General features: G+C 55.2%; 56 protein-coding genes and 1 pseudogene (2 of these 57 cut by a window edge). 31 read left to right on the top strand and 26 right to left on the bottom strand.

What is annotated here, in order from left to right; all coding sequences use genetic code 11:
- Both ACERY3_RS06815 and dcp read right to left on the bottom strand, forming a co-directional pair.
- On the bottom strand, positions 1-1,151 hold the 5' portion of the coding sequence (locus ACERY3_RS06815) for a mechanosensitive ion channel family protein (RefSeq protein ID WP_373225325.1). The gene continues 472 nt to the left of window position 1, outside the view; only the first 1,151 of its 1,623 coding nucleotides appear in the window; its start codon is at positions 1,149-1,151; its stop codon lies beyond the left edge, outside the window.
- A gap of 76 nt (positions 1,152-1,227) precedes the next feature.
- Positions 1,228-3,261, bottom strand: coding sequence for a peptidyl-dipeptidase Dcp (gene dcp / locus ACERY3_RS06810; RefSeq protein ID WP_319875900.1), 2,034 nt, complete (start codon positions 3,259-3,261; stop codon positions 1,228-1,230).
- A 142-nt stretch (positions 3,262-3,403) separates the two neighbouring features.
- Between dcp and ydfG the strand changes: the two genes are divergently transcribed.
- Together ydfG and ACERY3_RS06800 are read left to right on the top strand one after the other, a co-directional pair.
- Positions 3,404-4,150: a bifunctional NADP-dependent 3-hydroxy acid dehydrogenase/3-hydroxypropionate dehydrogenase YdfG gene (ydfG, locus tag ACERY3_RS06805; RefSeq protein ID WP_023311558.1), complete on the top strand. Its 747-nt coding sequence runs from the start codon at positions 3,404-3,406 to the stop codon at positions 4,148-4,150.
- Between the two features lie 91 nt (positions 4,151-4,241).
- Positions 4,242-4,928, top strand: a complete 687-nt coding sequence (locus ACERY3_RS06800) for a GntR family transcriptional regulator (RefSeq protein ID WP_023311557.1) — start codon at positions 4,242-4,244, stop codon at positions 4,926-4,928.
- Positions 4,929-4,961: 33 nt separating this feature from the next.
- Here ACERY3_RS06800 and ACERY3_RS06795 read toward each other — a convergent pair whose 3' ends face one another.
- Positions 4,962-5,393: a universal stress protein gene (locus ACERY3_RS06795; RefSeq protein ID WP_048980520.1), complete on the bottom strand. Its 432-nt coding sequence runs from the start codon at positions 5,391-5,393 to the stop codon at positions 4,962-4,964.
- Between the two features lie 288 nt (positions 5,394-5,681).
- Here ACERY3_RS06795 and ydfZ point away from each other — a divergent pair, with 288 nt between their 5' ends.
- The gene (gene ydfZ, locus ACERY3_RS06790; RefSeq protein ID WP_014883679.1) at positions 5,682-5,885 is read left to right on the top strand and encodes a putative selenium delivery protein YdfZ; all 204 of its coding nucleotides are present in this window, start codon (positions 5,682-5,684) and stop codon (positions 5,883-5,885) included.
- A gap of 43 nt (positions 5,886-5,928) precedes the next feature.
- Here the strand turns inward: ydfZ and ACERY3_RS06785 are convergent, their stop codons facing one another.
- From ACERY3_RS06785 to ACERY3_RS06765, 5 genes are all read right to left on the bottom strand, one after another.
- Positions 5,929-7,392: a mannitol dehydrogenase family protein gene (locus ACERY3_RS06785; protein WP_373225324.1), complete on the bottom strand. Its 1,464-nt coding sequence runs from the start codon at positions 7,390-7,392 to the stop codon at positions 5,929-5,931.
- Positions 7,393-7,611: 219 nt separating this feature from the next.
- Positions 7,612-8,979 carry an MFS transporter gene (locus tag ACERY3_RS06780; RefSeq protein ID WP_373225323.1) on the bottom strand — a complete coding sequence of 456 codons (1,368 nt, stop codon included), beginning with the start codon at positions 8,977-8,979 and terminating at the stop codon, positions 7,612-7,614.
- Between the two features lie 73 nt (positions 8,980-9,052).
- Complete coding sequence (locus ACERY3_RS06775) at positions 9,053-10,072, bottom strand: Zn-dependent oxidoreductase (protein WP_319875896.1); 1,020 nt, start codon at positions 10,070-10,072, stop codon at positions 9,053-9,055.
- 14 nt (positions 10,073-10,086) lie between these two features.
- A complete protein-coding gene (manD, locus tag ACERY3_RS06770; RefSeq protein WP_319875894.1) occupies positions 10,087-11,301 on the bottom strand; it encodes a D-mannonate dehydratase ManD in 1,215 nt (404 codons plus the stop codon).
- Between the two features lie 110 nt (positions 11,302-11,411).
- Complete coding sequence (locus tag ACERY3_RS06765) at positions 11,412-11,738, bottom strand: YnfA family protein (RefSeq protein WP_021241222.1); 327 nt, start codon at positions 11,736-11,738, stop codon at positions 11,412-11,414.
- A gap of 152 nt (positions 11,739-11,890) precedes the next feature.
- Between ACERY3_RS06765 and ACERY3_RS06760 the strand changes: the two genes are divergently transcribed.
- Together ACERY3_RS06760 and speG are read left to right on the top strand one after the other, a co-directional pair.
- Positions 11,891-12,229, top strand: coding sequence for a DUF1283 family protein (locus tag ACERY3_RS06760; protein ID WP_023335541.1), 339 nt, complete (start codon positions 11,891-11,893; stop codon positions 12,227-12,229).
- Complete coding sequence (gene speG / locus ACERY3_RS06755; protein ID WP_023311549.1) at positions 12,229-12,789, top strand: spermidine N1-acetyltransferase; 561 nt, start codon at positions 12,229-12,231, stop codon at positions 12,787-12,789. Before ACERY3_RS06760 ends, speG begins: the two co-directional genes overlap by 1 nt.
- A 17-nt stretch (positions 12,790-12,806) precedes the next feature.
- Here speG and ACERY3_RS06750 read toward each other — a convergent pair whose 3' ends face one another.
- The gene (locus ACERY3_RS06750) at positions 12,807-13,517 is read right to left on the bottom strand and encodes a YnfC family lipoprotein (protein ID WP_033145401.1); all 711 of its coding nucleotides are present in this window, start codon (positions 13,515-13,517) and stop codon (positions 12,807-12,809) included.
- Positions 13,518-13,621: 104 nt separating this feature from the next.
- Here ACERY3_RS06750 and ACERY3_RS06745 point away from each other — a divergent pair, with 104 nt between their 5' ends.
- The 3 genes from ACERY3_RS06745 (at position 13,622) to dmsD (ending at position 17,166) form a co-directional block, all read left to right on the top strand.
- Positions 13,622-13,888 (top strand): DUF1161 domain-containing protein, encoded by a 267-nt coding sequence (locus tag ACERY3_RS06745; protein ID WP_058840697.1) that lies wholly within the window; start codon positions 13,622-13,624, stop codon positions 13,886-13,888.
- Positions 13,889-14,019: 131 nt separating this feature from the next.
- Entirely contained in the window at positions 14,020-16,458 is a 2,439-nt protein-coding gene (ynfE, locus tag ACERY3_RS06740; protein WP_214586503.1) for a selenate/tellurate reductase subunit YnfE, read from the top strand.
- A 93-nt stretch (positions 16,459-16,551) separates the two neighbouring features.
- Positions 16,552-17,166 carry a Tat proofreading chaperone DmsD gene (gene dmsD, locus ACERY3_RS06735; protein WP_033145399.1) on the top strand — a complete coding sequence of 205 codons (615 nt, stop codon included), beginning with the start codon at positions 16,552-16,554 and terminating at the stop codon, positions 17,164-17,166.
- Positions 17,167-17,206: 40 nt separating this feature from the next.
- On the opposite strand, the gene ACERY3_RS06730 is transcribed toward dmsD, so the two are convergent.
- The 4 genes from ACERY3_RS06730 to ACERY3_RS06715 form a co-directional block, all read right to left on the bottom strand.
- Positions 17,207-18,922 (bottom strand): SulP family inorganic anion transporter, encoded by a 1,716-nt coding sequence (locus ACERY3_RS06730; RefSeq protein ID WP_058840699.1) that lies wholly within the window; start codon positions 18,920-18,922, stop codon positions 17,207-17,209.
- Positions 18,923-19,416: 494 nt separating this feature from the next.
- On the bottom strand, positions 19,417-20,376 hold the full coding sequence (locus ACERY3_RS06725) for a hypothetical protein (protein ID WP_039262674.1): 960 nt from the start codon (positions 20,374-20,376) through the stop codon (positions 19,417-19,419).
- A 303-nt stretch (positions 20,377-20,679) separates the two neighbouring features.
- Entirely contained in the window at positions 20,680-20,865 is a 186-nt protein-coding gene (locus ACERY3_RS06720; RefSeq protein WP_072210754.1) for a nucleotidyltransferase family protein, read from the bottom strand.
- Positions 20,866-21,019: 154 nt separating this feature from the next.
- Positions 21,020-21,856, bottom strand: coding sequence for a MipA/OmpV family protein (locus tag ACERY3_RS06715; protein WP_058840700.1), 837 nt, complete (start codon positions 21,854-21,856; stop codon positions 21,020-21,022).
- A gap of 203 nt (positions 21,857-22,059) precedes the next feature.
- Between ACERY3_RS06715 and ACERY3_RS06710 the strand changes: the two genes are divergently transcribed.
- From ACERY3_RS06710 to ACERY3_RS06700, 3 genes are all read left to right on the top strand, one after another.
- The gene (locus ACERY3_RS06710) at positions 22,060-22,737 is read left to right on the top strand and encodes a response regulator transcription factor (protein ID WP_048980503.1); all 678 of its coding nucleotides are present in this window, start codon (positions 22,060-22,062) and stop codon (positions 22,735-22,737) included.
- The gene (locus ACERY3_RS06705; protein ID WP_058840701.1) at positions 22,737-24,125 is read left to right on the top strand and encodes a HAMP domain-containing sensor histidine kinase; all 1,389 of its coding nucleotides are present in this window, start codon (positions 22,737-22,739) and stop codon (positions 24,123-24,125) included. The genes ACERY3_RS06710 and ACERY3_RS06705 overlap by 1 nt, the downstream gene beginning before the upstream one ends.
- 137 nt (positions 24,126-24,262) lie before the next feature.
- Complete coding sequence (locus ACERY3_RS06700; protein WP_029739386.1) at positions 24,263-24,742, top strand: Rrf2 family transcriptional regulator; 480 nt, start codon at positions 24,263-24,265, stop codon at positions 24,740-24,742.
- A 97-nt stretch (positions 24,743-24,839) separates the two neighbouring features.
- Here the strand turns inward: ACERY3_RS06700 and oqxB are convergent, their stop codons facing one another.
- Together oqxB and ACERY3_RS06690 are read right to left on the bottom strand one after the other, a co-directional pair.
- The gene (gene oqxB / locus ACERY3_RS06695) at positions 24,840-27,995 is read right to left on the bottom strand and encodes a multidrug efflux RND transporter permease subunit OqxB (protein ID WP_047061712.1); all 3,156 of its coding nucleotides are present in this window, start codon (positions 27,993-27,995) and stop codon (positions 24,840-24,842) included.
- Positions 27,996-28,019: 24 nt separating this feature from the next.
- Complete coding sequence (locus ACERY3_RS06690; RefSeq protein ID WP_047061711.1) at positions 28,020-29,195, bottom strand: efflux RND transporter periplasmic adaptor subunit; 1,176 nt, start codon at positions 29,193-29,195, stop codon at positions 28,020-28,022.
- A gap of 336 nt (positions 29,196-29,531) precedes the next feature.
- Between ACERY3_RS06690 and ACERY3_RS06685 the strand changes: the two genes are divergently transcribed.
- The 3 genes from ACERY3_RS06685 (at position 29,532) to ACERY3_RS06675 (ending at position 30,629) form a co-directional block, all read left to right on the top strand.
- Positions 29,532-29,885 carry a helix-turn-helix domain-containing protein gene (locus ACERY3_RS06685; RefSeq protein ID WP_039262679.1) on the top strand — a complete coding sequence of 118 codons (354 nt, stop codon included), beginning with the start codon at positions 29,532-29,534 and terminating at the stop codon, positions 29,883-29,885.
- Between the two features lie 70 nt (positions 29,886-29,955).
- Entirely contained in the window at positions 29,956-30,273 is a 318-nt protein-coding gene (locus ACERY3_RS06680; protein WP_196366000.1) for a YebG family protein, read from the top strand.
- Positions 30,274-30,413: 140 nt separating this feature from the next.
- Positions 30,414-30,629 carry a DUF6500 family protein gene (locus tag ACERY3_RS06675; protein WP_039262681.1) on the top strand — a complete coding sequence of 72 codons (216 nt, stop codon included), beginning with the start codon at positions 30,414-30,416 and terminating at the stop codon, positions 30,627-30,629.
- Between the two features lie 320 nt (positions 30,630-30,949).
- Here the strand turns inward: ACERY3_RS06675 and ACERY3_RS06670 are convergent, their stop codons facing one another.
- Positions 30,950-31,561 carry a helix-turn-helix transcriptional regulator gene (locus ACERY3_RS06670; RefSeq protein WP_373225320.1) on the bottom strand — a complete coding sequence of 204 codons (612 nt, stop codon included), beginning with the start codon at positions 31,559-31,561 and terminating at the stop codon, positions 30,950-30,952.
- Between the two features lie 14 nt (positions 31,562-31,575).
- Positions 31,576-32,205 carry a helix-turn-helix transcriptional regulator gene (locus tag ACERY3_RS06665; RefSeq protein ID WP_373225319.1) on the bottom strand — a complete coding sequence of 210 codons (630 nt, stop codon included), beginning with the start codon at positions 32,203-32,205 and terminating at the stop codon, positions 31,576-31,578.
- A 353-nt stretch (positions 32,206-32,558) separates the two neighbouring features.
- Here ACERY3_RS06665 and ACERY3_RS06660 point away from each other — a divergent pair, with 353 nt between their 5' ends.
- The 7 genes from ACERY3_RS06660 (at position 32,559) to clcB (ending at position 39,196) form a co-directional block, all read left to right on the top strand.
- On the top strand, positions 32,559-33,182 hold the full coding sequence (locus ACERY3_RS06660; RefSeq protein WP_373225318.1) for a glutathione S-transferase family protein: 624 nt from the start codon (positions 32,559-32,561) through the stop codon (positions 33,180-33,182).
- Positions 33,183-33,337: 155 nt separating this feature from the next.
- Positions 33,338-34,075: a YoaK family protein gene (locus ACERY3_RS06655; protein ID WP_240608386.1), complete on the top strand. Its 738-nt coding sequence runs from the start codon at positions 33,338-33,340 to the stop codon at positions 34,073-34,075.
- Between the two features lie 276 nt (positions 34,076-34,351).
- A complete protein-coding gene (osmY, locus tag ACERY3_RS06650) occupies positions 34,352-35,062 on the top strand; it encodes an osmoprotectant ABC transporter permease OsmY (protein WP_224978824.1) in 711 nt (236 codons plus the stop codon).
- Positions 35,063-35,080: 18 nt separating this feature from the next.
- Positions 35,081-35,980 carry an osmoprotectant ABC transporter substrate-binding protein OsmX gene (osmX, locus tag ACERY3_RS06645; RefSeq protein WP_373225317.1) on the top strand — a complete coding sequence of 300 codons (900 nt, stop codon included), beginning with the start codon at positions 35,081-35,083 and terminating at the stop codon, positions 35,978-35,980.
- A gap of 8 nt (positions 35,981-35,988) precedes the next feature.
- A complete protein-coding gene (gene osmW / locus ACERY3_RS06640) occupies positions 35,989-36,636 on the top strand; it encodes an osmoprotectant ABC transporter permease OsmW (RefSeq protein ID WP_218401458.1) in 648 nt (215 codons plus the stop codon).
- A complete protein-coding gene (gene osmV, locus ACERY3_RS06635) occupies positions 36,636-37,784 on the top strand; it encodes an osmoprotectant ABC transporter ATP-binding protein OsmV (RefSeq protein WP_373225316.1) in 1,149 nt (382 codons plus the stop codon). The genes osmW and osmV overlap by 1 nt, the downstream gene beginning before the upstream one ends.
- A 101-nt stretch (positions 37,785-37,885) precedes the next feature.
- Positions 37,886-39,196 carry a voltage-gated ClC-type chloride channel ClcB gene (gene clcB / locus ACERY3_RS06630; protein ID WP_064672396.1) on the top strand — a complete coding sequence of 437 codons (1,311 nt, stop codon included), beginning with the start codon at positions 37,886-37,888 and terminating at the stop codon, positions 39,194-39,196.
- Here the strand turns inward: clcB and bioD are convergent.
- The 3 genes from bioD to ACERY3_RS06615 all read right to left on the bottom strand — a co-directional run bounded on the left by bioD (position 39,131) and on the right by ACERY3_RS06615 (position 42,204).
- Positions 39,131-39,826 (bottom strand): dethiobiotin synthase, encoded by a 696-nt coding sequence (bioD, locus tag ACERY3_RS06625; RefSeq protein ID WP_039262691.1) that lies wholly within the window; start codon positions 39,824-39,826, stop codon positions 39,131-39,133. The two genes, clcB and bioD, sit on opposite strands and share 66 nt — an antisense overlap.
- Before the next feature lie 130 nt (positions 39,827-39,956).
- Positions 39,957-41,177, bottom strand: coding sequence for a sugar metabolism global transcriptional regulator Mlc (gene mlc, locus ACERY3_RS06620; protein ID WP_023311510.1), 1,221 nt, complete (start codon positions 41,175-41,177; stop codon positions 39,957-39,959).
- A 94-nt stretch (positions 41,178-41,271) separates the two neighbouring features.
- Positions 41,272-42,204, bottom strand: coding sequence for a LysR family transcriptional regulator (locus ACERY3_RS06615; RefSeq protein ID WP_373225315.1), 933 nt, complete (start codon positions 42,202-42,204; stop codon positions 41,272-41,274).
- A gap of 121 nt (positions 42,205-42,325) precedes the next feature.
- On the opposite strand from ACERY3_RS06615, the gene ACERY3_RS06610 reads away from it, so the two are divergent.
- Positions 42,326-43,579 carry an MFS transporter gene (locus ACERY3_RS06610; RefSeq protein WP_373225314.1) on the top strand — a complete coding sequence of 418 codons (1,254 nt, stop codon included), beginning with the start codon at positions 42,326-42,328 and terminating at the stop codon, positions 43,577-43,579.
- 74 nt (positions 43,580-43,653) lie between these two features.
- Complete coding sequence (locus tag ACERY3_RS06605; RefSeq protein WP_373225313.1) at positions 43,654-45,138, top strand: carboxypeptidase M32; 1,485 nt, start codon at positions 43,654-43,656, stop codon at positions 45,136-45,138.
- A gap of 245 nt (positions 45,139-45,383) precedes the next feature.
- Here the strand turns inward: ACERY3_RS06605 and ACERY3_RS06600 are convergent, their stop codons facing one another.
- Positions 45,384-46,436, bottom strand: coding sequence for a fimbrial protein (locus ACERY3_RS06600; RefSeq protein WP_373225312.1), 1,053 nt, complete (start codon positions 46,434-46,436; stop codon positions 45,384-45,386).
- Between the two features lie 505 nt (positions 46,437-46,941).
- Between ACERY3_RS06600 and ACERY3_RS06595 the strand changes: the two genes are divergently transcribed.
- The 4 genes from ACERY3_RS06595 to ACERY3_RS06580 all read left to right on the top strand — a co-directional run bounded on the left by ACERY3_RS06595 (position 46,942) and on the right by ACERY3_RS06580 (position 49,041).
- On the top strand, positions 46,942-47,115 hold the full coding sequence (locus ACERY3_RS06595; protein WP_373225311.1) for a hypothetical protein: 174 nt from the start codon (positions 46,942-46,944) through the stop codon (positions 47,113-47,115).
- Positions 47,116-47,137: 22 nt separating this feature from the next.
- A complete protein-coding gene (locus ACERY3_RS06590; protein WP_373225309.1) occupies positions 47,138-47,323 on the top strand; it encodes a hypothetical protein in 186 nt (61 codons plus the stop codon).
- A gap of 151 nt (positions 47,324-47,474) precedes the next feature.
- Complete coding sequence (gene asr, locus ACERY3_RS06585; protein ID WP_069302731.1) at positions 47,475-47,939, top strand: acid resistance repetitive basic protein Asr; 465 nt, start codon at positions 47,475-47,477, stop codon at positions 47,937-47,939.
- Between the two features lie 280 nt (positions 47,940-48,219).
- On the top strand, positions 48,220-49,041 hold the full coding sequence (locus ACERY3_RS06580) for a serine protease (RefSeq protein WP_373225308.1): 822 nt from the start codon (positions 48,220-48,222) through the stop codon (positions 49,039-49,041).
- A 1-nt stretch (position 49,042) separates the two neighbouring features.
- Here ACERY3_RS06580 and ACERY3_RS06575 read toward each other — a convergent pair whose 3' ends face one another.
- The 3 genes and pseudogenes from ACERY3_RS06575 to mdtJ all read right to left on the bottom strand — a co-directional run bounded on the left by ACERY3_RS06575 (position 49,043) and on the right by mdtJ (position 51,967).
- Entirely contained in the window at positions 49,043-51,205 is a 2,163-nt protein-coding gene (locus ACERY3_RS06575; RefSeq protein ID WP_373225307.1) for an EAL domain-containing protein, read from the bottom strand.
- 83 nt (positions 51,206-51,288) lie between these two features.
- Complete coding sequence (gene mdtI, locus ACERY3_RS06570; protein ID WP_024909144.1) at positions 51,289-51,618, bottom strand: multidrug/spermidine efflux SMR transporter subunit MdtI; 330 nt, start codon at positions 51,616-51,618, stop codon at positions 51,289-51,291.
- Positions 51,605-51,967: pseudogene (mdtJ, locus tag ACERY3_RS06565) on the bottom strand (multidrug/spermidine efflux SMR transporter subunit MdtJ). The gene mdtI and the pseudogene mdtJ overlap by 14 nt, the downstream one beginning before the upstream one ends.
- Before the next feature lie 422 nt (positions 51,968-52,389).
- On the opposite strand from mdtJ, the gene ACERY3_RS06560 reads away from it, so the two are divergent.
- Entirely contained in the window at positions 52,390-53,424 is a 1,035-nt protein-coding gene (locus ACERY3_RS06560; protein ID WP_039262698.1) for an AI-2E family transporter, read from the top strand.
- A 98-nt stretch (positions 53,425-53,522) separates the two neighbouring features.
- Here ACERY3_RS06560 and ACERY3_RS06555 read toward each other — a convergent pair whose 3' ends face one another.
- Positions 53,523-54,548 carry an LLM class flavin-dependent oxidoreductase gene (locus ACERY3_RS06555; RefSeq protein WP_032657621.1) on the bottom strand — a complete coding sequence of 342 codons (1,026 nt, stop codon included), beginning with the start codon at positions 54,546-54,548 and terminating at the stop codon, positions 53,523-53,525.
- A gap of 178 nt (positions 54,549-54,726) precedes the next feature.
- On the opposite strand from ACERY3_RS06555, the gene yajD reads away from it, so the two are divergent.
- The gene (gene yajD, locus ACERY3_RS06550; RefSeq protein ID WP_003857471.1) at positions 54,727-55,074 is read left to right on the top strand and encodes an HNH nuclease YajD; all 348 of its coding nucleotides are present in this window, start codon (positions 54,727-54,729) and stop codon (positions 55,072-55,074) included.
- Between the two features lie 28 nt (positions 55,075-55,102).
- Here the strand turns inward: yajD and ACERY3_RS06545 are convergent, their stop codons facing one another.
- A complete protein-coding gene (locus ACERY3_RS06545; protein WP_373225306.1) occupies positions 55,103-55,888 on the bottom strand; it encodes a MipA/OmpV family protein in 786 nt (261 codons plus the stop codon).
- A 124-nt stretch (positions 55,889-56,012) separates the two neighbouring features.
- Here ACERY3_RS06545 and ACERY3_RS06540 point away from each other — a divergent pair, with 124 nt between their 5' ends.
- Both ACERY3_RS06540 and ACERY3_RS06535 read left to right on the top strand, forming a co-directional pair.
- Entirely contained in the window at positions 56,013-56,708 is a 696-nt protein-coding gene (locus ACERY3_RS06540) for a response regulator (protein WP_029739347.1), read from the top strand.
- Positions 56,705-56,761, top strand: the start of a protein-coding gene (locus ACERY3_RS06535) for a sensor histidine kinase (RefSeq protein ID WP_373225305.1). 1,140 nt of this gene lie beyond the right edge of the window; only the first 57 of its 1,197 coding nucleotides appear in the window; the start codon lies at positions 56,705-56,707; the stop codon falls past the right edge of the window. Before ACERY3_RS06540 ends, ACERY3_RS06535 begins: the two co-directional genes overlap by 4 nt.

The following is a 56,761-nucleotide window of genomic DNA, read 5'->3' as shown; positions in this document are numbered from 1 at the left end:
ATTTCACTCACCTTACCTTCGTTATCCGCGATTCGTATCACATCGCCTTTGCGCAGCGCGCGCGAGTAAATCAGCACCAGACCACTCATGGCATGATTCATCACGCCTGCCGATCCCAGGGTCAGCATCAGACCAAAAAATACGCTTATGCCTTTAAAGGCCAGCGAGTTTGCACCCGGTAAAAAGGGATAGGCCGCAGAGAGCGCGAACAACCACACCATCACGGAAATAAGTTTTCGCGTCGCGCCGACGGTTTCCGGATGAAGGCCCGGTAACTGTAGACGCCCGGCCTCAACCTGATTGAGGATCACTTTTAGAAGTTTAAGGATTAATGCGGTAATGAAGAAAATGATAAGAACAATCGACAATCCTGGTAATGCGGACGCCATCGCTAAGGCAATCTGTCGTATGACATGCCACGACCAGTCACCTAATGATGTTGCCCAGACGCGCGTCCAGGGGAAAAGGCTAAAGGCCCAGCTAAGCCAACCATAAAAAGCTAAAATCACCACAAAACACATCAGCAAGCCATAAAGACGGGCTTCAATGACGCCTGTAAATCGCCGCCAGTTTTGAGGTATCCAGCTTCGTTTCTCTGCTACCCTGCGGCGATAATATCCTCTCACCCATTTCCAGGAACGCAACGCCACATAACTCAGCATCAACCATGTCAGGAAACCGGCCGCGGTCTTCGCAGCGGAAAGCGCAAGCCACTGCGTATCATATTGGTCGCGAAGCGAGATGCGCTGCGCTTCCATTCGCGCCAGGACACGTTGCGCTGCCTGGTCTAAGGTCAGATCGTCCCCTTCGTCCAGATCCGATTCGGTCAGCAGCATGACCGGCTTAGCGTTCATTACGAACAGTCTGCCTTGCTGGTTGTAGCGCGTGACAGGAATGATTTTCAGCGGTTCACGAACATCTTCCTGCGTGAAATTTCGCAAGGTATCCCGAATGCGTAATACGCGTTCTTCTGGCGTGGTGAAACCGAACTTCGCCTGCAGCATAACGATGGGCTGATGGAAAATATAAACCGTCCGCGCACGTTCTTGTTCCGTAGGTTCGAGCCGGGGTTCAGCCGATATGGCGCTGAATGAGAGAAAGAAGACCGAGACGATTAAAGAGCTTATCAGAGATAGCACTACTTTGTTCATGTCTACCATCCAGAGCAGTCACGCCATCGTTTAAAACCGGGCTTCGCGCCCGGTTCTGTTTTCTGCCCAAAGGGCTCTATTCGCTCAACCCGCGATTTTCCAGCATCGGTTCAATCTTCGGATCGTGCCCGCGCCACTGCCGATAAAGTTCTGCCAGATCCGTGCTGTTACCACGGGACAAAATCGCCTCGCGGAATTTTTGCCCGTTTTCACGAGTCAGGCCGCCCTGTTCAACAAACCACTGATAGCCGTCGTCCGCCAGCATTTGCGTCCACAGGTAGGCGTAATATCCCGCCGCGTAACCGCCGCCGAAAATATGGGCAAAATAGCTGCTGCGATAGCGCGGCGGTACGGCGGGCAGATCCAGCCCCTCTTTTTTCAGTGCTGCCGCTTCAAACGCGTCTACGCTCGAAACGGCTTCGCTAATCCCGTGCCAGTTCATGTCCAGCAGCGCGGCAGCCAGCAGCTCCGTCATGTCATAACCCTTGTTGAAATGGGTCGCCTTGAGCATGCTTTCCCGCAGCGCGTCCGGCATCGGTTCACCGGTTTCGTAATGGCGGGCGTAGTGGGTAAACACCTGCGGATGACTGGCCCAGTGTTCGTTGATCTGCGACGGGAATTCAACGAAATCGCGCGGCGTATTGGTCCCGGAAAGCGTGGCGAAACGCTGGCTGGCAAACAGACCGTGCAGCGTATGGCCGAACTCGTGGAACAGGGTGATCACGTCATCCCAGGAGAGAAGCGCAACGCCGCCGTTAGCCGGTTTCTGGTAGTTACAGACGTTGTAGATCGCCGGACGGGCGGCAAGCTCGAAGGATTGCTCGACGAAATTCCCCATCCAGGCCCCGCCCTGCTTGGAATCGCGGGCAAAGAAGTCGCCGTAAAACAGCGCCATGCCCTCACCGGTGTGGTCGAAAATTTCCCAGACGCGGACGTCCGGGTGATACACCGGAATATCGAAGCGCTCCACAAAGCGGATGCCAAACAGCTGGCTTGCGGCCCAGAATACGCCGTCGTGCAAAACGGTATTGAGCGCAAAATAGGGTTTGATTTGCGATTCATCGAGGGCATATTTTGCCTGACGCACGCGCTCGGCATAAAAGGCCCAGTCCCAGGCCTGCGCGGTGAAACCGCCCTGCTCGTCATCAATGACTTTCTGAATATCGGCCTGCTCGCGCTCTGCCCGGGCGCGGGCGGCGGGCACAATGCCGCGCATAAATTCCAGCGCGGCGTCCGGGGTTTTCGCCATCTGGTCGGCGATACTCCAGCTGGCGTAATCGTCAAATGCCAGCAGGCGGGCCTGCCGGGCGCGCAGCCCCGTAAGGCGGAGGATCAGCTCGCGAGTGTCGTTTTCATCCCCTTTCTGGGTGCGCGTCCAGCCTGCGTTGAACAGGTTTTCGCGGGTCTGACGATTGCGCAGTGCGGAAAGCGCGGGCTGCTGAGTCGTGTTCAGAAGCGGGATCAGCCAGCGGTCGTTTAACCCTCGTTCCGCGGCAGCCTGCGCCGCGTCGGCGATCTCGCTGGCGCTGAGCCCGTCAAGCTGGTGCGCGTAATCCACCACCAGCCCACCCGTCTTATCGGCAGCCAGCAGACGCTGATTGAACTGGCTGGTCAGGGTCGCCGCCTCGGTATTCAGCGCTTTCAGCTCGGCTTTTTCCGTTTCATTGAGACGCGCACCGGCGAGAATAAACCGCTGATACGTCTCCTCGACCAGCCGGCGGGATTCGGCGTCCAGCGCGGCACGGTCCTGCCAGACGCTCTCCACGCGGGCGAAAAGGGTGTCATTCAGCCAGATGTCGTTTGCCAGCGCGGCAAGCTCGGTGGAGAATTGCTCCTCAAGCTCCTGCAGGTACGCATTGGTGTGCGCGGAGGTCATAGCGAAGAACACGCTGCTGACGCGCGAGAGCATGGCGCCGCTTTTCTCCAGCGCCAGCACGGTGTTGGTGAAGTCCGGCGCAGCGGTTTGGGACACAATGGTGTCTACGTCCGCCCGCTTCTGGCGAAGCGCTTCATCGAAGGCCGGGCGATAGTGGCTATCGTTAATTTCATCAAAATGGGGGGCCTGGTAAGGCAGCAGGCTGATGTCAAAAAAGGGATTCGTGGCCGTCATCTTTCACTCCTGAGTACGGGTATCCTCCCAGAGTAGGCCAGGCCGCCATCCCCTGCAACGCCGTCATACAAATGTTGCCTTAACGCACCCTCTGCGGCCGTGCTATGTTAGTACAACACAAAAAGCGTTGAGGAACAGTGAGATGATTATTTTAGTTACCGGGGCAACGGCAGGTTTTGGTGAAAGCATCACGCGTCGCTTCGTCGCCAACGGGCACAAGGTTATTGCCACGGGCCGTCGTCAGGAGCGCCTGCAGGAGCTGAAGGACGAATTAGGCGACAGCATCCTGACCGCGCAGCTGGACGTGCGTAACCGCGCGGCCATTGAAGAGATGATTGCCAACCTGCCCGCCGAGTGGCGCGCCATCGACGTGCTGGTCAACAATGCCGGTCTGGCGCTGGGCATGGAGCCCGCCCACAAAGCCAGCGTTGAAGACTGGGAAAACATGATCGACACCAACAACAAAGGGCTGGTCTATATGACCCGCGCGGTGCTGCCGGGCATGGTCGAGCGCAACCGCGGCCACATTATCAACATCGGCTCCACCGCCGGAAGCTGGCCTTACGCGGGCGGCAACGTCTATGGCGCAACGAAGGCGTTTGTGCGCCAGTTCAGCCTTAACCTGCGTACCGACCTGCACGGCACCGCCATTCGCGTTACCGATATCGAGCCGGGCCTGGTGGGCGGCACCGAGTTTTCCAACGTGCGTTTCAAAGGCGATGACGCGAAAGCGGGCAAAACCTACGAAAATGCTAACGCGCTGACGCCGGAAGATGTGACCGAAACGGTCTGGTGGGTGGCGACGCTGCCGAAACACGTCAACATCAATACCGTAGAAATGATGCCCGTCAGCCAGAGTTTTGCCGGACTTAGCGTCCATCGTGGCTAAATCTGCCCTTCCCGGCCTGCGGGCCGGGTCTGTTTCGGGTTATAAAAGAATGGTAGTATGTTCAGGTTAACTCTCTGAGAAATGACAACTCATGGCCGCTGAATCGCAACTCAATCCCACCCAGCCCGTTAACCAGCAAATCTATCGCATTTTGCGACGTGATATTGTCCATTGCCTGATCCCACCGGGAACGCCGCTTTCTGAAAAAGAGGTGTCTGTGCGTTTTGACGTTTCCCGTCAGCCGGTACGTGAAGCGTTTATTAAGCTTGCTGAAAACGGACTGATTCAGATCCGCCCGCAGCGCGGCAGCTACGTGAACAAAATTTCACTCTCTCAGGTACGCAACGGCTGTTTCGTTCGCCAGGCCATTGAGTGCGCGGTGGCGCGCCGTGCCGCAACGCTTATCAACGACAACCAGTGTTACCAGCTTGAGCAGAACCTGCACCAGCAGCGTATTGCGATTGACCGTAAGCAGCTCAATGATTTCTTCCAGCTTGATGATGAATTCCACCAGAAGCTGGCGCAGATCGCGGATTGTCAGCTGGCCTGGGACACCATCGAGAACATCAAGGCCACCATTGACCGCGTGCGATACATGAGCCTCGATCACGTCTCCCCGCCGGAAATGCTGCTCCGACAGCATCATGATATTTTCAGCGCGCTGGAAAAACGCGACCCGGACGGTGTGGAAAAAGCGATGACGCTGCATCTGCAGGAAATTAGCGAATCCGTGCAGCTGATTCGTCAGGAAAATAGCGAGTGGTTTAGCGAAGAATAATATTCGCCGCCCCTTTCGGGTGCGGCGACCTGATTAACGAACGACTAACACCGGGATCGTGGCGTAGCGCAGAATAGATTCCGCATTTGAACCCAGCAGATGCGTGGTGATGCTCGGATTTTTCGACCCGATGACAATCGCATCATATTTCCCCTCCTTGCTCAGCTTGATAATTTCATCCCGGACGTTGCCAAAACGCACCATGCTGTGAATATTCTCAGGGGCAATATCGAACAGTCTTTTTAACTCGTTCATTTTCTTGCCGGATTCTGCGGTCATATACTCTTCAAATTTTTTAATATCGGCGTTGAACCCGCGCAGCAGAGACCGGCTGCTGGCAGGCAGAATATTGACCAGGGTAATCGACGCGCCCTCAGCCTTCGCAAGGCTTGCCGCGTGGCGAACCGCTTTGTCGCTCAAATCCATTTCAAACACGTCTACAGGCATCAAAATGTTCTTATACATAAGCCTGACTCCTTATTCCGATGAAAGGGTTATTTCCTGCAAACAGGATGACATCAGAAATATAAACCAACCCTCAACGCTTCCCTGTCGAAACTATCAATTAATGAAAATAACGGTCCACTTTGTAAATTACCGTCCTGAACCGTCAGCGCCGGACGGAATAAAGAAAAAAGTGTGAGTTTGATCAAAAACAAAAACATGAAGCGCGGACAGGCGTATTTATATGCCCCGTGAACGGCATAACCCGAAATAGCGCCGTAACGAACAGGTTAGAGAGGAGAAAATACCATGATGACATACGACCGTAACCGCAATGCAATCACCACCGGCAGCCGCGTCATGATTAGCGGCACGGGCAAAACTGGCGTGATTAAAGCGATCCACAGCGACGGGCTGGATGCCGCGCAGGTGCGCCGCAGCAAAACGGTTGAAGTGGAAGGATGCGAAGGTAAGTTCGAGCCGATTGAGCTGATTCGCCTGGGAATGCACTAAGCTATCCGCAGACATGCCGCCGCGCGCGGCGGCATGTGCTGAACTACCGTTGAGACGCGTACTGCGCGACGGTCGCTTTAGCGCCCTTTTGCAGCAACGACCGGTACGCGGCCATCACCGCAGCCACAAAGCGCGGCTCCTGCGGTAACTCGTTACCAAAGATGGCCTCAATGCCGAGCAGCGCGTTAACCCGGCTTTCGCCTTCCGCACTTCCGTTCACCGCCGCCTGAATCACCGCCAGCTGCGGATCGCTCACGTCAATGGCGTTACCCTGCTCGTCCACGCCGCCGACATAACGCATCCAGCCAGCCACCCCCAGCGCCAGCAGCGGGAAAGGTTTCTGGTGCACCAGGTGCCAGCGCACGGAGTCCAGCATACGCTGCGGGAGCTTCTGGCTGCCGTCCATCGCGATTTGCCATGTCCGATGGCGCAGGGCCGGGTTGCTGTAGCGGGCAATCAGGAGATCGGCATAGCGACCTAAGTCAACGCCCTTCACTTTCAGCGTGGGCGCCTGCTCGTTAAGCATCAGCGCGTGCGCGGCGAGGCGGTAGTTCTCATCTTCCATACAGTCGTTGATATGCGGGTAGCCGGCCAGATAGCCCAGGTACGCCAGGAACGAGTGGCTGCCGTTGAGCATGCGCAGCTTCATCTCCTCAAACGGGATCACGTCTGACACCAGCTCGGCACCGGCTTTTTCCCACTCGGGACGTCCTGCCACAAAGTTATCTTCGATCACCCACTGGCGGAACGGTTCACAGGCGACCGCCGCCGGGTCACGCACGCCGGTCAGCTGCTCAATTTTATCCAGCGTATCGGGCGTGACCGCCGGCACGATGCGATCCACCATGGTTGACGGGAAGGTGACGTTAGCCTCGATCCAGTCCGCCAGCTCGCCGTCTACGGCCCGGGCGTAAGCGCAGGTCACATTGCGCATCACGTGGCCGTTCTCCGGCATGTTGTCGCAGGACATCACGCTAAACGCGGGCAGACCCGCCGCTTTGCGACGCGCCAGCGCTTCCACCACCACGCCCGGCGCGGATTTCGGCTGGTGCGGGTTTTGCAGGTCGGCGACGATAAACGGGTGATCGAGCATCAGTTGTCCGGTCGCCGGTGAATGGCAGTACCCTTTCTCGGTGATGGTCAGCGAGACAATCGCCACCTGCGGTTCGCACAACGCCGCCAGAACGCTTTCCAGCCCGTCAACCTGCGCATGCAGCGCTTTTTTAACCACGCCAACTACGCGGGATGTCCATGCGTCGGCAGACATCTCCGCCACGGTGTAGAGGTTATCCTGCGCCTTCAGATCGGCAATATGCTGCTCGCCGCCAATCAGGTTAACCTCACAGTAGCCCCAGTCGCTGCCGTGCTCGGCCGCGAGAATGTCGGCGTACACCGCCTGATGCGCGCGGTGAAATGCGCCGAAGCCTAAATGTACAATGCGTGCTTTAAGGCAGTCGCGATCGTACTGAGGCAGCGTCGCGTTGGCCTGTAATAAGGTGTTTTCCATGATTAAGACTCGTTAATTAGAAAGTCGTGGACCGCTGCCGCTCCTCTGAAGCGGCGGCGCCTGCTGACTACACCAACTAGAATGGCAGTTGGTGTAAAAAAATAACTGCCATCAACCATACTGATACTGCCGTTTGAGATTTTGATTTATATTAACTTTTGCTCATGTGGTGTGACATAAAGATAAAGTTATGTGACAGGTCACGTAAGTTATAAACCACTAACGCCGCGAGGAGACCGCGCCGTAACCCACGCTCTCTTCTGGCGCGGACTCCGCTGCGTCGTGCGCCGCGCTCAAATCACGGTCGCGCACTTCCGGCATCAGGAACGCCGAGACCAGCCCAATCACGGAATAGGCCACCAGCATGGCGACAATCGGCCACCAGGAGCCGGTCATGTTGCAGAAGATCCCCGCCAGCACCGGACCAAAGCCCACCGCCACCAGACCGCCCGCCTCTTTCGAGATAGCCATGCGGGTAAAGCGATTTCGCGAGCCAAACATCTCAGCCATGGTGATATTTTCCAGCGCAAACAGCCCCAGTACGGCGAAGTTATGGATAACGATGATAGAGAGCATAATTGTCCCCGGCGCATAGCTCTTATCGACGATGATCGACAGCATCGGATACGCGAGAAGAATGGCGGAGACATTGAGGATAATGTACGGCAGACGGCGCCCTACTTTATCGGAAAGCCAGCCCAGCAGCGGAATGGAGATAAACCCGAGAATGGAGCTTACCATCAGCGCATCGGTCGGGATGGCTTTATCGAACAGCAGCGTCTGGACCAGATACCCGGCGAGGAACGTCTGGATCAGACCCGAGTTGCCCGCCTGACCGAAACGCAGGCCGGTCGCCAGCCAGAAGGATTTACTTTTCACCATTGAACCCAGCGAGGTGTCCGGCTGTACGGTTTGGGCATCGTTCACTTTCTCAAAGGCCGGGCTCTCTTTCAGGTTCATTCGCAGCCAGATGGCGAAAATCATCACCACGACGCTGGCGAGGAACGGCACGCGCCAGCCCCAGGCAATCAGCTCTTCACGGTCGAGGGCAAAGAACATCACTGCCCAGATCGCCGTTGCGCTCAGCGTTCCGCAGTTAGTGCCCATCGCCACCAGCGAGGAGATAATGCCGCGTTTCCCTTTCGGCGCGTACTCCGCCAGCATGGTCCCGGCCCCGGAAATCTCAGCCCCGGCCCCCAGGCCCTGGATGATACGCAGCGTTACCAGCAGAACGGGAGCAAAAATCCCGATCTGCGCGTAGGTCGGCAGGACGCCAATCAGCGTGGTGCAGATCCCCATCATGGTGATGGTGATAAACAGCACCTTCTTACGACCAATGCTGTCGCCCATTCTGCCAAAGATAAAGGCGCCGACAATGCGTGCGATATAGCCTGCGCCGTAGGTCCCCATCGCGAGGATCAGCGCCATCGCGGCTGACTGTTCCGGGAAGAAGATCTCGTGAAAGACCAGGGCAGCCCCCAGCGAGTAAAGCTGAAAGTCCATAAACTCCAGGGCGGTGCCCAGCCAGCCGGAAACGGCGGCTTTCACCAGATCGGAGGTAGTTCTTTGAGGTTGTGCTTGCGTCATAATGGCTATCTCTGAAGGGTAAGATGCGTACCACATAGAGCCTGTCTGCGCAGGCTCTTAACCGCGTAAAGGATTATTGCCCGAACGTGAGCAAGACTTTGCAGCACTGCCGCTGGTCTTTCTCAAACAGTTCAATGGCGTCTGTTACATGGTGATAGTCAAAGGCATGAGTGATCAGTTTTTCCGGGTCGATCAGCCCTTTTTTCAGCCAGTCGATGACGACCGGGAATTTGTTGGCATTGAGGCGCGAGGAGAAGATCGCCAGCTCTTTGCCGGTGATGCCCTGCTGGACAATATGGCTCGGCTCGCTGGAGAACCCCATCAGCACGATACGCGCCGCCGGAGAGGCCAGGGTTATCGCCTCCTGCAAAATCGCCGGGTGACAGGCGGCATCAATGATTAACGTCGGTTTGATGCCCTTTTCGTCCAGCGCGGCCTGCAGCGACTGCTCGCCGTTATTCAACACCCAGTCCGCGCCGCTGCGCTGGGCCATTTTCAGGCGTTCGTCGATGCGATCAACCACGATAACCTGCTTCACCTTATAGACGCCCTTCAGCGCCTGCACGGTGACCAGCCCCATCGGCCCTGCGCCGTAAACCAGCGCGACGTCCTGCTCGGTGGGACTGGCCTGCCCCGTCACGTTGGCGGCGATGGTGAAAGGTTCCACCATAACGGCGTGTTTATCAGGAATGTCATCGGGGATAGGCCAGGCATTTTTAGCGGGTACCGCCGCGTATTCGCTGAAGCCCCCGTCGCGGTGTACGCCCAGCACCACCAGCGAGGTGCAGACGTTCGGTTTTCCGACGGAACACGGATAGCAGTGTCCGCAGCTGATCACCGGATCGACCGAGACGCGCTGGCCCAGACGGGCGCTGTCTACGCCCTCGCCTACGGCGTCAATCACGCCAAAGAACTCGTGGCCGATCGTGCGTGGATACTTCGCAAACGGGTTATGGCCGCGATAGATGTGGCTGTCCGAACCGCAGATCCCCGCCAGCGTGATTTTGACGCGAACTTCACCCTGGCCTGGCTGCGGAAGTGGCCGCTCTTCAATCATCAGTTCGTTCGGCTGTTGAATCACTACGCTTTTCATCGTTCGCTCCTCGTTTACCAGTTCCACAGCGTGCCGTCCTCAAGACGGGCCACCGGCAGATAGGCCGGATCGTAGGGGTATTTCGCCGCCAGCTTTTCATCAAACTCGATGCCCAGCCCCGGCCTGTCGCCCGGATGCATATAGCCGTTATCAAAGCGCCAGCTGTGCGGGAAGACTTCCAGCATCTGTTCGGAATAGCCCATATATTCCTGGACGCCAAAGTTTGGCACCCACAGGTCGAAATGCAGCGCGGCGGCGTGGCATACCGGCGAGAGATCCGACGGGCCGTGCGAGCCGGTGCGCACCTGATAGAGCGAGGCGAAGTCCGCGATGCGACGCATCCCGGTGATCCCGCCCGCGTGGGTAATGGTGGTGCGGATATAGTCGATGAGCTGCTCTTCGATGAGCTGCTTGCAGTCCCAGATGCTGTTGAATACTTCGCCCACGGCAATTGGCGTGACGGTGTGCTGGCGAATGAGGCGGAAGCAGGCCTGGTTTTCCGCAGGCGTTGGATCCTCCATCCAGAACATGCGGAATTCTTCAATGCTCTTGCCGAAGCGCGCCGCTTCGATTGGCGTCAGGCGGTGGTGCATGTCATGCAGAAGATGTTCATTGAAGCCGAATTTACTGCGCACCGCGTCGAACAGCTTCGGTGTGAAATCGAGGTATTTTTCGGTGGACCAGAGCTGCTCTTCCGGCCAGTCGCCTTTAGTCGCAGGCTCGTAGGCAAGCCCCTTCCCTTTGGCCATGCCGTAGGTGGTTTTCATACCCGGCACCCCGCACTGCACGCGGATTGCCTTGAAGCCCATCTCTTTATGGCGGGCGTAATCTTCCAGCACGTCGTCAATGGTGTGACCGGTTGTGTGGCAGTAAACCATCACGCCTTCGCGAGATGCGCCGCCCAACAGCTGGTAGAGCGGCATGTTGGCCGCTTTGGCCTTGATGTCCCACAGCGCCATGTCCACGGCGGAGATGGCCGACATGGTGACCGGGCCGCGACGCCAGTAGGCGCCCTTATAGAAAAACTGCCAGAAGTCTTCGATACGGTGCGCATCGCGGCCAATCAGCTGCGGGCAGAGATGGTCTTTCAGGTAGGAAGCCACGGAGAGTTCACGCCCGTTCAGCGTAGCGTCACCGAGGCCGACAATCCCCTCGTCGGTGGTGATTTTAAGGGTGACAAAGTTCCGCCCCGGGCAGGTAACAAACACGTCAGCCGCGACAATCTTCATATTTCCTTTCCTTACATCATTCGTTGTGATGCTGGAAACTTACCCACTAACCAGACTACCATACAAGTATAATGATCATAAAATCCGCTAACGATCACAAAACCGGGGGCTCAGGCCCGCCCCCATCCCGCCACAATAATCAGCATTCCGCACAGGGCAATCAGCGCGCCGGCCCAGTCGTACGCGCTGAGCTTGACGCCGTCCACCACGCGTAGCCACAGCAGCGCGGTACAGACATAGACACCACCGTAAGCAGCGTAGACGCGGCCGCTCGCGGCCGGATGCAGCGTTAACAGCCAGACAAACAGAGCCAGCGCGACGCTTGCCGGGATGAGAAGCAATACGGATCCCCCCTTCTTCAGCCAGAGCCAGGGCAGGAAGCAGCCGATGATTTCGCATAGCGCGGTGGCAAAAAAAAGCAGCGTCGTTTTGAGCATATTTCACGTCAGGTGAGGATCTATTTAGACATCATACCTGATGATATCCTTTACTTTTCCATACTTGCACCGCGGGTATGACGTCTTTTCGCTTTGGTGTAGAATCTGTTCGGGGTAACTTGATTATCTGCACCCGTTTAAAAGGAAACGCTATGACCACATTAAGCAAACGCCTTTGTCTGACAGCCCTGCTGGCGCTGTCATCGTTCGCCTTTGCCGCCTCTGCAACAGCGGAAACCAGCAAGCTCATTATTGAGTCTGGTGACAGCGCGCAAAGCCGCCAGAACGCCGCCATGGACAAAGAACAATGGAATGACACCCGTAACCTTCGTCAGAAGGTCAACAAACGTGCTGAAAAAGAGTGGGATAAAGAAGATGTCGCTTTTGACGCGCGCGATAAGTGTCAGCAAAGTGCAAACGTCAACGCCTACTGGGAGCCAAACACCCTGCGCTGCCTGGATCGCCGCACTGGCCGCACGGTAGCCCCGTAATGTCGGCGCCCTGCGACGTTAAGCTCCGTCCGCTGGAGCGTGAAGACCTGCGCTTCGTCCACCAGCTCGACAATAACGCCAGCGTGATGCGCTACTGGTTCGAAGAGCCGTACGAGGCTTTTGTTGAGCTGTCCGATCTCTACGATAAGCACATTCACGATCAGAGTGAACGTCGTTTTGTGGTGGAGTGTGAAGGCGAAAAAGCCGGACTTGTGGAGCTGGTTGAAATCAACCATGTTCACCGTCGGGCGGAGTTTCAGATCATCATCTCCCCTGAGCATCAGGGAAAAGGCCTTGCCTCACGGGCAGCGAAGCTGGCAATGGATTACGGATTCAACGTTCTGAATCTCTACAAGCTTTACCTGATTGTGGATAAAGAGAACGAGAAAGCGATCCATATCTACCGCAAGCTGGGCTTTATGGTGGAAGGCGAGCTGATTCACGAGTTCTTTATCAACGGCGAATACCGCAATACCATTCGCATGTGCATCTTCCAGCATCAGCATCTGGCCGGGCACAAGCCGTCAGGCGCCAGCCTGCTGAAACCGACCGCGCAGTAACCTGCGCGGTTTTATTCTCAGTAGTATTCAATCGTGTTTTTGATGGTGTATTTGTGCTCAACGGCAGGTTTGACGCTATCGTCCGTGATCGTCAGGTCACAGCTCACCGGGTTATTGTGTCGATCGTAATCGCAGCTCTGCTTCACGTTGCCCAGCGGCTTGTCATTCAACATGCTCACTGCCGAGTAATCCATTCTTTTTCGAACGTCTTTAGACGGCGTCGACTGGACGGACAGGTGCTGATCCCCGGAGACGGTGGTTTTGCCCAGCGGGTAGCCATCCGCATCGTAGCGATACTTCACTTCCATCTCTTTGCCGTGCGCCGCCACCACAAAACCGTTGTCGTCGGTGTCCCACGTTATCCCGGCTGACGGCAGTTCGGCCAGCTGGCATTTCCCCTGCAGCTTCACTTTGCGCTGCTGGGTTTCCGCATCAAGGTAGTAATTGGCATCCAGCACCAGCGCCACGCCGGTATTGGCCTCCAGGTCGTGCAGTTCCAGGGTATCGAAACACCCTTCCGCCGACACGGTGCCGGTCACCCGTTTGGACACTTCGCCCTTCTCGTTGAGCAGCGTCTGGGTGAAGTCTTTCACCGGGCCGCGCAGCGGATCAAAATCAAATTCGTTCGAGAAACTCGCCATCTCGGGCGTAAACGACAGCGGCGCGGAGCTGTTATCGCACCCCACCAGTGTTGCTGCCAGTAGCGTTATCGCTGCGTATTTCTTCACATTTATTACCGTACAGGGAGATTATTCCCAATCATATTAGCAAATACAGTTGTTTACACGAAGCCTGCTAAAATTAATCTCTACACAGAGAAAAGGAGCTACAGATGAAACGGTTACCCTGGATTACCGCCCTGCTGTTAATGAGTACCTCAACGGCCGCGCTGGCGGCACCGGATTCCTGCGAGCGCGTGAAAAGCGACATTCAGCAGAAAATTATCAACAACGGCGTGCCTGAATCAGGTTTTACGCTGAGCATTGTGCCGAACGATCAGGCTGACCAGGCGGGCACTCAGGTGGTAGGCCACTGCGCCAACGACACCTTTAAAATTTTGTATACCCGCACAGGCAACGGGGCTGCTGAAGCGCAGTAATTTACCCTCAATCCCCTTTGATTTGATGAGGATTAAGATTTAATACCCCCAAATCAGTAACACTCACCCCATCATTAGCCCGGTTATCATTTCGGGAAAAATAATACGTAATTATAATGATGGGGTGAGCCATGTCCGATACTGAACATCACGGCGGAATTAGCCGTCGAACTCTCGTGAAATCCACGGCAATAGGTTCTCTGGCGCTGGCCGCCGGCGGGATCTCGCTTCCTTTCGGCTTAAAAAGCGCCGCCGCGGCGGTGAAGAACGCCGTTCAGCCTGCTGAAGATAAAGTGGTGTGGGGCGCCTGCTCGGTCAACTGCGGCAGCCGCTGCGCGCTGCGTCTGCACGTCCGTGACGACGAAGTGTATTGGGTCGAAACGGACAACACCGGTGAAGATATTTACGGTAACCATCAGGTGCGCGCCTGCCTGCGCGGACGTTCTATTCGCCGTCGGATCAATCATCCCGATCGTCTCAACTACCCTATGAAACGCGTGGGCAAACGCGGTGAAGGCAAGTTCGAGCGCATCACATGGGATGAAGCGCTGGACGCCATCACCGCCAGCCTTAAAAACGTGATCAGCAAATACGGCAACGAAGCAGTTTACATCAACTACTCTTCCGGCATCGTCGGCGGCAATATCACCCGCTCCTCCCCTTACGCTTCGCTGGTGGCGCGCCTGATGAACTGCTACGGCGGTTTCCTGAGCCACTACGGCACCTACAGCACGGCGCAAATCGCCTGCGCGATGCCCTACACCTACGGCAGCAACGATGGTAACAGCACCTCGGATATTGAAAACACCAGACTGGTGGTGATGTTCGGCAATAATCCGGCGGAAACCCGCATGAGCGGCGGCGGGATTACCTATTATCTGGAGCAGGCCCGCGAGCGATCCAATGCGCGCATGATCGTCATCGACCCGCGCTATACCGATACGGCAGCCGGACGCGAAGACGAGTGGATCCCTATCCGTCCGGGTACCGATGCCGCGCTGGTGGCGGGTATTGCCTGGGTTTTGATCGACGAAAACCTGGTCGACCAGCCGTTTCTGGATAAATACTGCGTGGGCTACGACGAAAAAACGCTGCCGGAAGGCGCGCCCGCTAACGGCCACTACAAAGCTTACATTCTCGGCCAGGGCGATGACAACACGGCGAAAACGCCGGAGTGGGCCTCACGCATCACCGGCATTCCCGCGGATCGCATCATCAAGCTTGCCCGGGAAATCGGCTCCGCGAAACCGGCCTATATCTGCCAGGGCTGGGGACCACAGCGCCAGGCGAACGGCGAGCTGACGTCTCGCGCCATCGCCATGCTGCCGATCCTCACCGGAAACGTCGGCATCAACGGCGGTAACAGCGGCGCGCGCGAGTCGACCTACACCATTACCATCGAACGTATGCCGATACCGGATAACCCGGTCAAAACGCAAATCTCCTGCTTCAGCTGGACGGACGCCATCGCCCGCGGACCGGAGATGACCGCCCTGCGCGACGGCGTGCGCGGGAAAGATAAGCTGGACGTGCCGATTAAGTTCATCTGGAACTACGCGGGCAATACCATCATCAACCAGCACTCCGATATCAATAAAACCCACGATATCCTGCAGGATGAAAGCAAGTGCGAAACGATCGTCGTCATCGACAACTTCATGACCTCGTCAGCGAAGTACGCCGATATTATTCTGCCGGACCTGATGACCGTCGAGCAGGAAGATATCATTCCTAACGATTACGCCGGGAACATGGGCTACCTGATTTTCCTCCAGCCCGTGACCGCGCCGAAGTTCGAACGCAAGCCGATCTACTGGATCATGAGCGAGGTGGCGAAACGCCTCGGGTCGGATATCCATCAGAAATTCACCGAAGGACGCACGCAGGAACAGTGGCTGCAGTTCCTGTATGCCAAAATGCTCGAAAAAGATCCTCAGCTGCCGTCCTATGACGAGCTGAGAAAAATGGGCATTTATAAGCGTAAAGATCCGAACGGACACTTTGTGGCCTATAAAAAATTCCGCGAGAACCCGGAAGCCAATCCGCTGAAAACGCCCTCGGGCAAGATTGAGATTTACTCCAGCAAGCTGGCGGAGATTGCGGCTACCTGGGAGCTGGCAAAAGATGAGACCATCAGCCCTCTGCCCGTCTACGCGTCGACCTTTGACGGCTGGGATGCGCCCGAGCGCGCGCAGTTCCCGCTGCAGCTGTTTGGCTTTCACTTCAAGGCCCGTACCCACTCGAGCTACGGTAACGTCGACGTGCTGAAAGCGGCCTGTCGCCAGGAGGTGTGGCTTAATCCTGTCGATGCTGCAAAACGCGGCATCAAGAACGGCGATACGGTGCGCGTATTTAACGATCGCGGCGAGGTGCGAATTGAAGCGAAAGTGACGCCGCGCATCATGCCCGGCGTGAGCGCCATGGGCCAGGGTGCCTGGCACGATGCCAATATGAGTGGCGATCGTATCGACCACGGCTCATGCATCAACACGCTGACGACCCATCGTCCTTCTCCGCTGGCAAAAGGCAACCCGCAGCACACCAATCTGGTGCAGATTGAGAAGGTGTAGAGGGTGAAACGCGAGACCCTGGTTTATTCTGTGGTCACTATTATCGGTTAACACAGTCGCGCGGGCGTCATCCGCGCGAGCAAGGAAGGTTTAATGAAAGACGTCTCACATCGTGAATCGTTCGCGTTCAGCGCCCGGGTGCTGGGCGCGCTGTTTTATTTCGCTCCCGACAGCGAGCAGGCCGCGCCGCTGGTGAAAGCGCTCACCGCTGGCGAATGGGTTCAGGACTGGCCCCTGCCTTCGGAAACGCTGCAGCCCGTTGCCGATACGTTTGCCTCATCTTCCGATGAGCCGCTGGCGGACGCCTGGCAACGACTGTTTATTGGTCCGTATGCCCTGCCCGCTCCGCCTTGGGGTTCCGTCTGGCTGGACCGTGAATCCGTATTGTTTGGCGACTCGACCCTCGCGCTGCGCCAGTGGATGCGTGAGAACAATATCGCGTTTGAGATGCAGCAGAATGAGCCGGAAGATCATTTCGGTACGTTGCTGCTGCTGGCGGCGTGGCTGGCCGAGAACGGCCGCGAGCCGGAGTGCAATCAGCTTCTGGCGTGGCACCTGCTGCCGTGGAGCACCCGCTTCCTGTCGGTGTTTGTCGACAACGCCGGGCATCCGTTTTATGCCGCGCTGGGCAGGCTTGCGCAGCTGACGCTCGCGGACTGGCGATCCGGTCTGCTTATTCCGGTTACGGAAAAAACGCTGTATCGCTAAGGGATGTGGCTTGCTCGCGGTTGGCGGGCAAGCCTTTAGCTTATACCTCGCTACCTGATTCACTCGCACTCTCTTTGCTTTGAATGAACCGAAGTGCCAGATAGAGGTCTGGCGCCAGAATCATGTCATCATCATTCATTGTTGGCCGGCTATCTTTAAACCAGCGCGTTAATTCCGTTTTTCTGCCCGCAAGGATTAACGTAATCTGTCGACTTTTCAGATCGCGCTTTAACTCATTTATGGTTGCCAGAACGCTGATATCTGAATAGGTGAAGCAAGCAACGGCATCAATCACTACCCATTTAGGTTGTAATGCTGCGCCATCAACCAGGTTTAATACCCGACGTTTAAAATAAGCCACGTTAAAATAGGTCAACGGTGAGTTAAATCGATACATCAGCACGCCCGGGACCATTTTAATATCAGTTGTATTACCTAATGAGTGAATCATTCCATCGTCGTCAGTTCCCAGTAAGTGCTCGGAGGGACGAAACACCGTACGCAGGAACTGTAACAGGCCAAGCAACACCGCAAGGCCGATCCCCTGGATGACGCCGATAATTAACACACAGCCAAACGTGAAGAAGGCCAGGCGAAATGCCTGTTTATTTCTTCGCCTCAGATTCCATAACCCGCGCAGATCAATTAATGACCAGGATGCGTACATCAGAACAATTCCTAATGCAGATACCGGAATAAATTGTAATGGCTGAGTGAAAAACACCACCACGATACCGATGAGTAAGGCTGCGACGATGGAAACCAGCTGGCTTTTCCCACCCACTGAATCATTAACCGCTGTCCGGGAATCGGCTCCACTGATAGCAAACCCCTGAGATAATCCCGACATGAGGTTTGCAATCCCCAGCGCCCGGAACTCTGCATCAGCATTAATTTCATAGCCGTTTTTCGCGGCGAAACTGCGGGCGGTCAGCATCAGGCTGACAAAACTGACCAACGCCAGGTTCAGCGCCGGGATCACTAAATCACGCATCGGACCGGGCTGGAACGCGCCCCAGTTCACGACGGGTAAACCAGGCTGGAAGCCTTCTCCCCCAATAGTGGCAATGCCGTACTGTTGTGCAGATGTCGCCCATACCAGTAGCGTTGTCATCACAATCGCAATCAACGGTGCTGGCCAGTGGCTGCGATACGTTTTGATCGCCATTAAAATAATTAACGTTAAAAGCGATATCCCAACGGTTAATAAATGGCTGTCGGAAAGACGGCCTGGCAAGGCCATTATTTTCTCAATAACCTGCGCTTCGTCGAGTTTTATCCCCAACACCTTGCCTAATTGCCCGACAATAATCGTCACGGCAACGCCATTAAGCAAACCCGTAAGAATGGGATGAGAAAGCAGATCGGCAAGTGCGCCCAGACGAAATTTACTGGCAAGCAGGCACCACCCGCCCATCATCAACGTCATGATAATGGTCAGCTGCCAGTGCAGTTCGGGATTACCTGCAGAAAGCGGAAACACGACGGCCGCAATCACCGCGCAGGTCGTGGCATCAGGGCCCACAATAAGCTGACGTGAAGAACCAAAGAGTGCATACGCTATCATCGGTAAAACGCAGGAATAAAGCCCCACTATTGCCCCAACACCTGCCAATTCAGCATAAGCAATAGCCACGGGTAGCGCCACAGCCGCAACGGATAACCCGGCTTTAATATCATGTTTTAGCCAGCTTTTATCGTAGGCTAACAAAGTTTGTAAACCTGGCATGATGTTTAGCAATTGTTTTCCGAACACGTTGTTCTCCGGATAGGGATATTAGCCACGTCATACTGGCACACTTCTCAGTGAGGTTCTGGTTTTCAAATGCTCCGGACTGAGGCCGCCACTGCTCGTAACCTAATAAAACGTTGATCATTTTATTATTCTGACTGGTGTTAAACATAGTGTAAAAATTACCGCTTAGCCGGAGTCGCTCCAGCCGGATGCTGCAGCGCTGAACGCTGGTGAGGGATGGATGGAGCCGACAGTCATAGTGCCAAAAGGTCAGGAGGTCAGGAGGTCAGGAGGTCAGGAGGTCAGGAGGTCAGCTTCTCGCTCATAGTAGACCTTCTGGACCAATAAGTCCGCATAGTGCCAAGAGCGAACGTCGCTGTTAATAGTTTGGCCCTCAACTATTAAGCAACACCATGACATTCGCTTCAAACTACAACATTATCTGGCCGGGATCTCAAAAAATAGACAGAAATAAAAAGGATCTATTTACAGCAACGTGAACTATTTACCATTTATCAATGTAAACACTGTAAGATCTTTAATTCGTTTTTGTCGTATGTGTACCAGTATCTCCCCTCAAGAAAACTGTAGGCAGTTAACATTTCTTCTTTATTGAAGTCAGCAAGTATTTTATCCTGATTTGGTCCAAGAAAAATCACACTTACTTCAACGTCTTGTAAATTTGAGCACGGATTTCTTTTGTTAAAATCCAGTTGATGGGCTAATGAATATACTTTTTTATTAAGTACAGCATCATTGAAATTACTATCAACCCACCCCAAAGCAAAGTAACTAAAAACACATGTAAAGAATATATAAATGAGTGCCCCAAAGGGAAATTCAATATTACTATTTCCGTCCCATTTCGACTTAAAGTAAGAAATAATATTTATTATGCAAAAAACACCTACAATAGCCAGTAGATAAACCAGAATAGAAATTTTTTTGAAGAAAAGATAAGCAACTAGAAAACTTCTTGTAAACGGGAAGAATGATGGGTCAATATTAAAAACATCATTTATTATTGCGGATGCCTCGGCGGTGCAATATACAATCAACCCGGTGAAAGACAGGGATAGTATGATTTTTGCCGTTTTGAATCTCCAAAGCTCCTTGAATATTAAGGTTCTTTCAATATTAATTCCGATCCATATTGTTGATAACATAATTGATATAATGTATGCGGGTAATTTTAGTGTTTCAATAAATTCGGAATCAGAGCTATTGGATGTAGAAAAGATAAATATTAATATTGCTATAATAGCTAATATGTTAAGCGCAACGGAAGAGTTCCATTGTTCATTGTATTTTTTATCCTCACTTTCTCTTTTAATAAAAAAAACAGCATCTCGTATATCTTTGATAATCTGCTTGGTGGATTTCTCACTCGAATATCTATAGTTAGCATTATCACTTGAATCAAACTCAGCCACAAGTTTGTCGAGGGATTCTGAATTAATTTTCTCATTAGTCATATTGAACAGCTCTTTTTCTAGTTAAGCGTAGGTTGGCTTTTGGAGAAAACCACGATCGCTCTTCGTTTATCAACTCCGGGGCAAGCATCACACCTCCATTTCATTCAATTTTCCGACTTCTATTTTCGAGCATTTATAGCGAGACGTGTGCCAAATGATAGTCGGGAAAAATATACGCTCGCTAGTGTTGCTGTAAACAAAAACATTATTGGGATAGAAACGTCAGGCGGATGTAAAGTCCTTCCTGGTTAATCAGAACATTCTCTCCAAAAATTTTCAATCAGTTTTACGTCCGCTCCTCGCTCATAGCAGACCTATACCACCGTCCGCAGTACAACCTTCGGGATCGAACCAGACCACGTCAACATCGCCAGATAGGGAATGATGCCAATCAACATGCAGGTGATCCCATACGGCATCTCTGACAAAACCTGCGCCTGTCCAGCAATCACGAAGTTGCAAATCGCGGACTGCGTAAAGTACCTGCATTCGTGAAGGATCAACCGACGATATTCTCTGCAATGAATTTAGATAGTCCCTCATTATCCCCGTTATCAAACAGCACCGCCCCGCCATCTTAACCGGAGCGGCGTATTTCCATCGTTAGTGCGCGCTCAAAACCGCAAGCCGCCGCTACTAATAATCAAAAACTGTACGTCACCTTCAAACTCCCCGTGGGCGATGTTTTGCGTTGCACAATGGGACTATCACCCGCATCCCCCGTCAGCTGCGTAACGCCCGCTGAGGCAAGGACGCTCCAGCGCGAGGTGAGCCTGTGGGTCCAGTCAAGATTCATCGTCCAGGCATAAATACCGGCTCCGGCGTCATGTCGGGCAAAGCCCGATGCGCTCGACTGAGCGGCGCTGACCCCGTAGTAGGTCTGCATATACTTGTCGGATCCCCAGCTGCCGGTCAGCGCCAGCGTCACCTCATTTTTTGGTGAGGTATAGAACGGGCTGGAAATGCCGAAATGCACCGCTTCACCGTTGTCCCTCTCAGAAACCGGAACCTCTGCCTGCAGCTGCAGGTGAAGCCAGTCGGTCACCCTGTACTCCAGCCCGGGCACAACGATTGCCGAGCCTTTTATCTCCCCCATTCCCCGCAGCTCGTCGCTGCCGGAGCTGATCGAATCGCTGCTCACGTCTTTATCTTTACGGCCAACTCGATAGCTCAGCGCGGCGCTGTAATCCAGGTTGCCGATGTTGTTGCCGTAACCGATCCCTCTCGTGGTGCCGATAAAAAAGCCGTTTGCCATGGCGTACTCCACCACCTGAGCCGCACTGACGCGGGTTTTATCGGAACCCGAGTAACGCGGCGCGACGTCCACACCGCCCCCCAGGGTTAAGACGTTACCCTGGCTCTGTTCTGCCGCCAGTACGGGCGTAGCCAGTAACGCCAGAACGACGCCCGGCACGATGTTTTTCAGGCTGCGGCCCGGAAGTAAATGGGGGAACGTATGACGCAGTTCGATGTTTCTCATTAAAGAAGCCCTTCTGGATTCAAATGACGACGATGCATGCGGTTAACCGCCAGAACGCCCATTTTGAATACCGACCCTAAGGTTCTTATGAGCCGAACATGAAGAAACACTGAAGCGCGAGCCGGTGCTGTAATCCGGGCAGGTTTCCTGATACCGTTTTTTTCTTAAGAAGTTCTTCATTCACGGTTGATACAGTTACCAGTGTGAAAATTCTACTAATCGAAGACGACCTGGATCTCGGCAACGGCGTACGTATCGCCCTCTCCGATCAAGGGTTTGACGTCATATGGGTACGCCGCAAAGAGGATGCGCTGCATCAGCTGGACGTCTGCGTGCCGGAACTTATTTTGCTCGACCTGGGGCTGCCCGACGGCGACGGTATGAGCCTGATGGCGCGTTTGCGTCAGCAGCTCAAGGGGATCCCGGTCATCATTCTGACGGCGCGAGGTACGCTGCAGGACCGGCTGTGCGGGCTGGATGCCGGTGCGGACGACTATCTCGTCAAGCCATTTATTCTCGCCGAGCTGCTGGCGCGGGTGAGAGCCCTGGCGCGGCGCAGCTACGGTTTCGAGAATGAGGCGATAGAAATTCGGGGCCTATCGCTTCATGTTCCGACGCGCCGCGTGACGGTGAGCGCGCGCCACGTTGACCTGACGGCGAGTGAATATGCGCTGCTGGAAACGCTGATGCTGCGCGCTGACCGCGTGATTACGCGACGGTTTCTGGAAGAACGGATATTCGGCAACAAAGAGAACCTCAGCAATGCGCTCGACGTGCATATGGGAAATTTGCGGCGAAAAATCGGCGATGGCTATGTGCGTACGGTGCGGGGCGTCGGGTATGTCATTGATACCGTTTCAGTCCAGAAGGTGACAGGGTAATGCAAAACGTCTGGTACCACCTGAGACGCCCAACGCTGGTACGGCGAATTATTATCGCCCAGCTGCTGCTGCTTACCCTGCTGTGGTGTCTATTTTTAACTTTTATTCTGTGGGAGGACCTGCGCAGCCCTCCCATCCTTACGGGCAGTCATACCTACGACACCCTTTTTACCCTGGTCGAGCGGATGGACGCACACCCGCAGGATCGCACCGCGGTGCTGGAAGCCTTTAGCAAGGCGCTGCGTGAGGGCTATGGCGGCGGCGAAGATCCCGCGCTGTCAATCAACTTCATCGTGCGCAAAAATAACGCGATTATTTTTTCATCGCCTGATGCACCAACGGGGGTAACCAACACCCGGTTTGGGGAAATGCAGCGTGTTCAGAGCGATGGTCGTACCTGGACCAGCCGAACCCTTAAATCCGCTCATTCCGACGTGGAGGTTACCCTTTTCACCCCGGCCGGCGGCTGGAACTTCTTTATCTACCTGAACTCGCGCGGCTACTACATCATGCCGCTGCTGGTCTGCTTCCCTTTTCTTCTGTTTCCCGCGTGGCTGTCAATCCGCATTGCGATGCGCCCCTGGAACAAGGTGGTCAATGAAATTACGCTACGCACGCCTGACGATCTCTCCCCTTTAAAAGCCGTTCCCGGACACAGGGAGCTTCGCCAGATGGTGGATGCGATCAATGACTTCCTTGCCAGGGTGCGTGAAAGCGCGGAAAGGGAACGTGTTTTCATTGCGGATGCCGCGCACGAGCTGCGTACGCCCCTCGCGGCGATGCGCATCAACGTGGAAGCGCTGCAGTCCTGGGTCATTAGCGAGAGCCAGCAGGAACTGCTTGCGGGGGTGATTCGCAGCAACAGTCGGGCAGCGCGTCTCGTCAACCAGCTGCTGCTGATGATGCACAGCGAAGCGCGGATTGATACGGACAGGAAGCCCGTGCCGCTGACGACGCTTATTCAGGAGCGAATGGCCGAGCTGGAACCGCTGGCGTCTGCGCGCAGGATTGAGCTGGAATTCTTCGCCGAGGATGACATCTGGATCCCCGGCGTCAGGGAACGCCTGGTGTCGCTTATTGATAACCTCATTGAGAACGCCGTGAAGTACAGTCCCGAGGGCGGGCGGATTCAGGTCGATGTCTGCATAGCAGATGGCTTCGCGCGGCTTCGCGTTTCAGATGCAGGGCCCGGTATTCCGGTTGAACTGCGCGAGCGCGTGTTCGACCGGTTTTTCCGCGATCCCAATCAGGTGCAAAGCGGGAGCGGGCTGGGGCTTGCCATCGTCAAAGCGGTGGCGCAGCAACACAACAGCAGCGTAAACCTGAGTACTTCCGCTGAAGGTGGCCTGATGGTGACGGTTGACTTCCCGAACCGCACGTTTTGCTAAATCAGAACAGGGAGTTCGATCGCAAATGCCGCAGATTGCTTCAAAATAATTACCGTATTTGTTATATTGTTGTTTATTGCTTATTCACCTCTGCGGTGCCAAAAAGAACAAGATTCACCGCAACCCAGGACAGAGAAATGTTAGATTACCGCTTCCCGACAGCTTTGCAGATGGTTCTCAGCGTAGCGATGGCGGAGCAATTGGGTGAACGTTCCACGAGTGCGATTCTGGCCTACGGCCTGGAAGCGAACCCGAGCTTCATCCGCAAATTGATGGTTCCGCTGACGCGTGACGGCATTATCGTCTCAACGCTTGGCCGTAACGGCTCAATTCATCTTGGTCGCCCGCCGGAAGAGATCACCCTGCGCGACATCTACCTTTCGGTCATCGAAGATAAAAAGCTGTGGGCGTCGCGCCCTGACGTGCCGGCCCGCTGCGTGGTCAGCGCTAACGCCTGCTGGTACTTCAAATCGATATCCGAAGAAGCCGAGGAGGCTTCGTTAGCGGTACTGGCCCGCCATACCGTGGCAAGCGCCCTCGAAGCGGTCAAAAACGCCGATAGCAGCGGATGGGATCCGCTCCCGGACCTTATTGCCCAGTATCAAAAAACGTCGTAACGATCTTGCCGGGTGGCGCTGCGCTAACCCGGCCTGCATTCAGATGTAAAAAAAACGCCTTCACAGTGAAGGCGGTTTTTTATTATCGGCAGCGTCCCTATGCGGGCAGAACGTCCCTTTCCTCTTTTTTCCCGCGCGTCACGAACTTACGCAGCGTCACGTAAAACACCGGCGTCAGGAACAGACCAAACAGCGTCACGCCCAGCATCCCGGAGAAAACCGTGATCCCGGTGACGCCGCGCACTTCTGCGCCCGCCCCGTGGCCGAGGATCAGCGGAATGGTTCCGGCAATAAAGGCGATGGAGGTCATCACAATCGGACGTAAACGCAGGCGGCACGCCTCAAGCGCGGCTTCCATAATGCCTTTGCCCTGAATTTCCAGCTCGCGGGCAAACTCCACGATAAGAATCGCGTTTTTACACGCCAGCCCCATCAGCACCACCAGCCCCACCTGCACGAAGACGTTGTTATCGCCACCGGTCAGCCAGACGCCAAACAGCGCGGAGAGCATCGTCATCGGCACGATGAGGATCACCGCCAGCGGCAGCGTCCAGCTTTCATACAGCGCCGCCAGGACCAGGAACGCCAGCAGCACCGCAACCGGGAAGACGATCAGCGCCGTGTTGCCCTGCGTCGCCTGCTGGAAGCTCAGGTCCGTCCATTCAATGTTCATCCCGTTTGGCAGGATCTGCTTAGACATGGCGTCCAGCTGCGTCATCGCCTGCGAGGACGAGAGCACGCGCGGGTCGGCATCGCCAATCAGATCCGCCGCCGGGTAGCCATTGTAGCGGATCACCGGATCCGGGCCGTAGGTGGTCGTGATTTTCACCATACTGCCAATCGGCACCATTTCGCCCTGGCTATTACGGGTGCGTAAATTGGCTATGTCTTCAACGCTGTCGCGGAACTGCCCGTCGGCCTGCGCCATCACGCGCCAGGTACGGCCGAACTGGTTGAAGTCATTCACGTACGACGAGCCCAGATAGGTTTGCAGCGTACCGAAAAGATCGGTCAGCGACACGCCCTGCGCTTTCGCCTTGTCACGGTCGACCTGCACGTCCAGCTGCGGAACGTTAGCCTGGTAGGTTGAGATCGGGAAGTGCATTCCCGGGGTCTGCATAATCGCGCCGGACATAGTGTTCACCGCGTTTTGCAGTGCGCCATACCCCAGACCGCCTCGGTCCTGAATGTACAGAGAATAGCCCGACCCCTGACCCAGCCCTAAAATCGGCGGAGGCAGGATGGAGAAGCCAAAGCCTTCCTGAATTTGCGCGATTTTCGCGTTAATCTCCGCGTTTATTTCCGCCGCAGTATGTTTGCGCTGGTCGAACGGCTTCAGGCCAAAGAAGACCGTCCCGGTATTCGGCGTATTGGTGAACTGCAGCGCGTTCAGCCCCGGGAACGCGACCGCGTAGTCCACGCCTTCGGTATTCATCCCGATTTCGCTCATTTTGCGGATCACCGCGTCGGTGCGCGCCAGCGAAGAACCTTCCGGCATCTTCACGCCGCCAATCAGGTACAGCTTATCCTGCGTCGGAATAAACCCGCCGGGCACCGCTTTAAACATCACGCCAGCGGCACAGAGCAGCAGCAGATACACCACAAATACCGAGCCGCGCCGTCCCAGCGTTTTGCCCACCAGCCCCTGATAGCCGTTCGAGCTCCGGTGGAAAAAGCGGTTAAACGGACGGAAAATCCAGCCGAACAGACGATCGATAAGCCGGGTCGGGAAATCTTTCGGCGCGCCGTGCGGTTTTAACAGCAGTGCCGCCAGCGCCGGAGAGAGCGTCAGCGAGTTAATGGCGGAGATGACCGTGGAAATCGCGATCGTCACCGCAAACTGCTTGTAGAACTGCCCGGTAACGCCCGAGAGAAACGCCATCGGCACAAACACCGCGCACAGCACCAGCGCAATCGCGATAATCGGCCCGGACACTTCGCGCATCGCCTGATGCGCCGCCGCAAGCGGAGCAAGCCCCTCTTCTATGTTTCGCTCGACGTTTTCCACCACCACGATGGCGTCGTCCACCACGATGCCGATGGCCAGCACCAGCCCGAACAAGCTCAGGGTATTCAGCGAGAAGCCGAGCAGGTAGAGAATGCTGAAGGTACCCACCACCGACACCGGCACCGCGATCAGCGGAATGATCGACGCGCGCCAGGTTTGCAGGAACAGGATTACCACCAGCACCACCAGCACCACCGCTTCCAGCAGCGTTTGCACGACCGCACGGATGGAGTCGCGCACGAAAACGGTTGGATCGTAAGGTGCCGCCCACTTCATGTCAGCCGGGAAGCGCGTGGACAGTTCGTCCATTTTCGCGCGCACCGCGTTAGACAAATCAATGGCGTTCGCCCCAGGCGACTGGAAGATACCAATCCCGACCGCGTCTTTATTGTTCAGCTGGGAACGCAGCGCATAGCTGCCGGACCCCATTTCGATACGCGCCACGTCGCGCAGGCGGACGACCGTACCGTCCTGCGTCGTTTTCAGGACAATATTGCCGAACTCTTCTTCGGTATGCAGACGCCCCTGGGCGTTAATGGAGATGAGGAAATCGCTCTCTTTCGGCAGCGGCTCGGCACCAAGCTGCCCGGCGGATACCTGCACGTTCTGCTCCTGCATCGCCGTCACCACGTCCGACGCGGTCAGCCCGCGTGCCGCCACCTTGTTGGGATCCAGCCAGACGCGCATCGCGTATTCACCCGAGCCGAAAATCTGGATCTGGCCGACGCCGGGCAGGCGCGCCAGCTCGTCCTTCACCTTCAGCGTGGCGTAGTTACGCATATACAGGGAGTCGTACTTACCGTTAGGCGAAAACAGATGCACCACCAGCGTCAGCGTCGGGGACTGTTTCTGGGTGGTAATGCCCAGGCGCCGCACGTCTTCCGGCAGGCGCGCTTCGGCCTGCGCGACGCGGTTTTGCACCTGCACCTGCGCCTGATCCGGGTCGGTTCCCGGACGGAAGGTGACGGTGGTGACCAGCACGCCGTCGGAGCCCGCAACGGACTTCATGTACATCATGTTCTCAACGCCGTTGATCGCCTCTTCCAGCGGCGTCGCCACCGTCTCGGCAATCACTTTCGGGTTGGCGCCCGGGTATTCCGCGCGCACCTGCACGCTTGGCGGCACGACGTCAGGATATTCGCTCACCGGCAGCAGCGGGATGGCGATTAACCCTGTGATAAAAATCAGAATCGACAGTACCGCGGCAAAAATCGGCCTGTCGATGAAAAAACGGGAAAAGTCCATGGGTAGGATTCTCAGGTCAAGGGATCAGTTGAGGGCGCTGGTGGCGGTCATGGCAACGGTTTTCGCGTTAACCGGCATCCCCGGCATAAACACTTTTTGTAAACCCTCGACGATGACTTTATCGCCAGGGTTCAGCCCCTGCCGCACGATGCGTAAACCGTCTGCCAGACGGCCCGGCGTAATGTCGCGGCGCTGCGCTTTCCCCTCTTTATCCACGATATAAACGTACTTACGATCCTGATCGGTCAGCACCGCTTTGTCGTCGATAAGCGTGGCTTTGAACTCCGCGCTGCCCGGCAGGCGTACGCGGGCAAAAAGTCCCGGCGTGAACTGACGCTGCGCGTTATCCAGCAGCGCGCGCATGCGGATGGTGCCGGTACTCGGCGTCAGCTGATTATCAAGGAAGTCCACCTTGCCCTGATGGGGATAACCCTCCTCGCCCGTCAGGCCAATCTCAACCGGAAGCGCCGTGTGATTGCTGGACGCCCCCTGCCCGCTGCGGGCCAGATTCTGGTAGTGAAGGTAGGTCGACTCGTCCACGTCAAAGTAGACGTAAACCGTCTTCTGCGAGACCAGCGTAGTAAGAACGCTGGCGGTGTCGCCCGCAGTCACCAGGTTGCCGCTGGTGATCAGCGCCCGGCTGGCGCGACCGTCGATAGGCGCGGTGACTTTGGTGAAGTCCAGGTTGAGCTGCGCCGCGTCAACTGCCGCCTGCGCGGCGCGAATATCGGCCTGGGCCTGAGTGGCGGCCGAACGACGCTGCTCCCACTCTTCACGGGAGACAACGTTAGTATTGACCAGCTTATCGGTACGATTAGCCTCACTCTGCGCCAGGCTGGCCTGCGTTTTAGCTCTCGCCAGGTTCGCCTGCGCCTGTTCCAGCGCCGCGCGATAGGTTCGGTCATCAATCGTGAACAGCACCTCGCCCTTCTTCACTTCCTGGCCGTCGGTGTAATTCACTTTATCAATGTAGCCGGACACGCGCGGACGGAGCTGAACGCTCTCCACCGCTTCAATCCGGCCGTTAAAGCTATCCCACTGGCTAATGGATTTCACCACCACGTCAGCAGCGCTGACGGCGGGCGCAGGCGGCGCGGCGTTTTGCGCGACGCTGTTGTCGCATCCGACGAGCAGCACGGAGAGCAACATGATCCCCAGCGCGTTCAGATGAAAGTTACCCCAGGTTTTTTGCAGGCTCATTATTTTTATTCCGGTAATTGTCGCCGCCGGGCAAGACGCAGCAGGAGGCACTGCGCCACTTCCTTTGTCCGGTGGCTGTCTCAAGGCCATTTGTGTCGTTCATCGCCACAAAACTGTAACAGTTGCGAATACACTATCGCGGCGATTGTAGGAAGGCGCTTAACTAAGTGCAAGAATAATTGTTGCACTTTATGTGCTATTTGAGCGAATGTGAAAAGACCCGTTTCGGTGAGGGATTTAAATGCAACAATAAAACTTGCAATTATTACAAAAACGCGCCACCTTTTAATGCAACAGACAAAGATACTTTTTTACAGGCCGCGTGGGGGTAACCAGATGAACACTGGCGCATTTATGCATGATTTACTCGACTGGATCGATAACAACCTGGATAGCCGTCTGGACATTGAGTCCGTCGCCAGGCGATCCGGTTACTCAAAATGGCACCTCCAGCGACTCTTCAAAGAGCATACGGGCTATCCCCTCGCCGGGTATATCCGCGCGCAAAAGCTGCAAAAATCGGTTGAGCGCCTAACCCGCAGCGATGAGCCGATTCTGAACGTGGCGATCGCGCTGGGCTTCGACTCCCAGCAGTCCTTCAACCGCAGCTTTAAGCGTCAGTATGGTCAGGCGCCCGGGGCGTGGCGGCGGAGTATGGGTGGCCCGGAATCGCAGCAGCTTTGCCAGTGACGCATATTTTGCTGCAACGTCGATCGGTAGCTGATATACTGTATGTAAATACAGTATAGCGAGGTGCACGATGGCTGTTGAAACAAAATTTGTTGTCGTAAGAAAAGGTGAAGAGAAAATGACATTTGCCAGTAAGAAAGAGGCTGACGCTCACGACAAGCTGCTCGATATGGCAGACGCGTTCACCGACTGGCTGTTGCAAAGCGGAATGCAGATGGATGAAACGCAGGCTGAAAATCTCGGCCTGTATCTCGCCGAGCAGAAAGAGACCGTGCAGCATATTCTGCGTACCAGCAAGCTTCCCGATCTCAATGCTCAAGCTGCAACGGATAAAACAGAATCCGATGCGGCTGACACAAAAAAAATCAGGGCCGTGAAAGCGGCCTGATTGCCAGAAAAATCATCACAGATCCCGGCGCCGTAAGCAGATAACTGCTTACGGCTTTTTTAGCTGTCCGCAGGGTTCCGCTGCTGGTTGAGGGTAACGATGTCGTTGTTTCAGATTCAGAATATAAATAAGGAGATGACGTGCGCCAGGAAATGAAGGCGAAAATCATCAGGATCTGTGATTCAAAAATTGCCTCTAAGGGAAGCCACGTTGGGCTTTCGTTTTATGCTTTTTTTGCTAATAAAAATGACGATCCAGAACTGCTTATGGAAGTTGCGCACTGGTGGATTATGGAAATGAAACTCGATCATTTTGAAAAGGCAGAAAAGATCAGAAACCTCGTCTCAGCCCTGTAACACGCTAAAGCGGGATGGCGGGTGAGGACAAAACCGGAAGATGAATCCCCACCCGCTCGGTCAGGGCGGGAATACTCCTGCCACAGGCCATGACGACGCGCTCTGCATCCCGTTTCTCCCGAAAGGGCAGGACGCCAGCTTACACGCCAACTTCTCGTTCAAAGCTGATTTTTTTCTGCTGATGTGCGCTTTGCACTGTGTGTTGAATAGCTTAATGAGATCGTCCGGTGTTTAGCACGTTCGGTGTCAAATCAGCTTTATCGCACCTTTCCGTGTTAATACTAAGTCCTGTAATGCGCTCCGTAATAATAGATGCCGCATTACTGCGGCGGCTGGAGCTTCTGTATCACTTTGCGCAGTTCCAGATCATTCTTTACCCCCAGCTTAAACATAATCTTTCGCTTATGGGTACTGATCGTTTTCTGACTTCGAAACAATTCACGTGATAATTCAATCCCGGTTTTACCGCTTTTCAGGCCAATAAGTACTTTTTTTTCTGCATCGGTAAAAATCATACCGTCGGTTATATTATTCTCCTGCTCCTGCAGTCGCAGGAAGTGAGCACTGATATAACGTTGTTTTTTCATACTGTGTTTTATTAGCTCACGCAGTTCAAGCAGACGTTCATCCACACAAAGCAGTGAACAACGGTATGACCTCATGAGCTGATGCGCCAGCTTCTCCTGACATGCATAGAGCATAACCAGAGCAGTTCCTTCACCTGGCCGGCAGAGACTTTCGTACTCCGCGGCGGAGATATCAGTAAGCGTGTCATATGCAGAGAAATCAAGCAAAGTCAGATGTGCATTGTCATGCCGAACAACTTCATAATTCCATTCGGGATTTTGTTCGCGAAAAGCCTTCAGGCTGGATATAAACCCGTTCAGTAGAGTCGGATGAACCACACGGGAACAAACAGTAAAAGTAAACATAGTCCTCCAGATGTTCAGACTAAATAGATCTGATCCAAACGGTTAAGTAGATCCAGCCAACTGGCTGATTTTTGCAGCCCCAGACGCAACCGGATGTTATGTTTATGTGTGAAGACCGTTTTATATCCCATATGGCGCAGACTGGCGATTTCATAGGCACTCAGACCTCGGGCGAAGTCGATAAGAATATTAAGCTCAGAGTGTGAGAGCCTATTTTTTTTATTGATATTATTTATTAGCATGGGGCGTGAAGGCAAATATCCTGATCTGAAATTTTTGGATAACATGCGCTGAGAGAGTTCTTCTTCCAAATAATTCTCACAGAGTAGCGTCTGTACACCAAGCTCGTACATCAGTCTAATAAGAAGGACATCTCGTTTTGCAACCCATACGATAATTTCTTTTCCCTGCATTATCAGATGATGAATTATCCGTAATAGAGAATATATTTCTTCACCGGCACCACTAACGCCTGCAGCGAATAAAGACGTTTGATCAGTAAAGAGGGTTACCTCCTCTATCAGCTCGTCTGGTTCAATCACCAGCAGGGAGCTATTGGCGACCTGGATGCTGTTTTTGGCCGCATTGCGAAACAGTGGCCGGGGTTCATAAAGTATAATTTCTGTTATTTTTTGCTGTAACATCGTATCATTTATAAATATAAGTCAATATAGATAATATTAGATAAACATGCTGCAATATTGGAGTGGTTTTGTGTCCAATAAAGGATGTCAATTGCATATAATTATTTTCCAGGGGATCCCCTGGGCGGGATTTATTTTTTTCGGCAGGAAAACGGTGGTCGCTGGCTTTGTACCATCGACAACTCCTGCGGTACGAGCGTGGGGCAGTTGTCAGCGACGGCAAAAAGATCGGCATCCGCCGGAAGTGGTCGATTGGGCAAGACAGTACATCCCACTAAATTTTGCCCCAACCTTCCCCGCGCAACTGGTGTATTGTTTTTAGACAATTCATTCCTCTAAAGGACACCTGCGCAATGATCACCATCCTCGGCAAAACCACTTCCATCAACGTGCGTAAAGTGCTCTGGACCTGCGAAGAAGCAGGCCTCGAATATCTACAGGAAGATTACGGCAGCGGTTTTGCCTCAACGGAAACGGAGGCCTTCCGAGCGCTGAATCCCAACGCCATGGTGCCGGTGCTGATCGATGACGACTTCGTGCTGTGGGAATCCAACGCCATCTGCCGATACCTGGCGCGCAAGGCGGGACGTCACGATCTGCTGCCCGCAGAACCGCAGGCCTGCGCCAACGTTGAGCGCTGGATGGACTGGCATGCAACCGAATTTAACAACGCCTGGCGCTATGTCTTCCCGGCGCTGGGGCGTAAAAACCCGGACTTTAACGATCCAGAACGTATTGCGGCGGGAATAAAAGAATGGAACCACTGCATCACCATTCTGGAAATCCAGCTGCAGCGCACCGGGGCCTTTGCGGCGGGCGAGACGTTTACCCTTGCGGATGTCGTGCTTGGGCTGTCGGTGAATCGCTGGAAAATGACGCCCTTTGATAAGCCCGACGTGCCCGCGATCGAGGCCTGGTTTGAACGTCTTAACCAGCGACCGGCGTTTTTGCGTCACGGAAATAACGGCATGATTTAAAGTATTCTCGACCCCATTTTGAGTAAGGATATTTTAATTAATTACTAAACCCTGAAAGTCGTCAGAGGGAATAATAATTAAGCCATATCCTGGACAGCCCGTTGCGCCGCTTTGCTAGCCTGAATATTCAGGCAAAGCTCAATCTGGAGGTATTCTTGCTGATTAGACTCAAGAAAGAACGAACGCATAAGGAGGATCGCCGGCTTGCTCTCTGGCTGGCGACCTCGGCAGGTTTGCTGAATGCCATCGCTCTCGGGGCATTTGGTTTTTTCCCCTCACACATGACCGGCAACACCTCCCAGTTATCCAGCGAAGTCTCTTCCACCGATCTGAGCGATATCATTTTCTTCGGCTCGATTATTCTCTCTTTTGTTGCAGGCGCCATTATTGCCCGCATGATTGTGATATGGGGAATTATCCATAACGTCAGGCTGGTTTTTTGCCAGATCCTGTTTGTCGAAGGGTTATTACTGACCGGCGTCTCCTTCTACGAGATGTATTTTCATGCCCTCACCAGCAACCGCGTGATTATTCTTTTTCTGTGCGGACTAATGGGCATTCATAACTCCACCTCCACGCAGCTTTCCGGCGGACGGGTGAGATCGACGCACATTACCGGCACGCTGACGGACGCGGGTATATCCCTGGCCTCGGTACTGGTGGCGATGCTGCGCAGGGATTACTCCAAAGATACGGCGGCGCAAAAAAGCCAGCTGACAACCCACTTAACCACCCTTTTCTCGTTTATTTCGGGCGGTATCGCGGGGCTGCTGCTGTTCAGGTGGATCGGGTTTAACGCCATGCTGGCGCTCGGGTTGATGCTCGCCGTGGTCGCTATCGTTTCAATTATCACCGTCTCGACGCGGGTTCGACGCGTTCGCGCCTCTCTATGAAAATAATGACCTGTATTGGGCGTAAGAGCTCTTTAGATGTGACGTTGTCACATCTAAAAATTCGCTTTAGGACTATTCTGCCTGCCCCTCAATCAGCCCTTACGCCATAAGGCTTAACGCCATGTTGTCACTGTTTTCATAGGGTTACTGATTTTACCCCTTCGCTGGAACCCTTCCCAAACGCTTGCTATAGGTGAAATACCCCTGCCGAAACATGGCATAACAACAGGCAACCGGTGGTTGCTATAACGCATGCGCACAGGGAGACACACCGCAATGCACCCATTACTCAAACGTTCGCTGCTGTTTGTCGGTGCCATTATCGTGGTCCTCGCCCTCCTCGTCTGGGGCATCGGGCTGGAAACGATAAGGGAGCGCCAGGTTGACCTGGTTTATCTCGGGCAACAGCACATGATTCTGGTTTTCTCATCGATGTTTTTTGCCCTGCTGGTCGGTATTCCAGCCGGCATTCTGCTGAGCCGCCCGGCTGCGCGGGGTATCGCCGAATATGTGATGCAAATTTTTAACGTCGGCAACACGCTCCCGCCGCTGGCCGTACTGGCGCTGGCGATGGTGGTGATTGGCATTGGCGATACGCCCGCCATCATCGCCCTGTTCCTCGCCTCGCTGCTGCCGATAGTGCGCAATACCTACGCCGGGCTGTGCTCGGTCCCGCCGTCGCTGCTGGAAGCGGCAAACGGCATCGGGATGACCAAATGGCAGCGCCTGCGCCAGGTTGAGCTGCCTGCCGCCTGGCCGGTCATGCTCTCGGGGATCCGCATCGCCACCGCCATTAACGTCGGTACCGCGCCGCTGGCGTTCCTGATTGGTGCCAGCAGCTACGGCGAGCTGATTTTCCCCGGTATTTACCTGAACGATTTCCCGACGCTGATCCTTGGCGCGGCGGCCACCGCCCTGATCGCCCTGATCCTCGATACCCTGCTGGCGGCGCTGGGTCGCGCGATGAGTCCCCATCTCGCTCGATAACAATAACAAGGAGCTTTTATGAGACTGTTTTCCGGCCTGACGGCGCTGTGTGCCGCGGCGCTGTTCACCAGCCAGGCGATGGCGGCCCCGCTGATTCTGGCGACCAAGAGCTTTACCGAGCAGCACATTCTCTCGGCGATGACCGTGCAGTACCTGCAAAAGAAAGGTTTTCAGGTCCAGCCGCAAACCAACATTGCCACGGTGATCTCCCGCAACGCGATGATCAACAAGCAGATTGATATGACCTGGGAGTACACCGGCACGTCCTTGATCATCTTTAACCACATCAACAAGCGCATGTCGCCGCAGGAGTCTTACGAGACGGTGAAACGCCTGGACGCAAAGCACGGTCTGGTCTGGCTCAAGCCCGCCGACATGAACAACACCTACGCTTTCGCCATGCAGCGCAAGCGCGCCGAGGCGGAACACATCAACACCATGTCGGAGATGGTGGCGAAGATTGAGCAGGTCCGTAAAACCAACCCGGACAAAAACTGGCTGCTTGGCCTGGACCTGGAATTTGCCGGGCGCAGCGACGGCATGAAGCCGCTGCAGGCGGCCTACAAGATGGATCTGGACCGCCCGCAAATCCGTCAGATGGACCCCGGTCTGGTCTATAACGCGGTGCGCGACGGCTTCGTCGACGCCGGCCTGATTTACACCACCGACGGGCGCGTAAAAGGCTTCGACCTCAAGGTACTGGAAGACGATAAAGGCTTTTTCCCGAGCTACGCGGTGACGCCGGTGGTGCGTAAGGACACGCTGGAGGCCAACCCCGGTCTGGAAGAGGCGCTCAACACCCTCTCGGCGCAGCTCAACAACGACGTTATCACCGAGCTGAACAAAAAGGTGGATATCGACCATCAGTCACCGCAGCAGGTCGCCCTCGATTTCCTGCGTAGCAAACAGCTGCTGTAGGAGGCGCTATGGAGACGATTCACTACATTCTGGACAACTGGGATTACCTCTTAACCCTCACCCTTCAGCACCTGTGGCTGGTGGCGCTGGCCGTAGGTTTAGCCATCATCATCGGCGTACCGCTGGGCATTGTGATTGTCCGCCATAAGTGGCTGGCAACGCCGGTACTGGGGATTGCTACCATCGTGCTGACCATTCCGTCCATCGCCCTGTTTGGCCTGATGATCCCGCTGTTTTCGCTGATCGGTCAGGGTATTGGCGCCCTGCCCGCAATTACGGCGGTGTTTCTCTACTCGCTGCTGCCGATTGTGCGTAATACCCATACGGCGCTCGACAGCCTGCCGCCGGGCCTGCGCGAAGCCGGACGCGGCATCGGCATGACCTTCTGGCAGCGGCTGCGCTGGGTCGAGATCCCGATGGCGCTGCCGGTGATTTTCGGCGGGATCCGCACCGCCGTGGTGATGAATATCGGCGTGATGGCGATTGCCGCGGTGATCGGCGCGGGTGGTCTGGGCCTGCTGTTGCTCAACGGCATCGGCGGAAGCGATATTCGCATGTTGATTGCGGGCGCGCTGATGATTTGTCTTTTAGCGATTGTGCTCGACTGGCTGCTGCATCGTCTGCAGGTGGTTCTGACTCCAAAGGGGATTCGATAATGATAAAACTGGAAAACCTCACCAAACAATTTTCACAGAAGCACGGCCAGACCTTTAAGGCCGTCGACAACGTTAACCTGACCGTACCCGAAGGGGAAATGTGCGTCCTGCTCGGCCCGTCCGGCTGCGGGAAGACCACCACCCTGAAGATGATTAACCGCCTCATTACCCCAAGCAGCGGGACAATCCTGATCAACGGCGAAGACACCAGCGGGATGGACACCGTCACCCTGCGCCGCAACATCGGCTACGTGATCCAGCAGATTGGCCTGTTCCCGAACATGACCATCGAAGAGAACATCACCGTCGTGCCGCGCATGCTGGGCTGGGATAAATCGCGCTGTAAAACCCGCGCCGAAGAGCTGATGGATATGGTGGCGATGGATCCGCATAAGTTCCTCAACCGCTACCCGCGCGAGATGTCCGGGGGCCAGCAGCAGCGTATTGGCGTCATCCGCGCCCTGGCGGCGGATCCTCCGGTGCTGCTGATGGATGAACCCTTCGGCGCGGTGGACCCGATCAACCGCGAGGTGATCCAGAACCAGTTCCTGGAGATGCAGCGCAAGCTGAAAAAAACCGTCATGCTGGTCAGCCACGATATCGACGAAGCCCTGAAGCTCGGCGACCGTATTGCGGTGTTCCGTCAGGGAAAAATCGTGCAGTGCGCCAGCCCGGATGAGCTGCTGGCGAAACCGGCGAACGAGTTTGTCGGCTCGTTTGTCGGTCAGGACCGGACGCTGAAGCGTCTGCTGCTGGTATCGGCGGGCGACGTCACCGACCAGCAGCCGACCATTACGGTGCGGGGCTCTACTCCGCTTCCCGAAGCCTTTGCGACCATGGATGATAACGACATTCGGGCCGTTACGGTGGTTGACGAGCACGGCAAACCGCAGGGCTTTGTGAAGCGTCGCGAAGCGCGTAACGCCAGCGGTACCTGCGCCGACATCCTGCATCCGTTCCGCATGACCGGCAAGGCGGAAGACAACCTGCGCGTGGTGCTTTCACGTCTGTATGAGAGTAATACCAGCTGGATGCCGATCGTGGATGAGGACGGTCGCTACAACGGCGAGATTTCGCAGGACTATATTGCCGAGTACCTGAGCTCCGGGCGTACGCGCCGGGCGCTGAATATTCATAGCGACAGCTAACCTTTCTGGCCGGGCATCGCCCGGCTTTTCGCACGCAGACCTTTTGCTAACCCCGCGATTTCCCGCCACAATATCGTATCGTCCCCGTTAAAACGCGACCCATGCAACGTCTTCATACCTACCCCGACATCCGCGCGATGTTTCGTCGCCTGCTGATTGCCACCGTCACCGGCGTGCTGGCCGCGCTGGCCGTTGCGGTATTCCGCCACAGCATGTACCTGCTGGAGTGGCTGCTTCTCAGCAACGACAGCGGCAGCCTGGTGAATGCGGCCGCGTCGCTCTCGCCCTGGCGACGCGCATTGACGCCCGCACTGGGTGGGCTGGCCGCCGGACTGCTGCTCTGGGGTTGGCAGCGTCTGACCGCGCAGCGGCCTCATGCTCCCACCGATTACATGGAAGCGCTGGAGACCGGAGACGGCCAGTTTGACTACGGCGCCAGCCTTGTGAAATCCCTTGCCTCGCTGCTGGTCGTGGCCAGCGGAAGCGCCATCGGGCGTGAAGGGGCGATGATCCTGCTTGCCGCCCTGGCCGCCTCCCTTTTCGCCCGGCGCTTTACGCCCAAATCCGAATGGAAATTATGGATAGCCTGCGGTGCCGCCGCCGGGATGGCCAGCGCCTATCACGCGCCCCTGGCCGGAAGCCTGTTCATCGCGGAAATTCTGTTTGGCACGCTGATGCTGGCCTCGCTCGGCCCCGTGGTGATCGCGGCGGTGGTGGCGCTTCTTACGACGCAGCTCCTGGCACCGGGCGCGGGTACGCTTTACGCGGTCCATCTGAGCGGCCTCCTTACCGCGGCCGATTATGCTCTTCTCGTCGCGATGGGGCTGGTGGCGGGCCTCTGCGGACCGCTGCTGATGTGGCTGATGGACGTCAGCCACGGGCTTTTCCTGCGCCTCAAGCTTTCGCCGCCGTGGCAATTAGCGCTGGGCGGTGCGATCGTCGGGCTGCTGTCTCTTCTCACGCCGAAGGTGTGGGGGAATGGCTACAGCGTGGTTCAGGCTTTTCTGCTCGCCCCGCCGCTGCTGTCGGTGATTGCCGGGGTGTTCATCTGTAAACTGCTGGCGGTACTGGCGAGCAGCGGATCGGGCGCGCCCGGTGGGGTGTTTACACCTACGCTGTTTGTCGGTATGGCAACAGGAATGCTGTTCGCGCAGCTTTTCGCGCTGTGGCTGCCGGGCTCTGAGACGGCGATTTTGCTGGGGCTGGCGGGGATGGCAACGCTACTTGCCGCGACCACGCATGCGCCCATTATGTCAGCGCTGATGGTCTGTGAAATGACCGGGCAGTATTTTTTACTGCCCGGCTTGCTGGTCGCCTGCGTGGTGGCGTCCGTGCTGTCGCGGACGTTACGCCACGACTCGGTCTATGGTCAACACGCCACCGAGGGCAGAGAGATCGATGTACTGCGCTAGCTCGCGCTGCTCGGCGCGGGGCAGATAAGGCAGTTCACCCACCAGCGGCCCGGGCAGCTTTTTGCTCAGCACGTCGATGATCTCCGCGTAGTGCGCCAGGCCCGGGTTGATGCGGTTTGCCACCCAGCCAATCAGCGGCAGGCCGTCATTGGCGATCGCCTGCGCCGTCAGCAGCGCGTGGTTGATGCACCCTTCCTGGATACCCACCACCATTACCACCGGAAGCTGTTCCTGTACGACCCATTCGGACAGCGGGCGCAAATCATTCATCAGGCTGCGCCAGCCGCCCGTCCCTTCCACCACCACGTGGTCCACCTTTTCGCTCAGGTTCGCCAGGCCGTCGGACAACAGGGGATAATTAATCAGGCCGCTGTGCGCTACGCTGCTCTCCTCTTCGCTTAACGCAATGGGATTGACCGCGTGATAAGGCAGTTCCAGCGACGAGACGCTTTGCAGCACCAGGGCGTCTTTATTACGCAATCCCTCTGGCGTCTCTTTACTGCCTTTTGCGACCGGTTTGTACCCTGCCACGCGTTTACCGCTTGCTGCCAGCGCCTGCAGCAATGCGCGGGATACGACGGTCTTGCCGACAGAGGTATCAGTACCAGTAACAAAGAAACGCTTAAGCATGACTCACTCCACCTCTTGGGTATGCTTCGAAAATATAAACCAGGTAAATAATTCAGTGGAGGAAGTCTACGGGATGCGTGCGCTACCCGGCTTGAGATAGCGCAATTTTTCTTACATCTGCGGAAAAGAGTTAACCCTGCAACAGGCGGATCAACAGCGAGCCATTATACATGGCATCTTTGACCAGCGCCGCGCCGGCCATGGTTCCCTGGTTGGAAAACTGGGTGCTTTCTACCGCAATATTTTTGCTGTAGGCGGGAAGCGACTGCTGATGGATACAGGCCGAAATCGCCGGGAAGAGGATCTCCGCCGCCTGGCTCAGCGGTGAGCCAATAAGGATTTTTTGCGGGTTGAAGAGGTTCACCATAATGGCCAGAATGCGGCCAACGTTATTCCCCACGCCGGTAATAATGTCCTTCGCCAGCAGATCGCCCTGGCGCGCGGCGGCGCAGAGGGAATCCACCGTCAGGGGTTGTCCGTGCAGCGAGGAGCTCATGGACTGGCTGAGCCGGACCTGCGCCAGCTCCAGCACGCTTTCCACGCTGGCAATGGTCTCCAGACAGCCGTGGTTTCCGCAGTAGCAGCGCTTGCCGTACGGATCGACCTGGGTGTGGCCAATTTCCACCAGGCTACTGCTTCCGGCGTGGAGAAGACGTCCGTCGGTAATCACGCCCGCCCCGACGTTATGGTCGATGACCACCTGAATCACATCCCGCGCACCGCGCGACGCGCCAAACAGCGCCTCCGCCATCGTCCAGGCGCTGATGTCATGCTGAATATAGACCGGCACGCCGGTATGATTTTTCAGCACCTCGCCAAGCGGCATCTCTTTGACATCGTCGTAAAAAGGCATGCGGTGAACAATACCGTTTTCGGTATCAATAATGCCCGGCATGGTGATGGCAATCGCCGTTAAGCGTTCAAGCCGCTGCTGATGGCGGATAAAGAAGTGATCGATATGCGAGACAATCGCGTCGAGGAGCGGTTCCTCCGCGTTGAGCGGCAGTTCAAGCCGGTCTTCCACCACCAGCTTGCTGCTCAGGTCGCGCAGCGCAAGGAAGATCTCCCCCCGGCTGATGCGCAGTGACAGGTAGTGCCACGCTTCCGTTTCAACCACCAGCCCGACTGCCGGACGGCCACGGCTGCCCGGCTCCTGAATTTCCGTCTCCTGAACCAGGTGCGCTTCCAGCATCTCGCGGACAATCTTGGTGATACTGGCAGGTGCCAGTTGTGCCAGGCGCGAAAGATCGATACGCGAAACCGGACCAAGCTGATCAATCAGGCGATACACCGCGCCAGCGTTGGTCTGCTTAATCTGATCGATATGCCCTGGCTGACTATCAGCAACCACCTCGTACTCCCTTATTTTCGAGCTTCGAAATAAACTGTTTGCTATGGTGAAGCACTTCCATGGCCGTCGTCAAATATTTACTTAGCCATGTGATTTACCGCACATTTTTACCCTCTTTTCCGTGAAAATGCCGCCCGGCAGAGACGCTAATTAGCTGCTGTTTGAAGCGCTGTGCGGCATGGCTCTGTTCACGGTGTTTTGACCAGACCAGCCACATTTCGGAAACGGCATCCTCTTCGGTAATGGTCACCCAGCGCATTTCACGCAGCTGCACCCGTTTAAAGGAGGCCGGAAGTATAGACACGCCCAGACCGGCCGCGACCAGGCCGATAATGGTCATCGCTTCCCCTACCTCCTGGGTGATGACCGGGGCAAGATCGTAGCGGCGCATCAGCCCCAGGATATCGTCATACAGGCCTGTCCCGACCTGCGGGTCAAAAAAGACAAAGGGCTCTTTTGCCAGCTCTGCCAGCGAAACCGACGGACGCGACGCCAGCGGGTGATCGTGCGGGATCATAGCCATCAGCGGCTCGCGCAGGATCACCTCCCACGCCAGCGTGTCCGGCAGCTGGGTGTTACGCATCAGCCCCAGATCCAGCGAACCCTCATTCAGCGGCGCAATCTGCTCGCGGGTGTTGATTTCGCGCGTCTGAATATGAACATCCGGAAAGTGGCGACGGAATGACGATAGTGTCTCCGAGACGGCGCTGATAAAAGGCGCGGAAGAGGTAAACCCGATTCGTAACTCTCCGGCTTCTCCGAGATAGAGCCGTTCTGCACGGGCGGCGGCGTCATCGACCATGCTCAGAATTTGTCGGCTGTCGATCAGGAACTGTTTACCCGCCGCCGTCAGGCTCACGCTGCGGTTGGTGCGGGCCAGAAGGCGCGCCCCGACCTGCTGCTCCAGGATCTGAATCTGCTGGCTTAACGGTGGCTGAGAGATATTCAGCCGTGCCGCCGCGCGGCCAAAATGCAGCTCCTCGGCGACGGCGACAAAGTAGCGAAGATGACGCAGCTCGATATTCATATTTTTAAAGTATCATTTGAGATTATTAATATATTAGACAGAATATTTACATTTTCCTACCCTGAACAGGTGGTCATACCCGTCACCAGAAATCACGGGGATGTTTAAGCAAGGAAACTGTGTGAGCCGTACAACGACTATTGATATCGATCCGGCAAGAGATATCAATGATTTACCCGCAGCACCGCAGCCGGTCCAGTTCATTAAACGTGGTACCCCCCAATTTATGCGCGTCACGCTGGCGCTCTTTTCCGCCGGTCTGGCGACCTTCGCCCTGCTCTATTGCGTTCAGCCGATCCTGCCCGTTCTCTCTCATGAGTTTGGCGTATCGCCTGCCAGCAGCAGCGTTTCGCTCTCTGTTTCTACCGGCATGCTGGCGATTGGCCTGCTCTTTACCGGGCCGCTGTCCGACGCCATTGGCCGTAAACCGGTGATGGTAACCGCGCTGATGCTGGCGTCGGTCTGTACGTTACTCTCGACCATGATGACCAGCTGGCACGGTATTCTGGTGATGCGCGCGCTGATTGGGCTCTCGCTCAGCGGCGTGGCGGCGGTCGGGATGACCTACCTCAGCGAGGAGATCCACCCGAGCTTTGTTGCTTTCTCTATGGGGCTTTACATCAGCGGGAACTCGATTGGCGGAATGAGCGGCCGCCTGCTGAGCGGGGTGTTTACCGACTTCTTTAGCTGGCGTATTGCGCTGGCGGTAATCGGGTGTTTTGCGCTGGCATCAGCCCTGATGTTCTGGAAAATTCTGCCGGAATCGCGTCATTTCCGCCCGACATCGCTGCGCCCGAAAACGCTGTTTATCAACTTCCGCCTGCACTGGCGCGACAAAGGTTTGCCGCGCCTGTTTCTAATGGGGTTCCTGCTGATGGGCGCCTTCGTCACGCTGTTTAACTATATTGGCTACCGCCTGATGCTCTCGCCGTGGCATCTGAATCAGGCCGTTGTCGGCTTGCTTTCTGTGGCCTATCTCACCGGCACGTGGAGCTCGCCGAAAGCCGGGGCGATGACCGCACGCTATGGACGCGGGCCGGTACTGCTGGTATTCACGGGCGTGATGTTACTCGGCCTGCTGCTGACGCTATTATCCTCGCTGTGGTTCATCTTTGCCGGGATGCTGCTCTTCTCCGCCGGGTTCTTCGCCGCCCACTCGGTCGCCAGCAGCTGGATTGGCCCGCGCGCGCGTCGCGCCAAAGGACAGGCATCATCGCTGTATCTGTTTAGCTATTACCTGGGCTCCAGCATCGCCGGGACCCTCGGCGGCGTGTTCTGGCATAACTACGGCTGGAACGGCGTGGGCGGGTTTATCGCGCTGATGCTGTGCGCGGCGCTGCTGGTGGGCACCAGTTTGCATAAACGTCTGCATTAACATTCCAGCGCCTTCGTGTTTAAATCAAGCCGATGCTAATTTTTGTCATCGGCTGATTCAGACACGAGGACTTCATGAAAAACAATAACTACCAACAACTCACCCGCACCTTCCAGCGTCTCTCCCGCTTCTCCCACCTCTCCTCCATCGCCAGCTGGGATATGTTCACGATGATGCCGCCGGGCGGCAGCGCCGCGCGCGGTGAAGCACTCGCGGAGATGAGCGTCCTGCAACATCAGATCCTGACCGATAAAAAAGTCGGCGACCTGTTAGCGGCGGCGGCAGGTGAAGATCTGAATGATGTCGAACAGGCCAACCTGCGCGAAATGACGCGCCACTACCAGCAGGCCACTCTGCTGCCGGAATCGCTGGTGGAAGCGAAATCCCTGGCAGGCAGCAAGTGTGAACACGCCTGGCGTACTCAGCGCCCCGCCAACGACTGGCAAGGTTTTTCCGCCAACCTGAAAGAGGTGGTCAAACTCAGCCGCGAAGAGGCTCGCCTGCGGGCTGAAGCCAAAGGCTGTACGCCGTACGACGCGCTGCTGGACATTTTTGAACCCGACATGACCAGCGCGCGTCTGGACGTTCTGTTCGGCGATATGAAGTCCTGGCTACCGGACCTGCTGGCAAACGTGGTGGAAAAACAGGCTCAACGGTCGTTTATTCCGCCGCAAGGCCCCTTCCCGACGGCAGCACAGCGTGAACTGGGCCTGGAAGCCATGAAGATGCTTGGCTTCGATTTTAACGGCGGTCGCCTGGACGTGAGCGCGCACCCGTTCTGCGGCGGCGTCCCGGAAGACGTGCGCATCACCACGCGCTATGACGAAGATGAGCTGCTCAGCGCGCTGTTTGGCGTGATCCACGAAACCGGACACGCCCGCTACGAACAAAACCTGCCGCGCGCGTGGGCAGGACAGCCGATTGCCCTGGCGCGCTCAACCGCGATCCATGAATCACAGAGCCTGTTCTTTGAAATGCAGCTGGGGCGCAGTGAAGCCTTCCTCAGGCATCTTCTCCCTGCGGTACACGCCCGCTTTGGCAGCCAGGCGGCGTTCAGCGAAGAGAACTTTATTGCCTGGAACCAGCGCGTGAAGCCTGGCTACATCCGCGTCGATGCGGACGAAGTGAGCTACCCGGCACACGTGGTGCTGCGCTATGAGATTGAGCGTGCGCTGATCAACGGCGAGATCGAGGTGGATGATATTCCCGCCCTGTGGGACGAGAAAATGCAGGCCTGGCTCGGATTATCTACCAAAGACAACTACCGCAACGGCTGTATGCAGGATATCCACTGGACCGACGGCGGTTTTGGTTACTTCCCGTCATACACGCTTGGCGCTATGTACGCCGCGCAGCTGTTCCATGCCGCCCGAACCGCACTGCCGGGTCTGCAGGCCTCCATCGCTGAGGGCGATTTTTCCGCACTCTTTGAGTGGCTGCGTCAGAACATCTGGCAGCACGGCAGCCGCTTCAGCACGTCGCAATTAATCACCCAGGCGACGGGTGAAGATCTGAATATCCGTTACTTCCGCGAACATCTCACCTCACGTTATCTTTAATTCCTCTGCCGGAGCCCGCTCCGGCACTCTTCTCACCCTTTTTATAACCATATGATTTAGCACATGTTGTCATGATTACGTCGGGTGTATGAATGCGTGTCCTAACGTCACAATTAAACGGCTCAAGGTCAGGATTAAAAAATAAAGGGATGACCACAAAAGGTTAAATTGTCGATAGTCAGGCAACCCTTTCTTTGTTAGTCATATTTTTCCGTTTTCATTTGCGGCTTTTTTATTCCTCAATTCTACTGGTAGGTGAGGTTTAACGTTGCTGTTGCATTTGCCTTGCCGGGTCTAATCTGGTCTTTATCTTTTGTCTGATAGTAACGAGCTTCTATCGGGAATATCTCCTGACCTCCGGCGGAGCGTTTGAGGTTCAGCATTTCATTTAATTTAATGGGTATATTATTATAAAGCAATTGTACACCGACGCCTTGTGCAACGCCCGGCTGTCCCTGATTACTTAGTGCCAACACACTTTGCTCTGAACAATCAGGATTTTGATTTCCAGCGAGGGTGATGTTGATATTAGCATTATTGTCACAACTTAGATTTAAATTCTGCACAGACGTTTTAGCAGGGGCGTATCCACTTTGTCCGTTGAAATCGGTTATGCTGACATTCCCAATGTCAAATGACATATTATTATTGTTTACTGTACATTTATCCGAGAGAACATTTATCGAAGATGAAATATTTATACCATCTAACTGATAGTTAAACACAGTCCAATTATAAGCCATACGTATTTTTATCATGGTTGGAGTAGACGTAACTGTACCAGAAGTTATTGATGGATTTGTTTTTACTAACTTCGCTCTGATAAGGCTTGTAACTCTCTCAGAAGGCGTATCATCAAGCCAGTGGCATTTCAGGCCTATATACGACCCATCTGTTCTTATATATTCTTCACTATTTTCCCTCTGGCAGTAGGTAAAGCCAGAAAATTCCTTAACATCGTAGTAAAATCTTATCCCAACGCCCTCAACATTCGTTTTAAATACCCCCGGCATCCCACTTTCACTCTCTCCGCTGGCAGAAAATTGATAATATGCATCTCTATCAGTTATGCCGTCCTTATCGCTGATTAATGCGCAGGTCACACTTTGTTGAATATCCGGGGTTATATATTCGCTTTCTGTTCCTACCGGAGAATCACGCTGAAAATGCGCTGTACCGGATAACGAGACTGACACAGGTGTGGAAGTACAGGTTTCCAGCTCCTCTCCCGGCAAAGCATCTTGAGCATGAGCTGATAATGAAAATAACGCTAAAAAAATCAAACTAAACTCTTTCATACTGCCACGCTATATTTAGGTAATAGAATGGCTAGAATGTATATTGTTTATACAAACTTTTGAAATCCAATTTTAGCTCGCTCTCTTCTTGATTTATCTTATTTTTTCTGTGCCGAGTATTTTTATTACAGGTTCATCGAAAATAATATACACTTATGCCGATCTATTCAATATAAATCGATCGGTTAAAACTATCATGTAAGTTCGAATATCTTATATTGCTGCAACATGATGGATTTCGGATCGGGTTTCCTGGTAGCCCTGCCTTTCACACGCTATGCATCCCGTTAGATCCAGGCATGGGGCAGCATCGACACGCTTGTCAGCGATCGGGGGAGTTTGTAAAAGATGAAAGGCATAATGAAAACGATGTTAGCCATTCTGTGTGCGACAAGTTTAAGTACTTTCGCAGCCACGGATAATACCCCCGCAAGACGCGTTCAACGATATTACCCGCTCTCTTGCAGACCTCCAGCCCATCACGTTTCAGGCTCCTGCTGAAAAATTGAAGCTGCTGGTGTTTATTGATAACCAGTGCATTTACTGCAGCAACGTAGTGAAAAGCGTTAAGCAATATACGGATGCCGGTTTGACGATGTCGTTTCTGACCGTTGCGCCCAACGCCATTAGCGACTCGGTGATTGAAGATATGGGGGCGCGTCTGGTGTTCAACCGATAAGGTCAAAAGCCTGCAGCAAGCGATGGCGGGATTTTTACCGGATAACGATATCACCACAGCCTGTTCCGATCTGATCGCGCGGCAAACTGCACTGGCAGAACGTTTGGGCATTAGCATCACCCCGGTAATGGTGGTGATCGAGCCTGAATCACGGTCGATTATAGGCAGCCAATCTCCGGCGGCTATTCTGGCCACACTGAACAAATAACAGAGGTCTGTTCGTATACTTTTCTCCCCTCTGTACATTCCGTTACACGCCGATACCAATCACTCACGGAAACCTCGAATTTACAGGGATATAGTTATTTCAACGGCCCCGCAGTGGGGTTAAATGAAAAACCAAATTCGAGGGTATGAGAATGAATAAAGTATTAGCTCTGGTTGTTGCCGCTGCTATGGGTCTGTCTTCTGCTGCATTTGCTGCTGACACTACCGCAACTGCTGCACCGGCTGCCGCGCCTGCTGCAACCACCACCGCAGCGCCAGCAAAAGCGGTTCACCATAAGAAACATCACAAAGCTGCAGTGAAAAAAGAAGCCGCTGCGCCAGCAACCGCAGCACCAACCGAGCAGAAAGCTCAGGCTGCCAAAAAGCACCACAAGAAAGCCGCTAAACCGGCTGTAGAACAGAAAGCGCAGGCTGCTAAAAAGCACCATAAAAAAGCCGCTAAACCGGCTGTAGAGCAGAAAGCGCAGGCTGCTAAAAAGCACCACAAAAAAGCAACCAAACCAGCTGTAGAACAGAAAGCTCAGGCTGCTAAAAAGCATCACAAAAAAGCAGTAAAACACGAAGCTGCTAAACCAGCTGCACAGCCAGCTGCGTAAGAGTACAAGCTTAACCGTGCCCTTCGGGGCACGTTGGTAAACCGGCGCTGAACCGGAACAGGTTCCGCGCCGTTTTTTTATTTCCGGAGGGCGTATGCTGCGACGCTATCGGTTTGAGCTGATTCTTATCCTGCTTATTTTATGCGCGCTCATCGCCAGCCATTTTTATCTTTCCTGATTGTAGCACGCTGATTTTACTCCCACTTTAGCGCTGTCCCGTCTATAGTATTTTCATAGGGTTCACTTTTAATAATCATAATTACCCCCACCAGAGTGTGATATGCGTAAATCTGTTGTGTTGTTACTGGGAACGTTTGGTGTTTTTTCTGGATTCTCACATGCGGATGATGGCGGTGATGACACCATTAGCGCGAAAGAGCTAAAGACGCTTTTTTTCGGTCATGACGATCGTACGCGCGTCGCCGATCCCACCCAGGCCCCCTGGGATGCTATAGGTCAACTGGAAACCGCCAGCGGTAACTTATGCACCGCGACGCTGATCACCCCGCAGCTTGCCCTGACGGCAGGCCACTGCCTGTTAACGCCGCCAAACGGCAAGCCGGATAAAGCGGTTGCCTTGCGGTTTGTGTCGCAAAAAGGGACCTGGCGCTATGAAATCCACGGCATTGAGGGACGGGTCGATCCGTCTCTCGGCAAACGCCTGAAGCCGGATGGCGACGGCTGGATAGTGCCACCGGCGGCCGCCTCATGGGACTTTGGCCTGATCGTTTTACGCTACCCGCCTTCGGGCATTACGCCGCTGCCGTTATTTGACGGCGACAAGGCCGCACTCACCGCCGCGCTGAAAGCCGCCGACCGAAAGGTGACGCAGTCAGGCTATCCTGTCGATCATCTGGATACGCTTTATACGCACAGCGACTGTATTGTGACGGGCTGGGCGCAAACCAGCGTACTCTCGCATCAGTGCGATACGTTGCCGGGTGACAGTGGTTCGCCGCTGATGCTGAAAACCGATAAGGGCTGGCAGTTGATTGGTGTCCAGAGCTCTGCGCCGGCGGCAAAAGACCGGTGGCGCGCCGATAACCGCGCCTTGTCCGTTACCGGTTTCCGCGACCAGCTGGAAGCGCTGGCGCAGCAGTAAATCAGCAGCGTCTGACCTTACGTAACGCTTTGATTGACTCAATGGGCATCGGCTGGCTGAACCAAAAACCCTGCAGTTGATCGCAGCCAGCCAGCCGCAGCAGTTTCATTTGCTTCTCGGTCTCTACCCCTTCTGCCACCACCGCCATGCCCAGCGCATTGGCGATCCGCACCGTACCGCTCACCAGCGCGGCCGCCTGTTCATCGTTATCCACCAGCCCGGCCAGGGATTTATCGATCTTGATGGTGTCGAAGTTAAAACGCCGCAAATAGCCAATGCTGGAATAGCCGGTGCCAAAGTCATCCAGCGCCACCGCCGTACCCAGCGCTTTAAGATTCGCTATCGCCATGCGGGCTCGCTCCGGATTTTCCAGTACATACGACTCCGTAACCTCAAGCTGCAGCCGGTTGGCCGGGAAACGGGTGCTCTCCAGCACGCTGGCCACTTTTTCTTCGAAGGCAGGATCGCGAAATTGCGCGGGGGAGATATTCACGGAGAGCTTTAATTCACCGTACGGCTGCAGATCCTCACAGGCCCGCTGCAATACGAACTGACCCAGCTTGTAAATCAGACCGCTGGTCTCCGCAATGGCGATAAAGGTATCCGGACCCAGCGGCCCCTCCGGGCGACGTGGCCAGCGGACCAGCGCTTCGACGCTGCTCATTGTCTGACTGCGGGCGTCAACGATCGGCTGATACCAGACCTCAAACTCATCGCGCTCCAGACCGCTGCGGATCTGATTTTCAATCGCCAGCTTGCGTTCCCGGACGCTGTTCAGCTCCGCGTCGTAGTGGGTAATACGCCCTTTCCCGCTCATTTTGGCGTGATACATGGCAATATCGGCACGGCGAAACAGTTCGGAACTGTTGCATTCCGTCAGAGTTCCGCTGGCGATGCCGATGCTGGCACCGATATGGATGGTGCGTTCCCCCAGCTGAACCGGGGTGGTGAGAAAATCCAGCACGGAAACGGCAAAGGCGGTAGCCTGCGCCTCTGCATCATCTCCACCGATGGTCATGGCAAACTCATCCCCGCCCATGCGCGCCAGCATCCCGCCCGACGGCACGCGTTCATTCAGCGTTTTTGCTATCGCCACGATGAGGTCGTCACCCACGCTGTGGCCGTAGATGTCATTCACATCTTTAAAACCGTCCAGATCGATAAACACCACGCTTTTGACGTCGGTATCGCCGCGTAAACGCACCCGATCAAGCGTCTCGATAAGCGCGCGCCGGTTCGGCAGATGGCTTAGCCAGTCCGTTCTTGCAACCAGACGCGCCTGGCTTTCGCCGCGCGCGAGTTTGTACAGCCCCACGCTGCTCACCAGAATGAAGAGCAGAATCAGCCCCGACACCAGCACCACAATCTGCCTGATATCAGACGATGCCGCCCGGGCGGCCTGTGCGCCCGGGAGCCGCGCCTGCCAGTTCAGATATCCGACCAACTCCCCTGCCGCACTGTGCAGCGGCATACTGCGATCGTTGATTTTGCCTGGGGTAAAATGGAGGTTATCGATCTGAAAGGTGCCGCCCAGGTCGGATAATATTCTGGCGTTCAGATGGCGGGTAATCACCAGATAGCGGCGCGTTCCGTCGTGGACCTGTAAGCTGCCGACCATCGGGCGAATCAGTCCAATGCCGACAAAGGCCACGCCGTTGCGCGTCTGGCTGATCCCCGCATAGATATTTTTTTCGCCCGCAAGCTCGCGCCCGTGCTGGTCGATAAGCGCTTTGAGGCCTTTACCAAAGAAGTCGAGGTTTTTTTCGTTAAAGGGCCGGCTTTGAAACGATCCCCAGAGGACGTTGAAATGCTCATCCAGCATGAAGGTGCCGTCATAGAGGTTATTGATTTTAAAGCCCGTACCCCAGGTGTTGTACAGCCAGTCGGTATCAAGCGTGGGACGGTAGGCCTCCCGCACCGCATCGTCCCAGACGGCGTTATCAAGCACCAGAGAGGAGACGCGGTTAACCGATGTCTGAATAGACCCCTGCACGGAAAGCGCCGTGCGGTGTTCATCAATTTCGTTGGTTTTGGTGCTGATAAGATGCAGGGATAGATAGAGCAGTGCGACGATGGAGATGATTAAGCCGATGCCCGCCATGAAGACCAGGGCAAACAACGTTCTCGCATTGGGAATATTGCGCCAGCTTAATGTGCGATACATCAGCCATCCTCTTCATGTTTTGCTTTTCTAAGCGTAATACAGGCAGCGAATTTCGCTGCCTGTAAATCATGGCGAGAGGTCTGTCAGGCGAGTTTTATCATGATCATGCCGGCAAGCAGCAAGATGAGCCCCATCCAGCCCTTGTTGTTTAAGCGCTGGCCGAAGAGTACCCAGCCAGCGGCCAGGGTAGCGGCGATACCAAAACCGCCCCACAGCGCATAGGCCACCGAAAGATCGATCCCTTTTACCGCCTGAGACAGCGCGCTGAACGCCCCCAGAACCGCGGCAATCGACATCAGGCCGTAGAGTTTACGGCGAAAACCATCGGAGAATTTCAGCAGAACGTTCGCCAGGATTTCCAGCACGATGGCGAGCCCCAGCCAGGCAGCATGAACCCACTCAAACTGTTGCATGGTTCTGCTCCTTCTGCTGTTTGCCAGGTTTACGGGTACCCGATTTAATCAGCACAATACCCGCAACCAGCGTCGTTAATCCGGCGACCTTCATTGTTGTTCATGTTTCGTCAAATATCAGCACGCTGAACAGCGTAATCAACAAAATACCGATCCCTTCCCACAGTGCATACGCGACGCCCAGCGCAATTTTTTTCACCGCAAACGAGAGGAAAATATAAGAAAGTGAAATCATCACCAGCATCAAAATAAAACCGGTGTTGCCATCGCTGACGCTTGCCCATTTCATAGACAGCGTGCCGGTAATTTCAGCGATGATAGCCAGCGCTAATAGGATCCAGTAAAACATGTTTTTCTCCTGCTTGAGAATATAATCCATCGTGGCTCGCTGCGTGCAGCAAACCAAAAAAATACGAATTGAAATCAGATAGCTAAGCGCTTAACGCCAGCTCAGGCAGAAGACGTGACTATAGTGCGGTGCGCCAGTGTTGCTCACCAGAAAGCAGGCAGAAAGAAGTGGAGTAGACAGCGGTATTGTTTGAAGAGTACGTCCTGAACATATTGTCCATAAAATTACAATTATCCGCGTTGTTGCTTCTCGTCTTTGCGGATGAAAATTGTCCTCGGTAGTTAAACACACCAGATTTGTACCATAAGCCAGGATTTTACTCAAAGTCTTTGCAATTCTTTACCCATACCGTTTGATTTTGGTTAGTTTATTGCAACGCCTTTCACCTTTATTATAAATATAAAGAAAAATTCGGAGTCACCATGGCTAAACCCATTATTACCCTGAACGGGTTAAAAATTGTCATCATGCTGGGCATGCTGGTGATCATACTGACGGGCGTTCGTTTTGCCGCCGACATTATTGTGCCTTTTATTCTGGCCCTGTTTGTTGCGGTGATCCTTAACCCGCTGGTGCAGCGCATGACGCGGCTACGCATCCCGCGCGTGCTGGCGATAACGCTGCTTATCAGCATCATCATTGTAGCGATGGTCTTGCTGGTGGCGTATCTGGGGACCTCGCTCAATGAACTGGCGCGAACGCTGCCGAAGTACCGCTCTTCGCTGGCGATACCGCTGCTGCAGCTGGAACCCTGGCTGCAGCGCGCGGGTATCGAAGTCTCGGTTGAGGAACTCCTGAAATATATCGACCCCAACGCGGCCATGACGATCGTCACCAGCCTGCTGGCGCAGCTTTCCAATGCCATGACCTCCATTTTCCTGCTGTTTTTAACGGTGGTGTTTATGCTGCTGGAGGTGCCGCAGCTGCCGGCAAAGCTGCAGCAGATGATGGTCCGTCCGGTTGAAGGAATGGGAGCGATTCAACGCGCGCTGGACAGCGTCTCCCGCTATCTGGTGCTGAAAACGGCGATTAGCCTGGTCACGGGCGGTGTTGTCTGGGGAATGCTTCTTGCGCTGGACGTTCGCTTTGCGTTTGTCTGGGGGTTACTGGCGTTTGCGCTTAACTACATTCCCAACATCGGCTCCGTGCTGGCGGCGATCCCCCCTATCCTTCAGGTGCTGGTTTTCAGCGGGCTTTATGACGCGCTGATCCTGCTGGCCGGCTATCTGGTCATCAACCTGGTCTTCGGTAATATTCTTGAGCCACGCATGATGGGTCGGGGGCTGGGACTCTCCACGCTGGTGGTCTTTTTGTCCCTGATTTTCTGGGGCTGGCTTCTCGGGCCCGTTGGGATGCTGCTCTCCGTCCCGCTGACCATTATCGTCAAGATTGCCCTGGAACAGACGGCGGGCGGGCAAACTATCGCCGTGCTGCTAAGCGATATGAGCCACAAATAGCGCTGACAGGAGGGACGTATTGCCCCTCCTGTCTTCGCGATAAGCGCCCGGATAGTTACAGATTGAGAATCACGCCACGCGCTATCCTTGCGTGCCAACTACTCGCGCCAGCCCATTGCCGGTGCGACGTGTTTGAGAATGGATTCAATTACGTGCGCATTGTAATCCACACCGAGCTGGTTCGGCACGGTCAGTAATAACGTATCGGCTTCGGCAATCGCGTCGTCCTTTTTCAGCTGTTCAATCAGCTTGTCCGGCTCCGCCGCATAGCTGCGCCCGAAGATCGCGCGCGTTTTCTCATCAAGGTAGCCCACGCTATCGCTGTCGTTGCGGCTGGCACCGAAATACATCCGGTCGCGGTCGTCCATTAGCGCAAAAATGCTGCGGCTGACCGACACCCGCGGCTGGCGCGTATGCCCTGCCTCTTTCCAGGCCTGACGGTACGCGCGGATCTGTTTTGCCTGCTGAATATGGAACGGCTCGCCGGTTTCATCGTCCTTCAGGGTTGAACTTTGCAGGTTCATTCCCAGCTTTGCGGCCCATACGGCCGTCGCATTCGAACCGGCGCCCCACCAGATACGCTCGCGCAGCCCTTCAGAATACGGCTCCAGGCGCAGCAGCCCCGGCGGATTCGGGAACATAGGCTGCGGATTGGGTTTGGCAAACCCTTCACCGCGAAGCACCTCAAGCAGCACCTCGGTATGACGGCGCGCCATATCCGATTCGTCTTCCCCTTCCTGCGGGACATAGCCGAAATGACGCCAGCCATCAATGACCTGCTCCGGCGAACCGCGGCTGATGCCAAGCTGCAAACGACCGCCGGAAATCAGATCCGCCGCGCCCGCATCCTCGGCCATGTACATCGGATTTTCATAGCGCATATCAATCACGCCGGTACCGATTTCGATGGTTTTCGTTTTTGCGCCTATTGCCGCCAGCAGAGGGAACGGCGAGCTAAGCTGTCGGGCGAAATGGTGCACGCGGAAATAGGCGCCGTCTGCCCCCAGCTCTTCAGCCGCCACGGCTAAATCAATGGACTGCAGCAGCGTGTCTGCCGCCGAGCGCGTGCCGGACTGCGGTGAAGGCGTCCAGTGACCAAAGGATAAAAACCCGATCTTTTTCATAACCCTGTGTCCTGATAATGCGTTGCGTTCTGTCCACTTTACTCATTACCCGGTAAGAATAAATGCCGTTTATTTAACTGAAAGCATCAAATAAATTGACAGAATAGCGTGGTTCGTCATTCCGCCTCATAATGGGATATAATATCCCCCACTTTTTTCATGGCAGGTAAAACCGGCAATGGCTCTGATCCCCAAAAACTACGCGCGGCTGGAAAGCGGCTATCGCGAGAAAGCATTAAAAATCTATCCCTGGGTCTGCGGACGCTGCTCGCGGGAGTTCGTCTATTCCAATCTGCGTGAACTGACGGTTCACCATATCGATCACGACCATACCAACAACCCGGAAGATGGCAGCAACTGGGAGCTGTTGTGCCTGTTTTGCCACGACCACGAACATTCGAAATACACCGAAGCGGATCAGTACGGCACCACCGTGGTCGCCGGGGAAGACGCGCAAAAAGACGTGGGCGTCGCCACGTTTAACCCGTTTGCCGATTTAAAAGCGATGATGGATAAGAAGAAATAATCCTCTCGTCCCCTCGTGCTTCTCGAATTTAAAATGTCCAGGTGATAGCGGCGGTTGCAGACCCTTCATTACGCCGCATCACGATCGGGCTGTTATTCGCACGATCGCCAAGCCAGGTATAGTCCGCGCTCAGCACCGTTCCCCAGTGGGCATCGAACTGATGGCTCCAGGTCAGGCTGGTGTCGACGCCATAGAATCCACCCGGCGCAGCATAGCGGCGATAGCCGGTGCGGCGGCTCTGCTGCTCGCTAACCCCATACCAGGTATTCAGATAACGGCTGTCGCCAAACAGGGCCGCAGACTGAAAGGCGACCGTGTCCTGATTATTTTGTACCGGGATCAGCGTCACGGAGGCCTGATAGCTTGCCCCCTGGCTGTCCGTTAACGGCAGCGTCGCTTTGCCTTCCATACTCAGCCATGGCGCGGCCTGCCAGCCCACGGCAAGGCCGGTATTCAGGGTGGCATCAATGTCCCCCATCCCTTTCAGATTGTTTGCGCCCTCACGCCAGCCAGAATTTTTCTCAGCCCTTCCGAAGTCGTAGCCCAGCGTGTGTTCGAAATACCAGCCGCTGTCGTTTTGCAGGTCATATCCCACCCCTTTTTGCGCATCAATAAAGAAAGCGCCTTTACGACCCTGCAGCACCGGAACCACCTGCCACACCTGCTTGTCTGAGCCTGAGTAACGCGGGGCATACTGCCCCCCAAGCCCGACGGTGAGGGAATCGGACGCGGTGCCATCATCCGCCTGCGCGCCGGAAGCCACGGCCATCAGAAGCGGGACGGACATATACAGGACTTTTTTTATCGCTATCATACTGCTCTCCATACGGACGCTGGCGCCTCCTGATACGGGGGCGGCCACACAACGTTGGCGCAGTATGATTTGGCTGAATCAATGAATCGTCGGGATAGTGTTAAGAAATGGTCAAGGTGAACGGATGTTGTCCAGAAGAGTGCTGATTATTGAAGATGACGCCGATGCGGCCGGCGTGCTCGAAGCCTATTTACGGCGGGAAAATTACGACGTGACCATTACCGGAGACGGTCATTCCGGACTGGATATGGCGCAGCGGTGGAAGCCCGACCTCATCCTGTTGGACGTGATGCTTCCGGGGCTTAACGGCACCGAGGTGCTGGCTGGCCTGCGTCGTAAAAGCGATGTGCCGGTGATCATGGTCACGGCCATGGGGGATACCCCTGACCGCATTGGCGCCCTGCGATACGGTGCCGATGATTACGTTGTGAAGCCTTATCATCCGGGCGAAGTGGTGGCTCGGGTGCAGGCGGTGCTGCGGCGCAGCAGTAAAAAAGAGACGGACGAAGCAATCCTTCGCTGGCAAACGCTCGAGGTGGACGTTGCCGCCATTGTGGCGAGCGTGGATAACGGCGGCGACGCGCCCGTGATGCTCGATCTTACGCCAACGGAATTCTCGCTTCTGGCAACGCTGCTGCGTTCTCCGGCGCACCCGTTCTCCCGCCAGTATTTACTGGAGCACTGTTTGCCGGAAAGCGAGGCGCTGGAGCGCGTGGTGGACACCCATATTTATAACCTGCGTAAAAAACTCGAAGCGGCGGGGATCTCAGGCGTACTGATCAACGTTCGCGGCGTGGGTTACAGGTTCAGACAGCCATGATTAAAAATCAGCACTCCTCTCTGTGGCGCTGGATTTGCGCGCGCATCCTGGCG

It is taken from the genome of Enterobacter cloacae complex sp. ESBL7, assembly GCF_041679625.1.
Lineage (GTDB): Bacteria > Pseudomonadota > Gammaproteobacteria > Enterobacterales > Enterobacteriaceae > Enterobacter > Enterobacter asburiae_B.
This window is presented reverse-complemented; position numbering and strand designations above follow the sequence as displayed.

Bases quoted from the DNA above. Each gene is read 5' to 3' on its own strand.
- dcp (WP_319875900.1), bottom strand. From the start codon at position 3,261: ATGACGGCCACGAATCCCTTTTTTGACATCAGCCTGCTGCCTTACCAG.
- ydfG (WP_023311558.1), top strand. From the start codon at position 3,404: ATGATTATTTTAGTTACCGGGGCAACGGCAGGTTTTGGTGAAAGCATC.
- ACERY3_RS06800 (WP_023311557.1), top strand. From the start codon at position 4,242: ATGGCCGCTGAATCGCAACTCAATCCCACCCAGCCCGTTAACCAGCAA.
- ACERY3_RS06795 (WP_048980520.1), bottom strand. From the start codon at position 5,393: ATGTATAAGAACATTTTGATGCCTGTAGACGTGTTTGAAATGGATTTG.
- ydfZ (WP_014883679.1), top strand. From the start codon at position 5,682: ATGATGACATACGACCGTAACCGCAATGCAATCACCACCGGCAGCCGC.
- ACERY3_RS06785 (WP_373225324.1), bottom strand. From the start codon at position 7,392: ATGGAAAACACCTTATTACAGGCCAACGCGACGCTGCCTCAGTACGAT.
- ACERY3_RS06780 (WP_373225323.1), bottom strand. From the start codon at position 8,979: ATGACGCAAGCACAACCTCAAAGAACTACCTCCGATCTGGTGAAAGCC.
- ACERY3_RS06775 (WP_319875896.1), bottom strand. From the start codon at position 10,072: ATGAAAAGCGTAGTGATTCAACAGCCGAACGAACTGATGATTGAAGAG.
- manD (WP_319875894.1), bottom strand. From the start codon at position 11,301: ATGAAGATTGTCGCGGCTGACGTGTTTGTTACCTGCCCGGGGCGGAAC.
- ACERY3_RS06765 (WP_021241222.1), bottom strand. From the start codon at position 11,738: ATGCTCAAAACGACGCTGCTTTTTTTTGCCACCGCGCTATGCGAAATC.
- ACERY3_RS06760 (WP_023335541.1), top strand. From the start codon at position 11,891: ATGACCACATTAAGCAAACGCCTTTGTCTGACAGCCCTGCTGGCGCTG.
- speG (WP_023311549.1), top strand. From the start codon at position 12,229: ATGTCGGCGCCCTGCGACGTTAAGCTCCGTCCGCTGGAGCGTGAAGAC.
- ACERY3_RS06745 (WP_058840697.1), top strand. From the start codon at position 13,622: ATGAAACGGTTACCCTGGATTACCGCCCTGCTGTTAATGAGTACCTCA.
- ynfE (WP_214586503.1), top strand. From the start codon at position 14,020: ATGTCCGATACTGAACATCACGGCGGAATTAGCCGTCGAACTCTCGTG.
- dmsD (WP_033145399.1), top strand. From the start codon at position 16,552: ATGAAAGACGTCTCACATCGTGAATCGTTCGCGTTCAGCGCCCGGGTG.
- ACERY3_RS06725 (WP_039262674.1), bottom strand. From the start codon at position 20,376: ATGACTAATGAGAAAATTAATTCAGAATCCCTCGACAAACTTGTGGCT.
- ACERY3_RS06720 (WP_072210754.1), bottom strand. From the start codon at position 20,865: ATGCAGGTACTTTACGCAGTCCGCGATTTGCAACTTCGTGATTGCTGG.
- ACERY3_RS06715 (WP_058840700.1), bottom strand. From the start codon at position 21,856: ATGAGAAACATCGAACTGCGTCATACGTTCCCCCATTTACTTCCGGGC.
- ACERY3_RS06705 (WP_058840701.1), top strand. From the start codon at position 22,737: ATGCAAAACGTCTGGTACCACCTGAGACGCCCAACGCTGGTACGGCGA.
- ACERY3_RS06700 (WP_029739386.1), top strand. From the start codon at position 24,263: ATGTTAGATTACCGCTTCCCGACAGCTTTGCAGATGGTTCTCAGCGTA.
- oqxB (WP_047061712.1), bottom strand. From the start codon at position 27,995: ATGGACTTTTCCCGTTTTTTCATCGACAGGCCGATTTTTGCCGCGGTA.
- ACERY3_RS06690 (WP_047061711.1), bottom strand. From the start codon at position 29,195: ATGAGCCTGCAAAAAACCTGGGGTAACTTTCATCTGAACGCGCTGGGG.
- ACERY3_RS06685 (WP_039262679.1), top strand. From the start codon at position 29,532: ATGAACACTGGCGCATTTATGCATGATTTACTCGACTGGATCGATAAC.
- ACERY3_RS06680 (WP_196366000.1), top strand. From the start codon at position 29,956: ATGGCTGTTGAAACAAAATTTGTTGTCGTAAGAAAAGGTGAAGAGAAA.
- ACERY3_RS06670 (WP_373225320.1), bottom strand. From the start codon at position 31,561: ATGTTTACTTTTACTGTTTGTTCCCGTGTGGTTCATCCGACTCTACTG.
- ACERY3_RS06665 (WP_373225319.1), bottom strand. From the start codon at position 32,205: ATGTTACAGCAAAAAATAACAGAAATTATACTTTATGAACCCCGGCCA.
- ACERY3_RS06660 (WP_373225318.1), top strand. From the start codon at position 32,559: ATGATCACCATCCTCGGCAAAACCACTTCCATCAACGTGCGTAAAGTG.
- osmY (WP_224978824.1), top strand. From the start codon at position 34,352: ATGCACCCATTACTCAAACGTTCGCTGCTGTTTGTCGGTGCCATTATC.
- osmX (WP_373225317.1), top strand. From the start codon at position 35,081: ATGAGACTGTTTTCCGGCCTGACGGCGCTGTGTGCCGCGGCGCTGTTC.
- osmW (WP_218401458.1), top strand. From the start codon at position 35,989: ATGGAGACGATTCACTACATTCTGGACAACTGGGATTACCTCTTAACC.
- osmV (WP_373225316.1), top strand. From the start codon at position 36,636: ATGATAAAACTGGAAAACCTCACCAAACAATTTTCACAGAAGCACGGC.
- clcB (WP_064672396.1), top strand. From the start codon at position 37,886: ATGCAACGTCTTCATACCTACCCCGACATCCGCGCGATGTTTCGTCGC.
- bioD (WP_039262691.1), bottom strand. From the start codon at position 39,826: ATGCTTAAGCGTTTCTTTGTTACTGGTACTGATACCTCTGTCGGCAAG.
- ACERY3_RS06615 (WP_373225315.1), bottom strand. From the start codon at position 42,204: ATGAATATCGAGCTGCGTCATCTTCGCTACTTTGTCGCCGTCGCCGAG.
- ACERY3_RS06605 (WP_373225313.1), top strand. From the start codon at position 43,654: ATGAAAAACAATAACTACCAACAACTCACCCGCACCTTCCAGCGTCTC.
- ACERY3_RS06600 (WP_373225312.1), bottom strand. From the start codon at position 46,436: ATGAAAGAGTTTAGTTTGATTTTTTTAGCGTTATTTTCATTATCAGCT.
- ACERY3_RS06590 (WP_373225309.1), top strand. From the start codon at position 47,138: ATGGCGGGATTTTTACCGGATAACGATATCACCACAGCCTGTTCCGAT.
- asr (WP_069302731.1), top strand. From the start codon at position 47,475: ATGAATAAAGTATTAGCTCTGGTTGTTGCCGCTGCTATGGGTCTGTCT.
- ACERY3_RS06580 (WP_373225308.1), top strand. From the start codon at position 48,220: ATGCGTAAATCTGTTGTGTTGTTACTGGGAACGTTTGGTGTTTTTTCT.
- ACERY3_RS06575 (WP_373225307.1), bottom strand. From the start codon at position 51,205: ATGTATCGCACATTAAGCTGGCGCAATATTCCCAATGCGAGAACGTTG.
- mdtI (WP_024909144.1), bottom strand. From the start codon at position 51,618: ATGCAACAGTTTGAGTGGGTTCATGCTGCCTGGCTGGGGCTCGCCATC.
- ACERY3_RS06560 (WP_039262698.1), top strand. From the start codon at position 52,390: ATGGCTAAACCCATTATTACCCTGAACGGGTTAAAAATTGTCATCATG.
- ACERY3_RS06555 (WP_032657621.1), bottom strand. From the start codon at position 54,548: ATGAAAAAGATCGGGTTTTTATCCTTTGGTCACTGGACGCCTTCACCG.
- yajD (WP_003857471.1), top strand. From the start codon at position 54,727: ATGGCTCTGATCCCCAAAAACTACGCGCGGCTGGAAAGCGGCTATCGC.
- ACERY3_RS06545 (WP_373225306.1), bottom strand. From the start codon at position 55,888: ATGATAGCGATAAAAAAAGTCCTGTATATGTCCGTCCCGCTTCTGATG.
- ACERY3_RS06540 (WP_029739347.1), top strand. From the start codon at position 56,013: ATGTTGTCCAGAAGAGTGCTGATTATTGAAGATGACGCCGATGCGGCC.